This is a genomic window from Algibacter mikhailovii (genome assembly GCF_014651495.1).
In the GTDB taxonomy this organism is placed as follows: domain Bacteria; phylum Bacteroidota; class Bacteroidia; order Flavobacteriales; family Flavobacteriaceae; genus Algibacter_E; species Algibacter_E mikhailovii.
Window position 1 is genome coordinate 1 of record NZ_BMWZ01000005.1, and the last position, 57671, is coordinate 57671.

Annotated in this window: 42 protein-coding genes and 1 tRNA gene (1 of these 43 running past the window's edge); 28 read left to right on the forward strand and 15 right to left on the reverse strand. The window is 34.8% G+C overall.

Features of this window, described 5'->3' with window-relative positions:
- The 4 genes from IE051_RS11140 to IE051_RS11155 form a co-directional block, all read right to left on the reverse strand.
- Positions 1-353, reverse strand: a 353-nt coding sequence (locus IE051_RS11140; protein ID WP_189360877.1) for a transposase, incomplete at its 3' end; no start/stop codon positions are given.
- Positions 354-553: 200 nt separating this feature from the next.
- On the reverse strand, positions 554-841 hold the full coding sequence (locus IE051_RS11145) for a type II toxin-antitoxin system RelE/ParE family toxin (protein ID WP_189360878.1): 288 nt from the start codon (positions 839-841) through the stop codon (positions 554-556).
- Positions 834-1073, reverse strand: coding sequence for a ribbon-helix-helix domain-containing protein (locus IE051_RS11150; RefSeq protein ID WP_189360879.1), 240 nt, complete (start codon positions 1071-1073; stop codon positions 834-836). The genes IE051_RS11145 and IE051_RS11150 overlap by 8 nt, the downstream gene beginning before the upstream one ends.
- Before the next feature lie 643 nt (positions 1074-1716).
- A tRNA-Leu gene (locus IE051_RS11155) sits at positions 1717-1798 on the reverse strand.
- Positions 1799-1942: 144 nt separating this feature from the next.
- Between IE051_RS11155 and IE051_RS11160 the strand changes: the two genes are divergently transcribed.
- From IE051_RS11160 to pth, 3 genes are all read left to right on the forward strand, one after another.
- Positions 1943-2884, forward strand: a complete 942-nt coding sequence (locus IE051_RS11160) for a ribose-phosphate pyrophosphokinase (RefSeq protein ID WP_189360880.1) — start codon at positions 1943-1945, stop codon at positions 2882-2884.
- 45 nt (positions 2885-2929) lie between these two features.
- Positions 2930-3550: a 50S ribosomal protein L25/general stress protein Ctc gene (locus IE051_RS11165; protein ID WP_189360881.1), complete on the forward strand. Its 621-nt coding sequence runs from the start codon at positions 2930-2932 to the stop codon at positions 3548-3550.
- Between the two features lie 137 nt (positions 3551-3687).
- The gene (pth, locus tag IE051_RS11170) at positions 3688-4254 is read left to right on the forward strand and encodes an aminoacyl-tRNA hydrolase (RefSeq protein WP_189360882.1); all 567 of its coding nucleotides are present in this window, start codon (positions 3688-3690) and stop codon (positions 4252-4254) included.
- Positions 4255-4265: 11 nt separating this feature from the next.
- Here pth and IE051_RS11175 read toward each other — a convergent pair whose 3' ends face one another.
- Entirely contained in the window at positions 4266-6959 is a 2694-nt protein-coding gene (locus IE051_RS11175) for a zinc-dependent metalloprotease (protein WP_189360883.1), read from the reverse strand.
- Between the two features lie 80 nt (positions 6960-7039).
- Here IE051_RS11175 and IE051_RS11180 point away from each other — a divergent pair, with 80 nt between their 5' ends.
- The 18 genes from IE051_RS11180 to IE051_RS11265 all read left to right on the forward strand — a co-directional run bounded on the left by IE051_RS11180 (position 7040) and on the right by IE051_RS11265 (position 28383).
- The gene (locus IE051_RS11180; protein WP_189360884.1) at positions 7040-7978 is read left to right on the forward strand and encodes a bifunctional riboflavin kinase/FAD synthetase; all 939 of its coding nucleotides are present in this window, start codon (positions 7040-7042) and stop codon (positions 7976-7978) included.
- A complete protein-coding gene (locus IE051_RS11185; RefSeq protein WP_189360885.1) occupies positions 7968-9284 on the forward strand; it encodes an HTTM domain-containing protein in 1317 nt (438 codons plus the stop codon). The genes IE051_RS11180 and IE051_RS11185 overlap by 11 nt, the downstream gene beginning before the upstream one ends.
- 43 nt (positions 9285-9327) lie before the next feature.
- Positions 9328-10599 carry a serine--tRNA ligase gene (gene serS, locus IE051_RS11190; protein ID WP_189360886.1) on the forward strand — a complete coding sequence of 424 codons (1272 nt, stop codon included), beginning with the start codon at positions 9328-9330 and terminating at the stop codon, positions 10597-10599.
- Positions 10600-11115: 516 nt separating this feature from the next.
- Positions 11116-12891 (forward strand): tetratricopeptide repeat protein, encoded by a 1776-nt coding sequence (locus tag IE051_RS11195; RefSeq protein ID WP_189360887.1) that lies wholly within the window; start codon positions 11116-11118, stop codon positions 12889-12891.
- A gap of 4 nt (positions 12892-12895) precedes the next feature.
- Entirely contained in the window at positions 12896-13405 is a 510-nt protein-coding gene (locus IE051_RS11200; RefSeq protein WP_189360888.1) for a GNAT family N-acetyltransferase, read from the forward strand.
- A 2-nt stretch (positions 13406-13407) separates the two neighbouring features.
- On the forward strand, positions 13408-13731 hold the full coding sequence (locus IE051_RS11205; RefSeq protein ID WP_189360889.1) for a DUF4286 family protein: 324 nt from the start codon (positions 13408-13410) through the stop codon (positions 13729-13731).
- A gap of 51 nt (positions 13732-13782) precedes the next feature.
- Positions 13783-14577 (forward strand): 16S rRNA (adenine(1518)-N(6)/adenine(1519)-N(6))-dimethyltransferase RsmA, encoded by a 795-nt coding sequence (gene rsmA, locus IE051_RS11210; RefSeq protein ID WP_189360890.1) that lies wholly within the window; start codon positions 13783-13785, stop codon positions 14575-14577.
- 21 nt (positions 14578-14598) lie between these two features.
- On the forward strand, positions 14599-15972 hold the full coding sequence (gene mgtE / locus IE051_RS11215; protein WP_189360891.1) for a magnesium transporter: 1374 nt from the start codon (positions 14599-14601) through the stop codon (positions 15970-15972).
- A gap of 124 nt (positions 15973-16096) precedes the next feature.
- Positions 16097-17032 carry a 2-hydroxyacid dehydrogenase gene (locus IE051_RS11220; protein WP_189360892.1) on the forward strand — a complete coding sequence of 312 codons (936 nt, stop codon included), beginning with the start codon at positions 16097-16099 and terminating at the stop codon, positions 17030-17032.
- Positions 17033-17062: 30 nt separating this feature from the next.
- Entirely contained in the window at positions 17063-17527 is a 465-nt protein-coding gene (locus tag IE051_RS11225) for a DUF1801 domain-containing protein (RefSeq protein ID WP_189360893.1), read from the forward strand.
- The gene (locus IE051_RS11230) at positions 17524-17910 is read left to right on the forward strand and encodes a VOC family protein (protein ID WP_189360894.1); all 387 of its coding nucleotides are present in this window, start codon (positions 17524-17526) and stop codon (positions 17908-17910) included. The genes IE051_RS11225 and IE051_RS11230 overlap by 4 nt, the downstream gene beginning before the upstream one ends.
- A 34-nt stretch (positions 17911-17944) precedes the next feature.
- Positions 17945-18709, forward strand: coding sequence for a sulfite exporter TauE/SafE family protein (locus IE051_RS11235; RefSeq protein ID WP_189360895.1), 765 nt, complete (start codon positions 17945-17947; stop codon positions 18707-18709).
- Between the two features lie 52 nt (positions 18710-18761).
- A complete protein-coding gene (locus IE051_RS11240) occupies positions 18762-19166 on the forward strand; it encodes a hypothetical protein (RefSeq protein ID WP_189360896.1) in 405 nt (134 codons plus the stop codon).
- Positions 19167-19610: 444 nt separating this feature from the next.
- A complete protein-coding gene (locus IE051_RS11245) occupies positions 19611-21218 on the forward strand; it encodes an MFS transporter (RefSeq protein ID WP_189360897.1) in 1608 nt (535 codons plus the stop codon).
- 25 nt (positions 21219-21243) lie between these two features.
- Entirely contained in the window at positions 21244-23679 is a 2436-nt protein-coding gene (locus IE051_RS11250; protein ID WP_189360898.1) for a glycoside hydrolase family 94 protein, read from the forward strand.
- Positions 23680-23754: 75 nt separating this feature from the next.
- Positions 23755-25953: a beta-glucosidase family protein gene (locus IE051_RS11255; protein WP_189360899.1), complete on the forward strand. Its 2199-nt coding sequence runs from the start codon at positions 23755-23757 to the stop codon at positions 25951-25953.
- Between the two features lie 158 nt (positions 25954-26111).
- Positions 26112-27521: an ADP-ribosylglycohydrolase family protein gene (locus IE051_RS11260; RefSeq protein WP_189360900.1), complete on the forward strand. Its 1410-nt coding sequence runs from the start codon at positions 26112-26114 to the stop codon at positions 27519-27521.
- A 103-nt stretch (positions 27522-27624) separates the two neighbouring features.
- Positions 27625-28383, forward strand: coding sequence for an endonuclease/exonuclease/phosphatase family protein (locus tag IE051_RS11265; protein ID WP_189360901.1), 759 nt, complete (start codon positions 27625-27627; stop codon positions 28381-28383).
- A 29-nt stretch (positions 28384-28412) separates the two neighbouring features.
- On the opposite strand, the gene IE051_RS11270 is transcribed toward IE051_RS11265, so the two are convergent.
- From IE051_RS11270 to IE051_RS11295, 6 genes are all read right to left on the reverse strand, one after another.
- Positions 28413-30923 (reverse strand): glycoside hydrolase family 9 protein, encoded by a 2511-nt coding sequence (locus IE051_RS11270; RefSeq protein WP_189360902.1) that lies wholly within the window; start codon positions 30921-30923, stop codon positions 28413-28415.
- Between the two features lie 31 nt (positions 30924-30954).
- A complete protein-coding gene (locus IE051_RS11275) occupies positions 30955-34299 on the reverse strand; it encodes a VCBS repeat-containing protein (protein ID WP_189360903.1) in 3345 nt (1114 codons plus the stop codon).
- 12 nt (positions 34300-34311) lie between these two features.
- Positions 34312-37638: a VCBS repeat-containing protein gene (locus tag IE051_RS11280; protein WP_189360904.1), complete on the reverse strand. Its 3327-nt coding sequence runs from the start codon at positions 37636-37638 to the stop codon at positions 34312-34314.
- Positions 37639-37731: 93 nt separating this feature from the next.
- Positions 37732-39156, reverse strand: coding sequence for a RagB/SusD family nutrient uptake outer membrane protein (locus IE051_RS11285; protein WP_189360905.1), 1425 nt, complete (start codon positions 39154-39156; stop codon positions 37732-37734).
- Positions 39157-39174: 18 nt separating this feature from the next.
- Positions 39175-42195, reverse strand: coding sequence for a SusC/RagA family TonB-linked outer membrane protein (locus tag IE051_RS11290; RefSeq protein WP_189360906.1), 3021 nt, complete (start codon positions 42193-42195; stop codon positions 39175-39177).
- A 424-nt stretch (positions 42196-42619) separates the two neighbouring features.
- Positions 42620-46792: a hybrid sensor histidine kinase/response regulator transcription factor gene (locus IE051_RS11295; protein WP_189360907.1), complete on the reverse strand. Its 4173-nt coding sequence runs from the start codon at positions 46790-46792 to the stop codon at positions 42620-42622.
- 286 nt (positions 46793-47078) lie between these two features.
- Between IE051_RS11295 and IE051_RS11300 the strand changes: the two genes are divergently transcribed.
- Positions 47079-47297, forward strand: coding sequence for a hypothetical protein (locus tag IE051_RS11300; protein WP_189360908.1), 219 nt, complete (start codon positions 47079-47081; stop codon positions 47295-47297).
- On the opposite strand, the gene IE051_RS11305 is transcribed toward IE051_RS11300, so the two are convergent.
- The 3 genes from IE051_RS11305 to IE051_RS11315 are packed head-to-tail and all read right to left on the reverse strand — an operon-like array spanning position 47294 to position 50879.
- Positions 47294-49126 (reverse strand): GNAT family N-acyltransferase, encoded by a 1833-nt coding sequence (locus tag IE051_RS11305; protein WP_189360909.1) that lies wholly within the window; start codon positions 49124-49126, stop codon positions 47294-47296. The two genes, IE051_RS11300 and IE051_RS11305, sit on opposite strands and share 4 nt — an antisense overlap.
- Before the next feature lie 21 nt (positions 49127-49147).
- A complete protein-coding gene (locus tag IE051_RS11310) occupies positions 49148-50398 on the reverse strand; it encodes an aspartate kinase (protein ID WP_189360910.1) in 1251 nt (416 codons plus the stop codon).
- Position 50399: 1 nt separating this feature from the next.
- Positions 50400-50879, reverse strand: a complete 480-nt coding sequence (locus IE051_RS11315; protein ID WP_189360911.1) for a GNAT family N-acetyltransferase — start codon at positions 50877-50879, stop codon at positions 50400-50402.
- A 119-nt stretch (positions 50880-50998) separates the two neighbouring features.
- Between IE051_RS11315 and fbp the strand changes: the two genes are divergently transcribed.
- On the forward strand, positions 50999-52006 hold the full coding sequence (fbp, locus tag IE051_RS11320; protein ID WP_189360912.1) for a class 1 fructose-bisphosphatase: 1008 nt from the start codon (positions 50999-51001) through the stop codon (positions 52004-52006).
- A gap of 94 nt (positions 52007-52100) precedes the next feature.
- Here fbp and IE051_RS11325 read toward each other — a convergent pair whose 3' ends face one another.
- Positions 52101-52730, reverse strand: coding sequence for an outer membrane beta-barrel protein (locus IE051_RS11325; RefSeq protein ID WP_189360913.1), 630 nt, complete (start codon positions 52728-52730; stop codon positions 52101-52103).
- 213 nt (positions 52731-52943) lie between these two features.
- On the opposite strand from IE051_RS11325, the gene IE051_RS11330 reads away from it, so the two are divergent.
- The 5 genes from IE051_RS11330 to IE051_RS11350 form a co-directional block, all read left to right on the forward strand.
- Positions 52944-54509, forward strand: a complete 1566-nt coding sequence (locus IE051_RS11330; RefSeq protein WP_189360914.1) for a sulfatase family protein — start codon at positions 52944-52946, stop codon at positions 54507-54509.
- Positions 54510-54851: 342 nt separating this feature from the next.
- A complete protein-coding gene (locus IE051_RS11335) occupies positions 54852-55412 on the forward strand; it encodes an HdeD family acid-resistance protein (protein WP_189360915.1) in 561 nt (186 codons plus the stop codon).
- A gap of 45 nt (positions 55413-55457) precedes the next feature.
- Positions 55458-56531, forward strand: coding sequence for a BamA/TamA family outer membrane protein (locus IE051_RS11340; RefSeq protein WP_189360916.1), 1074 nt, complete (start codon positions 55458-55460; stop codon positions 56529-56531).
- A gap of 143 nt (positions 56532-56674) precedes the next feature.
- Positions 56675-57448 (forward strand): hypothetical protein, encoded by a 774-nt coding sequence (locus IE051_RS11345; RefSeq protein WP_189360917.1) that lies wholly within the window; start codon positions 56675-56677, stop codon positions 57446-57448.
- An 11-nt stretch (positions 57449-57459) separates the two neighbouring features.
- Positions 57460-57671, forward strand: partial view of a PCMD domain-containing protein gene (locus IE051_RS11350; RefSeq protein ID WP_189360918.1) — the start only. The gene runs 859 nt beyond the window's last position; only the first 212 of its 1071 coding nucleotides appear in the window; its start codon is at positions 57460-57462; its stop codon lies beyond the right edge, outside the window.

Consider the following 57671-nt stretch of genomic DNA (forward strand, 5'->3'; position numbering starts at 1 on the left):
TTTTTTTTTAGTTCCGCCACAGATTTATAGCCAAGATCTTCGGCAGCTACTTCTAGATAGGAATCTAATACCAATGCATCAAGATCCTTTTTAAGAAGTAGTTTTTTAAGCTGTTCAATTTCTTTTTGAAGGGTTTTGATTCTAGATATTTCGTCTTTTGTTTCCACTTTTACTCTGGTGTTCATTAAGTCTTTACGATTATACTTTTTAATCCACTCATTAACGGTTGTAGGTGCAATAGAGTAGAGTTTACAAAGTTCGCTCTTTGTGTGATTACCACTGCTAAGTTCGTCTAAAATTTTCAGTTTAAAAGGTTCTGAATACCGTCTGATTACTTTGTCATTTTTGTACATAATGTTTAAAATTATGTAGCCTTTATTCAGGACGGGTCACAATGAATGGCAACGTTGTTGTGTATGGTTAGTTGCGTGTTTGAGCAACTAATTTAGCAAACAAAAACGAACGAAAGAAAATTCCGAAGGAATTTTCAAAATAAGCACTTGCCCAAGCAATTAATTATACATGTTGTTGGCAACAGTTTTAATTATTCAGGTTACAGTATGTGGTTTAAATCTTGTCTTCCGACAATTGCCATTATTTCAACGACGTCGTTATTTATTTTGTAGTAAATACTATCTATTCCGCAAACACATCTTCTGTAGTCCTTTTTTATATAATCAACTGACTCGAATGAAAAAGGTCTTTGGGTTATAATTTCAAAATATTCAAAGAATGATTCAAAATATTTATCCGCTTGAGTAGTTCCAAATTTTTTAACTCCATAGTGATGAATTCGGATTAAGTCATTTTTAGCTTCATTACTTAAGCGATATTTAGCCATTCATTAGAGTTTTTGATTGGGCTAAAATTTCATTTTTTGATTCGCTTGTAAATCCGCTATTTTCAGCTTTTTCCAATTTAGTTCGTACCCAATCAATTTCGACTTGTTGTTTTCTAGCTTGTCTAATTAAATCGTTTACTAATTCGCTTTTGCTTGAATATTCTTTTCCATTGACTTGGGCTTTAAGCCATTCGTCGTTAGGTTCTGTAAATGATATACTTTGTCTTGACATAATTTAATTATTTGGTGTAAATATACATCAATTACGAATCATTTCCAAATTGTTCCCAACAATTGGATATAGACAATTGTCTATATCCACATTATATACTTTCAAATTTAAAGAATAATATTACAAATTGAAATTATAATTTAGTGTTTTTGCATTCAGCAAGAACAATCAGTATCTATATTTAGAAAAAGTTAATTATTGGTAATAGTCGTAGGAGCTTTTTTTGACATGAGGGTGAATTTCAGAAGGAATTGAATGGGATTTAGATTTTGGAGGGTTTTGGATTGGAGTTTTTATACTCAACATTATTCCCAATGCATAAAAATTTAGAAAAGCATCTTGAAAGTATAAGGGCAAATAGTATTATTTCATAGAAATAAAAAAAGAAATAATTATTATCATTTTTCAGTTTGGAATATCAATTTAGCAATCTCTTTTATTGGATTTTTGGTCTTAATTTTAGCTAAATGACGTTTTTTTGGAAAATAAAGTTGCTGGTGTTAATTGTATTTAAGCTGTTTTAATGTTGTTTAATTTGAACAAGTTATCGCAGAAACGCAAACATTTTCGGCAAAAAATCGGAAAAACAAAACGTAAAAAAACCGTAATTTTCTGTTAGCTAGATAATTACGGTTTAATTCAGTACTCAAGGTGGGAATCGAACCCACACTCCCGAAAGAACTGGATTTTGAATCCAGCGCGTCTACCAATTCCGCCACTTGAGCATTTCGGAAAGCAAAAATATATATTTTTTCGAGATAATTCATAAAAATAATGGGCAATATACTTTTTAGGTTGAAATAAATGCATAAATTTGCACCTCGTTAAAAATCAAGCGTGTTTTCGCGCTCTAAAACAACAAGTTACCTATGCCAATTGTTATTACAGAAGCTAAAATTTTTGCATGTACACAAAGTAAAATTCTTGGTGAGAAAATAGCCAAAGCCTTTGGTGCTGAATTAGGCAATGTAATTACCTCTACTTATAGTGATGGTGAATTCCAACCGTCTTATGAGGAGTCTATTCGTGGTACTAGAATTTTTATTATTGGCTCTACCAATCCTGGTCCTGAGAATTTAATGGAAATGTTGTTGATGATTGATGCTGCAAAACGGGCTTCGGCAAGACATATTACTGCTGTCTTACCGTATTTTGGATGGGCTAGACAAGACAGAAAAGATAAGCCACGTGTGCCTATTGCTGCAAAATTGGTTGCAAAAATGTTAGAGGCTGCAGGTGCCACACGTATTATTACTATGGATTTGCACGCTGATCAAATTCAAGGCTTTTTTGAAAAACCTGTAGATCATTTATTTGCTTCTACAATTTTTCTGCCTTATTTGAGGTCTTTGGATTTACCAAATTTAACTATAGCTTCACCAGATATGGGGGGGTCAAAACGTGCTTATGCCTATTCTAAAGCGTTACAAAGTGATGTAGTCATTTGTTACAAACAACGCGCTAAGGCCAATGTGATTTCTCATATGGAACTTATTGGTAATGTTGAAGGCAAAAATGTGGTGTTGGTAGATGATATGGTAGATACCGCAGGAACGTTAACTAAAGCTGCCGATTTAATGATGGAGCGCGGTGCATTAAGTGTTAGAGCTATTTGTACGCACCCTATTCTTTCGGGTAAGGCTTATGATAATATAAACAATTCAAAATTAGAAGAATTAATAGTTACAGACTCAATACCTGTTAAACCTTTAAGTGATAAAGTTAAGGTGTTAACGTGTTCTAATTTATTTGCACAGGTGATGGAGAAAGTACATAATAACCAATCTATTAGTTCAAAATTTGTGATGTAAGTCGCAATCAAAGAAGTGTATTAATTTAAATATAAATAAATAAAAATGAAATCAATTACAATTAACGGATCTCAAAGAGAAAGCGTAGGCAAAAAGGCAACTAAGGCCTTACGTAATGCTGGTCAGGTTCCTTGCGTATTATACGGAGGAGATAAGCCAGTGCATTTCTCTGCACCAGAATTAGCTTTCTCTAAACTTGTATACACGCCTAATGCGCATACAGTTGTGATTAATTTAGATAGCGGTGAAACTTTAAATGCTGTACTTCAAGACATTCAATTTCACCCTGTAACTGATAGAATCTTACACATAGATTTCTACCAATTATTTGAAGATAAAGAGATTGCTTTGAATATTCCTGTAAACCTTGTTGGTAACTCAAGAGGTGTTAAAAACGGTGGTGTTTTAAGAAGAAACAACAGAAAATTACGTATCAAAGCGCTTCCTGCTAACTTACCTGATTTTATTCAAATCGATATTTCACCACTTAAAATTGGTGATAAAGTATCTGTTGCTGATATTCTAAATGACGATTACACATTCTTACATTCAGACAATACTGTAGTATGTCAAGTAAGAACATCTAGAACTGCGGTTGCAGAAGATGATGAAGATGAATTAGAAGAAGGTGCAGAAGCTGCTGAAGCAGCTGAAGCAACGGAATAGACTTAATTCTCAATTAAATATTTAAAGCATCCTGCATATTTCAGGATGCTTTTTTATTTTTACAAATAGACACTTTTGTGTGGCAATACTTAAAACCATTTTTTAGAATTAACACGCGCATAAAAGACGTAAATGCCATGAAGAAATTTTTAATAGTAGGTCTAGGCAATATTGGTGAGAAATATGAAAATACACGCCATAATATTGGGTTTAAGGTTTTAGATCATTTTGCAAAACAAGAAGGCCTAACCTTTGAAACTCAAAAATTAGGGGATATCGCCACCTATAAACTTAAAGGAAGAACCTTTATTTTTTTAAAACCGAATACCTACATGAACTTAAGTGGGAAAGCCGTTTTGTATTGGTTAACAAAAGAAAAGATTCCTTTGGAGTCTTTATTAGTGATTACTGATGATTTAAACTTGCCATTTGGAAGCCTACGTATAAAAACTAAGGGAAGTGACGGCGGCCATAATGGTTTAAAGGATATTCAAGATAAATTGAATACTACGAAGTATAACCGTTTTAGGTTTGGTATTAGTGATGCTTTTAGTAAAGGAAGGCAAGTGGATTATGTTTTGGGTGAATGGACCTCAGAGGAGGATTTAAAACTTAAGGAGCGTTTAGAAAAATCTACTGAAATTATCAAATCGTTCGCATTGGCAGGCGTAAATAATACCATGAATTCCTTTAATGGAAAATAACTTAGTTCAGGCTACTGCACTATGATTTTCCGAGTAACCTGCCCAGTGCCATATGACGCTTTCAAAATGTATAAGCCAGATTGTACCTGGTTTAGTATGATGCGTTCATCAAAATCTGTTATGCCTTGATATACATTCCGGTAAACTAAACGACCTCTAAGATCATATACATCTATAGAGATATCGTTTTCTGCAGGGTTGTATAATTTAATGTTGAATGTCCCAGTATTTGGGTTAGGAAATAATGCAAACGCAGCAGGTTCTAGCGAGGGTTCAGTGCTAAGCGGTATTTCGCTAGTTTGACAAATTTCAACAAACCAAGAATTTAAAGTGCCAGCATCACCAGGTTCAAAGTCACCTAATTGTATGGTCCAATGGCCTGACGTATTTTCATCATTTACTAGGGCTAATAAATCATTAGAAGACCGAAATCCTACATTAGTTGAGCTGTTCAAACAATTATACGGTAATGCATCATCATCATAAACAGATACCATGTTCATTTCATTACTACAATCTTTATGATTTTTCAATAGCACCTGTGTGTTGGAAGGGCTTAACAACGCAATCTCTAAATCACCAATATATGAATGTGATACATTTATACCAATATTAACATCTGTAATGATGTTTGATTCACTGATAGTAATACGATGTGATTCTGTAAACCCTTTACCATTATCTGTTATGGTTATACCCAGGTTATCAGCTGAACGGTATTGCACACAAGTGGTATTTATTTCATAATTAATAGCAAAGTCATGTGTGTTTATGGCATAAAAAACATGATTTGTTGGTTCAATTAATAACCTGCAATAAGGGGCAGCAATATTAGGAACAGTAAAACTATAACTCCCAGAATTAGCAATGTTTGTGGCCAAAGTGGTTGTGTAGGTTGCTCCGCCATCGGTAGAGAGCAGAATATTTACTGTAGATGCCCCTGATAAATTGTTTGTATTATTAACGTTCCAAGTAATGGTTTCTGTCTGACCACTCGCCCATAAAATAGCTTCATTATTTTGTGATGTCACTTCAAATGGTCCGTAGGCGTCATCAAATGTAACTCGCATATCGTCGTGAGTATTATTTGCGCCACCAGGTCTATTGTCTCTTACCGTTAACCTAAAATCTGCAGTTCTGCTTACATTAGGTATTTTTTCCCATTGAGTAGCATTGACACCGTATTTTAAATCTGATAATTTAGGGAAATACCTGGTGTTGTCAAGAACAGCTGGGAAGGACCGGAATAAAACCGAATTAGAGTTTGAAGAATTGGGGTTAGGGTAGGTGGTCGCGGCATTATCCTCATTAATTTGTTCCCAACAAAAAGTAACCGAATCCCCGTCAGCATCATTTCCTGCCCCAACAAGTTTAAAGGCTGTACTTACGGGCAATATTAAATCATCACCGGCGCTTACTGTTGGTGTCGTATTTCCAGTATCAATTATAGTAGCACAGGATGTACCTTTAACAAAAGTGCTTATTTGCTGAATGGATATGGCATGAAAATATGTGTCGCTATGCAGTTGTAGGTTTGTTGAACCTGTAATACCCGCGTACCCCATAATGGTTGAGCCTCCTCCGGGCTCCATTTGAACATTTCTACCATCGTTGCCATCATGGGTCCAGGTATGCGAGGCTCCAAATTGATGTCCTATTTCATGGGCTACAAAATCAATATCAAAATTAATACCGCTGGGGTTTGAACTTGTAGAATAGGCTGAGCCTTTATGATTTCTAGACGGATAAGAGCCACCATTGTTACACACACAGCCAATGCATCCAGCATCACCAGTACCATTACCAGAGCTATCATTAATACCTGCTAATAAATGGCCAATATCATAATTGACTTCTAATATCTCGGTGTCTAACGTTGTTGCTAATTGACTATTATAACGTCCTAAGCTAGTATACGGATCTGTGTTAGGGTTTAAATAAATAACTTTATCGTTCGTGGGAATGAGCTGTAAAGACACGTTTAGGTCATTTTCAAAAACGGCATTTACATTGGTTAGCGTCGCATTTAATGCCGCATTTACTGAGGCTAAGGTTCCGCCATTGGTTTGTGCATATTCTCCTGTTACAGAAATAGCGATCTTGTAAATTCGTTTTTTACTATCATCAGCATCCTTTATACCACTAGATTTTAGGGCTTGTTTGAGACTGCCAGCTATACTATTGCATTGAAATAAATTGTTTTCTAGTAAATTAGATTTATTAGAAACAAGTAACTCATTGGGGTGTCCTTTTACAGGCTCATAGACTACTGTTTCCTTTTCACCTAACACCATCCCAGATAGACCATGGTACGGCGAGAAACTAAAACGGATATGGTCTTGTGCTTTATCAATACCATAGCCAATGTATGATTTTATTTCAGGATATTTAGCTTGTAATTCGGGGTGCATAACCGGAGCTTCAACAATACGATAGCGCATTAATTCACCTTGCGTATTCGGGAAACTCATTATGGTATTGGTCTTCGTATTATTTTGAGATATTAAAGTCTTTGATAAGGCTTCAGAAAAGACCTCTTGATTTATTTGGTAAAGATTGGCCTTGCTTGAAACCAGCTTATTGCTATTAGATTTTTGAGCTGTCTTTTGATTGCCTATTTTTACAAAAAAGTTGTTTTGGGCAAACCCAGAAAACACAAACAAAAATATTGCGGTTGTTAAAACATAATGTAGTTTTGTTTTCATAAACAGATGTTGGGCAATTTTATTGGTCAAATATAAGAATATCAAATGTTTTAACTGTTTTAAATTATTTTACTCATGACATGCGGAAGGTAAAGGATATTGAAACTTATAAGTCTACTAAGCCAACAGTGGTAACTATTGGTACTTTTGATGGGGTTCATATTGGACATCAAAAAATTATAAACCGATTAATTAATACGGGAAAACAAGAGGGTTTAAAATCTGTAATTCTTACTTTTTTTCCGCATCCCAGAATGGTTTTACAAAAGGATTCTAATATAAAACTTATTAATACCATCAAAGAGCGCCATGATATTTTAGATGATTTGGGCTTAGATTTATTATTGATTAAAAAGTTTACGCATGAGTTTTCAAGACTTTCAGCAGAAGATTTTGTTAAAGAGATTTTGGTAGATAAAATAAATGCTAAAAAGGTCATTATTGGCTATGATCATCGTTTTGGCAGGAATAGAAATGCCGATATAGATGATCTTAAAAAGTATGGCGAAGCCTATGGTTTTGAAGTTGAAGAAATTTCGGCTCAAGACATCAATGATGTTGCTGTAAGCTCCACTAAAATAAGAGTGGCATTGCATGAAGGGGATATACAAAAGGCAAATGCCTATTTAGGTTATAATTTTATGTTGTCTGGAAAGGTAACTAAAGGCAGAGGTCTTGGTAAGGAACTTAACTTTCCAACAGCAAATTTAGATATTGATGAAGACTATAAAATCCTACCCAAACAAGGGTCTTACATCGTTTGTTCAACCATTGAAGATATTGTGGTCTATGGGATGATGAACATAGGAATGAATCCTACCGTAAACGGCCAGGCACAAACTGTTGAAGTTCATTTTTTTGAATTTCAAAAGGATATTTATGGAGAAAGTATTCAAATTGACCTGTTGCATCGTATTCGTGATGAACAAAAATTTGAATCGGTTGAAGCTTTGAAACAGCAATTAGCAAAAGATAGAGCAACGGCATTAGATTATATTTCTAAGCATCATGCTCAATAGAATTTTATTTAAACATATAGATAATTCGTCATTAGTTATATTTAGAATTATTTTTGGGTTATTATGTTTTTTAGAATCTGTTGGTGCCATATTTACGGGCTGGGTAAAGCGAACCTTAGTAGATCCAGAATTCACATTTAATTTTATTGGTTTTGAGTTTTTGCAACCCCTTCCGGGCAATGGTATGTATTACTACTATGCCATAATGGGGGTTTTTGGTTTATTAATCATGGTTGGTTTTAAATACAGATTAAGCATGATTAGTTTTGCTTTAATGTGGTCTGCTACTTATTTAATGCAAAAATCATCTTATAATAATCATTACTACTTATTAATCCTCCTTAGTGGGTTAATGGTGTTTTTACCTGCTCATAAACAGGCTTCTGTAGATGCGTTAAGGCATCCCGAACTAAAAAGGGATTCCATGCCGCAATGGTGTCAATATGTAATTATTTTACAGCTTTTTATAGTCTATACGTATGCATCACTTGCCAAACTATATCCAGATTGGTTAGATGCTACTGTTGTTGCTAATTTGATGCGCGGGAAGCAAAATTATTTTTTAGTAGGCGAGATGCTTCAGCAAAAATGGTTCCACTACTTCTTGGCTTATGGGGGTATTCTGTTTGATGGGTTAATTGTTCCTTTATTATTGTTTAAACCTACTAGGAAATATGCGTTTTTTACATCCATATTTTTTCACCTGTTTAATTCGTTTGTATTACAAATTGGGATTTTCCCTTACTTATCATTAGCATTTACCTTATTCTTTTTTCCTGCAGAACAAATTCAAAAACGTTGGCTTAAAAAGAAACCATTTTATGCAAAGGGAGAGGTCATTATTCCAAAAATGAGAACACCAATCATAATAGTGTTACTCATCTATTTTTGTATTCAAATTGGGTTGCCGGTAAGGCATCATTTCATTGAGGATGATGTGCTTTGGACCGAAGAGGCCCATAGGTTATCATGGCGTATGATGTTGCGAACTAAATCTGGATTTATAACCTATTGGGTTGAAAACAAAGCAACGGGGAAACGTTTCAAAATAGATTTAGACCATTATTTAAGTGCAAAACAAAAACGTTCGGCCAGTACAAAACCAGACGTAATTTGGCAGTTTTCAAAACGTTTAAAAGACAAGTTTAAAAAGGATGGCCAAGATGTGGCAGTTTATGTGCATAGCATGTTAAGCGTTAATGGTAAACCCTACAAACAGTTTATAAACCCTGATGTTGATATAGCTAGTGTTGAATGGGATGTTTTTAAACACAGTCCATGGATTTTACCATCAAAACAAGATTGATTATCTGCGTAATTCATTAAATTTGTCCCTTAAATTTTAAGACATGTTGCAAGTTGCCTTTATTAGAGAAAACAAAGAATTAGTTGTTGAACGCCTAGCAAAACGTAATATTAATGCGGTTGAAATGATTGGTGATGTGATAACTTTTGATGAGGACAGAAGACGTCTTCAAGCTGAATTAGATACCACATTGGCTGAGTCTAATAGATTGTCAAAAGAAATTGGTAATTTATATAAATCAGGGGCAGTTGAGGAGGCAAATGCTTTAAAAGAAAAAACAAGTCTTTTAAAAGACAGTTCTAAAGAACTTGCTGAATTGTTGAACAGCAAAACCGAGGCTTTAACGGAGTTGCTCTATAAGATACCCAATATACCCAATGAGATCGTTCCAAGAGGAAATTCTGAATTGGACAATGAAGAAATATTCGCTGCTGGTGATGTGCCAAAATTACATAGTAAGGCCTTGCCACATTGGGAGTTGGCTAAGAAGTATGATATTATAGATTTTGAATTAGGTAATAAGATTACTGGAGCCGGTTTTCCCGTTTATAAAGGTAAGGGTGCTCGATTACAACGTGCTTTAATTGCTTATTTTTTAGATAAGAATACCGCTGCGGGTTATACAGAATATCAGTTGCCATTATTGGTAAATGAAGCCTCAGGAATAGGTACGGGGCAGTTGCCTGATAAGGAAGGCCAGATGTATCATGTTACTGAAGATAATTTATATTTAATACCAACAGCTGAAGTGCCAGGGACCAATATCTTTAGAGATGTGGTTTTAGGAGAAAGTGAACTTCCTGTTTGTATTACCGGATATACACCTTGCTTTAGAAGAGAGGCAGGGAGCTATGGCGCTCATGTGAGAGGTTTAAATAGGTTACATCAGTTTGATAAGGTTGAACTTATACGAGTTGAACATCCCAGTAAATCTTATGAAGCTCTAGATGGTATGGTAGATCACGTAAAGGACATCTTAAAAGAACTAAAACTGCCATACCGTATTTTACGCTTATGTGGCGGAGATACCTCTTTTGCTTCTGCATTAACCTATGATTTTGAGGTGTTTTCAACCGCACAAGATAGATGGTTAGAAATTTCATCAATATCTAACTTTGAAACCTTTCAAGCCAATCGATTAAAGCTGCGTTATAAAAATAAGGATGGTAAAAATGAATTGGCGCATACCCTTAATGGAAGTTCTTTAGCCTTGCCAAGAGTGCTTGCAGGGATACTTGAAAACTATCAAACGGAGGCCGGTATTGTAATTCCGGACGTATTACAATCTTATACTGGTTTTTCTATTATTGATTAAGCTGTTTTTAAAATAAAAACTAAAGTTAATTCTTACATATATAGGTTTTTAGGTTTAAATAATCGTTGAAATGCATGTTTTTGACGCTGTTTAACGAAATTATGATGATTTCTTCGTGTTTTTGGTAAAAAATATTGAAGTTAGCAGGAGTAAATTGTTAAACCTACTAACCATGAAGAATTTTAAACGTCTACTTTTAATAATTGCTTTAGTGTTTGTTGCTAGTAAAGTATTGTCCTCAGATTTTGAATTAATCAAATCTGAAGATAATAATACTGCGATTGTAAGCAAATAGGGATTTTATTCAAAAGTACCATTCTTGATGCAACCTGAATTTTTTTTGACATAGTCATTCTTGTCTTTTTACGAGATTTTAAAGACTGTCCCCAATCGAGTGTTTAATTAACAGTAGTTAATAAAGATTTATTATTGGTTGGTTTGTGCCCGAATTTTATTCGGGCCTTTTTTATAATAATATTTAGAAATACAACATACTACATTTGTTATATTTACCATATGCGATTTCTATTCATATTATTTTTACTAGTTTCTACAAAAATATTGGCCCAAGGCGATATTATTGCCAAGAATTATTTTAAAAAGGGCGATTATGAAAAAGCACTAATTGAGTACAAAAAGCTCTATGCTAATTCGCCTTCAAACATGACTTACATTAAACAAATAGTCAATTCATATGAACAATTAGAGCAGTATGATGAAGCTGAAAAATTTCTTAAAGCTTTAATAGCCCGCGTACAGTATCCTGCCTTTTATGTGGAATTAGGACATAATTATCAACTTAAAAACGATTTGGAAAATGCCGAAATTAATTATCAGAAGGCATTATCAAGTATAGATGATAAAGTCACTAATGTATTTACTGTGGCTAGAGGTTTTCAAGACCATTCGCTCTTAAATGAAGCTGCCGAGGCCTATGAAAAGGCCATGCGCCTAAAACCAGATTTAAATTTTAACGTGCAGTTGGCTCAAATTTATGGAGAGCAGGGAGATATTGAAAAAATGTTCGATAGCTATATGAATTATGCTCTAATTAATCCCCTTGCGTCAGATGATGTGAAACGAGCAATAAACGATTTTATAAGTGAAGACGCCTACAATGAGAACAATATTTTGCTCAGAAAAATTTTGTTAAGTAGGCTACAAAAAGAACCAAATGTTATTTGGAATTCGTTTTTGAGTTGGCTTTTTATTCAGCAAAAGGATTTTAAAAAGGCTTTTGTACAAGAAAAAGCTATTTTTAAAAGAGAGCAGAAGAGCTTAGATAGGATCCTAGAATTAGCTGCTATTGCGGCTAATGAAAATGATACAGACGTTGCTAAAACTATTTATAACTATGTTATTGATACTGCTCAAGACCATGAAATACAACTAAAGGCACATTATGATTTATTGCAATTGGAAATTAAAAGCAGTTCAAAAAGCAATTATAGTACCTATAACGCAGCGTATTTGAACTTGCTAGATACCTTTGGACGCAACGCAGAAACCTTAGAATTACAATTGTCTTATGCGCATTTTTTGGCTTTTTATTTGGGTGAAACAAATGAGGCCATATCCTTTTTAGAAGAGAGTTTAAAGCAACCGCTTAGTAGGACAGAAAAGGCCCGTGTGAAACTAAAGCTGGGCGACGTGCTAGTTTTAAAGGAACAGTTTAATAAAGCACTGATTTACTATACGCAAATTCAGCGTAATCTTAAAAACAGCACGATTTCTCAAGAAGCACGTTTTAAAGTGGCCAAAACCAGTTATTATAAAGGAGATTTTAAATGGGCAGAATCTCAACTTAAAATTCTGAAAGCTTCAACATCTCAGCTCATAGCCAATGATGCCCTAGCATTGAAATTATTAATATCAGATAACAAATATGAAGATTCACTACAAACAGCTTTAAAACTTTATGCTAAAGCTGATTTATTATCATTTCAGAATAGAAATGAGGAAGCCATAACGTTACTTGATAAGATATTAGACGAACATAAAACAGAGCCCATAGTCGCACAAGCGCTATATAAGCAAGCCAAGTTATTTGAAATTGAATTGGAGTTCAAAAAAGCGGCAGTTAACTATGAAGCCATCATATCAAATTTTAGGGATGGTGTGTTAGTTGACGATGCCTATTTTTATTTGGCTGAAATATATGAGAAACAGCTCAATAAGCCTGAACAGGCGAAAATGTTATATGAAAAAATAATTTTCTATCATGCAGACAGCATCTTTTTTGTCGATGCCAGAAAACGCTATAGAACTTTGCGTGGAGATGCCATAAATTAGAAAAATGATTGCGGAAACATCACGTTTAATTTTAACTAAATTCACACTTGATGACGCGCCATTTTTTATGGAATTAGTGAATACACCGCATTGGATTAAATTTATTGGGGACAGAAACATAAGAACCCTTAAAGATGCCGAACAAAAAATTAAAAGCGGTCATTTTAAAAGTTATAAATCCTATGGTTTTGGGTTTTATAAAGTGCTATTAAAGGAAGAAAACAATAAAGCTATTGGTACATGTGGCCTCATAAAAAGAGATACTTTGGTTGATGTGGATATAGGATTTGCCTTTTTGCCAAATTATGAAAGTAAAGGATTTGGATATGAGTCTGCCAGCGCTGTTATGAAACTGGCCAAAAATACGTTTAATTTAAAAAGACTAGTAGCCATTACAAATCCCGAGAATAAAAAATCAATTGGGCTTTTAGAAAAATTAGGATTAACTTTTGAAAAACGGATAAAACCCTTTGAAGATGATAAGGAACTTCTGTTATTTGCAAAAAAATTATAAAGATGTATATATATAATGTGACGGTAAACATTGATGAATCTATTCATGAAGAATGGCTTAAATGGATTAAAGAACATATTCCTCAAGTATTAGGAACGGGTAAGTTTGAGAAGGCTACTTTAACACGGGTCTTAGTAGAAGAGGATATGGGCGGTTGTACATATTCAATACAGTATAAAACCTATTCTAGAGAAGCTCTAGATGCCTATTATAGAGAAGATGCTGATAAATTAAGAAATGAAGGCTTGAAAAAATTTGCAGATAAAATGCTAGCCTTTAGAACAGAACTTCAAATTATTGATGAATACACGGTAAATTTTAAATAGTTTAGATTTGTACTCAAATTGAACTATTAATAACAATTTAATTTAAGATTCTTGGCCAATAAGCACGATCAGCATCAGGTAAAAGCTAAAAAACACCTAGGACAGCACTTTTTAAAAGATGAATCTGTTGCACAAAAAATTGCAGATACCCTAACATTGACAGGGTATAAGAATGTTTTAGAAATAGGCCCAGGAATGGGGGTGCTTACCAAGTATTTACTTAAAAAAGAGACCACAACTTACGTGGTTGAAATCGATTCAGAATCGGTAGAATACCTGCAATCCAATTATCTTAACTTAGCCCCTAGAATTATAGAAAAGGACTTTTTAAAATATGATTTAAATGAAGTTTTTCAACATGAACCTTTTGCCATAATTGGAAATTTTCCATATAATATTTCGACTCAAATTGTATTTAAAACTTTGGAAATGCGGCATCAAATTCCCGAGTTTTCAGGAATGTTTCAAAAGGAAGTAGCACAGCGAATTTGTTCAAAAGAAGGCAGCAAGGTCTATGGGATTCTATCCGTTTTAACCCAAGCATTTTATGATGCGGAGTACTTATTTACAGTACCTCCTAATGTTTTTAATCCCCCACCAAAGGTAGATTCTGGTGTGCTGAGACTCACTAGGAAAGAAAACTATGCGCTCCCTTGCGATGAGAAATTGTTTTTCAGAACTGTAAAAACAGCCTTTCAACAGCGTAGAAAAACACTTAGAAACAGTTTAAAAACCTTCAATTTATCCGATAATTTAAAAGCAAATAGTATATTTGGCAAACGTCCAGAGCAATTAAATGTTCAAGAATTTATTGACCTCACATTATTGCTTGAAGAAGATGCTTAAAACCCTTTAAATGCTTTCCATTTGTCAGAAGAAAAAGAAAATATACAATTTCAACTCACTGATGAGCTTATTGACAAAGTAGAATTACTTGTTGAACAAGGAAATGACACCGAATTACAGAAGCTTTTAGTTGAGTTTCATTATGCCGATATAGCCGAAATTCTAGATGAACTCAACCTAGATCAAGCGGTGTACGTTATTAAGTTATTAGATTCAGAAACCACTTCCGATATCTTGAAGGAATTGGATGAAGGTATCAGAGAAAAAGTTTTAAGAAGCCTTTCTACTAAAGAAATTGCTGAGGAGGTTGAAGAATTGGACTCCGATGATGCGGCAGATATTATTGCAGAATTGCCAGAAGAACGTCAACAAGCGGTAATTGAGCAAATAGAAGATGAAGAACACAAGGCAGAAATCACAGAGCTTCTTACCTATGATGAAGATAGTGCAGGTGGCCTTATGGCAAAAGAGCTTGTTAAGGTATATGAAACCTGGACAGTTGCTGGCTGTATGCGCCGTATTAGAGGCCAGGCAGAAGAAGTAACCCGAGTACATTCGGTTTATGTTGTAAATAAAGAAGAAAAACTTATTGGACGTCTATCGTTAAAAGATTTGATTGTTGCCAAGAATGAAAAAAAGATTGCAGATATAGTAAAGGTTAATGTGGACTATGTAAATGTTAATGAAAATGTAGAAGAAGTGGCAAAAATCATGGCAAAATATGATTTAGAAGCCATTCCTGTTGTTGATGATAATAAAACCCTTTTAGGAAGAATTACTATTGATGATATTGTAGATGTCATGAAAGAAGAAGCTGAAAAGGATTATCAATTAGCTGCAGGTATTACTAGTGATGTAGAGGCTGATGATAGTATTTTGGAATTGACAAAGGCACGATTGCCTTGGCTTTTAATAGGAATGTTTGGAGGTATTGGAGCAGCGAGTATTATAAACGGGTTTAGCGATGCCATGTTAAAATTCCCTGCCTTGTTAATGTTTATTCCTTTAATTCAGGCAACGGCAGGAAATGTAGGAGTGCAATCTTCTGCTATCGTAGTTCAAGGACTAACGAATAATACCGTGGATGGAAAAATATTAAGCCGATTACTAAAAGAGTTCTTTTTGGGACTGGTAAATGGGTTGGCCATAGCCGCAATAGTTTTAGTAATTAGCCATTTTGTTTTTGAAACTTCATATTTAGAATCTTTGACAATATGTGTTGCGTTAATTACTGTAATTATAATGGCCGCATTAATTGGAACATTTGTTCCTATTTTTTTAGATAAAAGAGGTATTGATGCAGCCGTAGCCACGGGACCATTTATTACTACTAGTAATGATGTGTTTGGTATTTTTATTTACTTTTTAATTGCAAAAATGATATTGCAATTTTAATTCTGGACTTTATCTTAGGATTGGACTTTACTTGGTATTTCTTCAGTCAATCTAATAGGCCTGTTTTATTAAATTCACCATCTTAACATTTTTATTGCACTCAACGACTTAGTACATTAGCAAAATGAAAATCCTTCACTTAGACAGCAATCACGAGCTCCTTATACATCAATTAAATGCATTAGGCTTTGTAAATCATGAAGATTATACGTCCTCTAAATCAGAAGTTGAAGCTAAAATTGATCAATATGACGGCATTGTTTTACGAAGTCGTTTTACTATTGATAAACAGTTTTTAGATGCAGCCACAAATTTGAAATTTATAGGTCGTGTTGGTGCAGGACTAGAAAATATAGATTGTGAGTATGCCGAATCTAAAGGCGTTTTCCTAATATCCGCCCCTGAGGGCAATAGAAATGCTGTTGGTGAGCATGCACTAGGCATGTTACTCACCTTATTTAATAAACTTAACAAAGCCGATGCAGAAGTAAGCTCTGGAAAATGGTTGAGAGAAGATAATCGTGGTATTGAGCTAGATGGTAAAACGGTTGGACTCATTGGATATGGTAATATGGGAAAGGCCTTTGCAAAAAAGCTGAGAGGCTTTGATGTTGAGGTACTTTGTTACGATATTAAACCAAATGTAGGTGATGAGAATGCGCGACAAGTAGCCTTGCGCGAGTTTCAAGATCAAGTTGATGTTGTAAGTTTACATACACCACAAACACCATTAACTTTGAATATGATTCAAACTGACTTTATTAATCAGTTTAAAAAAAGCTTTTGGCTAATAAATACCGCACGCGGTAAGAGCGTGGTGACCCAAGATTTGGTATTAGCCTTAAAATCAGGTAAAATATTGGGCGCAGGACTTGATGTTTTAGAATATGAAAAAGCCTCGTTTGAAACTCTGTTTTCTGAAAAACTACCCGAAGCATTTCAGTACCTTATTGATAATGATGCTGTTTTGCTCTCCCCTCATGTTGCGGGTTGGACCATAGAAAGCAAAGAAAAATTAGCACAAACCATTGTAGATAAGATAACTGCAAAATTTTGTTAACTTTATATACTTTCAAAAAAGTATATACCTATGCAATCAAAAGCAGCAACAGCAAAGCAGTACCTGGAGGAGTTACCCGAAGACCGAAAAGAACCCATTAAAAAACTAAGGCAGCAAATCTTAAACAATCTTCCAAAAGGTGTCGAGGAAGCCATGAGTTATGGGATGTTGGGATATGTTATACCACATTCGGTTTATCCAGACGGTTATCATTGTAATCCTAAACTGCCATTACCTTTTATGAATTTAGCGTCCCAAAAAAATTTTGTGGCCGTCTATAGTATGGTACTCTATGCAAAGTCTGAAGTCATGGATTGGTTTGTAACGGCGTATGCTGAGCGTTGTAAGTACAAGTTAGATATGGGTAAAAGCTGCATTAGGTTTAAAAGAATGGATGATATTCCTTATGAATTAATAGGTGAATTGACAGCGAAGGTAGATGCTCAGGAGTGGATTGATATTTATGAGCGTTCAAGAAAAAACACTAAGAAATGAAAAATCGCGTCACAGGTATTGGAGGGTTGTTTTTTAAATCTAAAGACCCTAAAGCAGCCAAAGCATGGTATAAGAAACATTTAGGCTTTAATACAGATGACTACGGCTGTACTTTTTGGTGGAAAGATAAAAATGGTAAGGATTGTTCAACGCAATGGAGCCCTTTTCCAGAAGATACTAGGTATTATCAACCTTCTAAAAAAGAGTTCATGTTTAATTATCGCGTAGAAAATTTAAGCGAACTACTGGCCGTATTAAAAAAAGAGGGGGTTACTATTATTGGCGACATTGAGGAGTATGACTATGGAAAATTTGGTTGGATTTTGGATAATGACGGCAATAAAATTGAATTATGGGAGCCCATTGATGATGCTTTTCTTTAAATTTGGCATCTTAAATTAAAAGCATCATTTCCGCTTGACTTACTTAGAAGTATTACAATCTTATCATTTAACAACGTTACAATGGATCTCCATTGGTATAGCCGTTTTTTTACTGGGCTTATCAAAATCTGGTATTAAAGGTATAGGCATCATAATTGTTGTTATAATGGCTTTTGTTTTTGGTGAAAAGGCGTCTACGGGCATATTGCTGCCTCAGTTAATATGTGCCGATGTTTTCGCAGTAATTTATTATAATAGGCACGCGCAGTGGGCCTATATAAAAAAACTCATACCATGGATGATTATTGGTGTTTTGGTAGGTGTTTGGGTAGGAAATGATATTTCTGAACTGTTATTTAAGCGGCTCATGGCAGTGATTATAATTGTATCGGTGTCTATTATGTTTTTTATTGAAAACAGAAAATCAAAAAGCATCCCAACAAATAAACTATTCTCTAGCGGAACAGGATTCTTAACCGGATTTACAACCATGATAGGAAATTTAGCAGGCCCAATTTCTAATATATATTTTCTGGCGATGCGTTTTCCTAAAAATCAATTTATTGGAACAGCAGCGTGGCTATTTTTTATTATTAATGTATTTAAATTACCATTTCACATATTCGTTTGGAAGACCGTGACCAAGGAAAGCCTAGTCCTTAATTCCGTTTTAATTCCTATTGTTATTGTTGGTTTTTTTCTAGGCGTTTATATAGTGAGATTTATATCAAATATTAATTATAGACGTTTTATTCTTTTAGTTACGGCACTTGGCGGAATAATTATGTTATTTAGGTAAACAAATAGGCCTGATTTTATTAAATTTATGGGGTAACAAAATTAAATTTAAGATGTCTGATGATAAAAATTTAAAAGATGACCTAAATGAGGTGCTAGGGGATGCTAAGGAGAAGGCTAAAGAATTTGCTGATGAGGCCAAAGAAACCGCTTCAGAATTTGCTGAAAATGCAAGAGAAACTTTAGATTCTACTGACAATAAGAAAGTGCTTGCGGGTATCTTAGGTATCCTTTTTGGAGGCTTAGGTATTCATAAATTTATTTTAGGTTACAATAAAGAAGGTGGCATCCTGTTAGGGGCAACGCTTATTGGTATCTTGCTATCTTGCGTGGGTATAGGTATTCTTTTTGTTTGGGTTCCGGGAGTCATTGGTTTTGTTGAAGGTATCATTTATTTAACAAAATCTGACGCTGAATTTTACAATACCTATCAGGCTGGTAAAAAGCCTTGGTTTTAAAACAACAATTTTTTATACATACAAACAGGGTAAGCATTTGTAAATGCTTACCCTGTTTTTTTATTTAACCGTATTATTTATACACGGCTCATTCAGATCATTTCTTTTCTTTTGCTCTAATTTTTACATTATCGCCTTAGTACGGTTTATTCTATTTTATTAAGAGCGCAATCTTAAGAGTGCCAATGCTATTTTCACTAAGAGAAACCTATAAACGCCTGTAGCCATTAAAATAGGGTTTAATAAATGTCAGCCCATACCACTAGGCTGTTTTGCTACAAATGTATCAGTGATTGACACATAAGTCTCATTCCATTTTTTCTATTTCAGATAGTTTTACTCCTGCAAGATTTATTTTTTGAAGCAACCTTTTGAGAACAAATTTCAAGTCATAAAAAGCACCAAAGCGCACGTTAATCGAGGGATTATAATAACAGAAAGAATATGCAGGTTAATACTAAATTGAATTTAAAGGAAAAAGTTGGATATGCTTTAGGTGATGGGGCTGCAAACATAGCTTGGAGGGGCGTAGCAACTTTTTTATTTATTTTTTATACGGACGTTTTTGGATTAAGCCCTGTAACTGTAGGCGTCTTATTTTTAGTTGCTAGATTGAGTGATGGTATTAGTGATGTCGTAATAGGTATAGTTGGCGATAGAACAAATTCTAAGTATGGCAAATTTAGGCCCTGGATTTTATGGACGGCTATTCCTTTAGCAGTCATTCTTTCCCTTTTATTTACAAGTCCAGATTTTGACTCAACCGGTAAGATTATTTATGCCTATATCACCTATATATTGTTCACCTTAATATATACAGCAAACAATATTCCCTATGGTGCTTTAATGGCGGTTATGACTGGTGATGATAAAGAGCGAACCAAACTTGGATCTTACAGAATGGTAGGCGCGTTTGGTGGAGGGATGCTCGTGCAAGGGGCCTTATTGTTTCTAGTGGCTTATTACGGGAGTATTAATGCATCCATTGGAGTTGATCAAGTTTCTGAAGAGACATACCGTGTTGAAATCAAAGCATCAGAAGATGTTCAAAATGTAAATATTAAAACAGAACATGGAATCGCAGATTTTACTTGGGATGATAAGCGCTTAAGTCCCGTTGATAACATGCCCACAAAAGGTAAAAGCTTTGCCATGGAAGCCAACAAGAATTATTCGTTTATTGTTGAAGGTGAGAAAGATTTAAAGGAAAGTGATATTTCAATTATCGACCAACAAAGTGGTTATAGTAATGCCATGTATTTAATGTCTATTGTTCTTGCCCTATTAATGCTAATTACGTTTTATACAACCAAAGAAAGAGTTCAACCCCCTAAAACACAAAAGAATAATCTGCTAAGAGATTTTAAAGATTTAGTCAAAAATAAACCATGGGTTGTCCTTTTGGTAGTAGGGCTTTTATTTAATGTTTATAATTCGATGAAGCAAGGAATCGTTATAATCTATTTTACCCACTACTTAAGTGATCAACTTTTAGCAGCTACCTATTTAATAGCGCTGATGGTAGCTTCTATTGCCGGGGCTATGATGACTGCGCCGTTAGGTAATAAAATAGGCAAGCGAAACCTCTTTATTTATGCCTTAATATTTTCAGGTGGTATTAATGCATTATTTGCTTTTTGTAGTCCAGAGAACATCAATGCCATTTTTGCTATAGGTATAATTTCAGAGTTTGGTTCTGCGTTCTTTCCAACATTATTTTTTGTTATGCTTGGTGATGCTGCAGATTATTCAGAATTTAAAAATGGAAGACGAGCCACCGGATTAATATACTCTGCAGGATCTTTTGCTACCAAATTTGGCGGAGGAATTGCTGGGGCCATTATTGGTTTTATTCTTGGAGCCTTTCATTATAACGGACAAGATGCCTCATCCATAGCGGGTGCAGTACCCGGAATTATAATGTTAATGAGTTGGGTGCCCGCCATTATTGCAATAATAGCAGCAGGTTTAATGATGGTTTATCCACTCACGCAGAATAAGCTAGACGAAATTACTACAGAGCTAAACAACAGAAGATTATCAGAACAATAAATACACAAGAAAAATAATATTGTATATGAAATACGGACATTTTGACGATAAAAACCGAGAGTATGTTATAGAAAATCCAAAGACACCATACCCCTGGATTAATTATTTGGGGAATGAAGATTTCTTTTCACTGACATCAAATACAGGTGGCGGTTATACCTTTTATAAAGATGCAAAATTTAGACGATTAACACGTTACAGATATAATAATGTACCTGTTGATGATGGTGGGAAGTATTTTTACATCAAAGATGGTAATACGGTTTGGTCTCCAGGCTGGAAACCTGTAAAGACCGCATTAGATTCCTATGAGTGCAGACATGGTATGAGTTATACTAAATTTAAAAGCTCCAAAAATGGCATTCAATCAGAGATTACACAATTTATCCCTTTGGGTTTTTGGGGAGAAATTCAGAAGGTTTCAATTAAGAATACATCTTCTGAAATCAAGAAAATTAAACTTTTCTCTTTTATAGAATGGTGCTTATGGAATGCCGATGATGATATGAAAAACTTCCAGCGTAATTTTAGTACTGGAGAAGTTGAGGTTGAAGATGCGGTTATTTATCATAAAACCGAGTTTAAAGAACGACGAAATCATTATGCCTTTTATTCTGTGAATCAAGAAATAAATGGATTTGATACCGATAGAGAATCCTTTGTGGGCTTGTATAATGGATTTGATAATCCAGATGTTGTAAACGACGGAAAACCCAAAAACACAATAGCTCACGGTTGGTCTCCAATTGCTTCGCATTATATAGAAATGGAATTACAGCCTGGAGAATCTCGTGATTATGTATTTATGTTGGGGTATGTTGAGGTTGATGAAAACGATAAGTGGGAAAGTAAATCTGTGATTAATAAACAGCCCGCTAAACAAATGATTGAAAAGTACAACAACGTAGAAAAGGTAGATGCTGCTCTAGAAGAACTAAGATTGTACTGGGATAATTTGTTGGGCAAAATTTCAATTGACTCGGGAGATGAAAAATTGGACCGTATGGTTAATATCTGGAACCAATATCAATGTATGGTCACGTTTAATATGTCGCGTTCAGCTTCCTTTTTCGAATCTGGAATTGGTAGAGGAATGGGCTTCCGTGATTCCAATCAAGATTTAATTGGATTTGTACATCAAATTCCAGAGCGTGCCAGAGAGCGTATTGTAGATATAGCTTCAACGCAGTTTGAAGATGGTTCTTGTTATCATCAATACCAACCTTTAACAAAAAAGGGAAATGCAGCTATAGGGGGCGATTTTAATGATGACCCACTATGGTTAATCTTATCAACTTCAGAGTATATCAAAGAAACTGGCGATTTTACGCTTTTAGATGAAATGGTTCCTTTTGATAATGACGAATCTCGCGCAAAGTCACATTTTGAACATTTAAAAGCGTCTTTCTACCATGTGGTCAATAATTTAGGTCCACATCAATTGCCTTTAATAGGCCGGGCGGATTGGAATGATTGTTTAAATCTTAATTGTTTTTCTACAAACCCTAATGATTCATTTCAAACTACTGGTAATAAAAAAGACGGACAAGCAGAATCCTTAATGATTGCTGGGTTGTTTGTGACTTATGGAAAGGAATATATTAAATTATGTCAGCGTATAGGTAATGAAAAAGAAGCCCATGAGGCTCAGATTCATGTAGATCAAATGATTAAAGCTGTAAAAACCCATGGTTGGGACGGCGATTGGTATTTAAGAGCTTATGATTATTATGGGAATAAAGTAGGATCTAATGAAAACGAGGAAGGTAAAATATTTATAGAATCCCAAGGCTGGTGTTCTATGGCCGAAATTGGAAAGGAAGAAGGCATGGTAGAAAATGCCTTGGATGCCGTTAAAGAACATTTAGATTGTGAGTATGGCATTGTTTTAAACAGTCCTGCGTTTTCAAAGTACTATATTGAGTATGGCGAAATTTCTACGTATCCTGCAGGATATAAAGAAAATGGGGGGATATTTTGTCATAATAATCCATGGATAATGATAGGAGAAACTATGATTGGAAGAGGCGATGAAGCCTATGATTATTATACAAAAATTGCACCTAGCTTTTTAGAAGATATATCAGAATTACATAAGGTAGAACCTTATGTGTATTGTCAAATGATTGCCGGAAAAGAAGCTATTAAACCCGGTGAAGCCAAAAACTCTTGGTTATCAGGAACGGCATCATGGAATTTTTATGCCATTACACAGTATATATTGGGTGTGAAACCAGATTATGACGGGCTTATAATAAACCCATGTATTCCTAAAAAATGGGATGGTTTTAAAATGAAAAGAGCATTTAGAGGCGCTACCTACAATATTGAAGTAAGTAACCCAGATCATGTGAGTAAAGGTATTAAAGAGTTAAGGGTGAACGGAAAATTGATTTCTGGATTTATTATACCTTTATTAGAAAAAGGTAAAGCGTACGATGTTAAGGTAATAATGGGTTAGATTGTAAAATATATTTCAGATTGTGGATATAACGGAGAGTTACATATTCACATATTATTTAAGAGGATTAAAAATATGAAAAGAGAATTTTATAGCGGCATAAGGTATTTATGTACGAGCGTTTTTTTTGTAGTATGTACTATTATTGGTAATGCTCAAAAAAGTAATGATATGGAGTCGAAAATTGATTCTATATTAAGTCAAATGACACTAAAAGAAAAAGTCGATTTATGTCATGCACAATCTAAGTTTAGTACAAAAGGTGTTGAACGTTTGGGTATTCCAGAAGTTTGGATGGCCGATGGGCCGCATGGGGTAAGAGCAGAAATTAGCTGGGATTCATGGAATTATGCAGGTTGGACTAATGATTCCATTACAGCTTTTCCTGTACTTACTTGTCTAGCTTCAACATTTAGACCTGAATTAGCTGGACAATATGGATTTAGTCTTGGGGAAGAGGCTAGGTATAGAAAGAAGGATGTGCTACTAGGTCCTGGTGTTAATATATACAGAACACCACTTAATGGAAGGAATTTTGAGTATATGGGTGAAGACCCTTTTTTGGCGTCTGTAATGGCGGTGCCCTATATAAAAGGCGTACAGAAGAATGGAGTGGCTGCCTGTGTGAAGCATTATGCCTTAAATAATCAAGAAAAATGGCGGTCCCTTATCAATGTTGAGCTAAGCGATAGGGCCTTACATGAAATTTATTTACCCGCCTTCAAAGCCTCGGTTCAAGAGGCTGGAGTTTGGTCTATAATGGGCGCCTATAATAAGGTTAGAGGGCAGTATGCTACTCATAATGAGTTTCTTAATAATGACATATTAAAAACAAAATGGAATTTTGATGGCGTCGTAATAAGTGATTGGAGTGCAGCACATTCTACTACCGAGGCCGCGCTTTATGGTTTGGATATGGAAATGGGAACGGGAACAGATGGTTTAGGGTCTAATGTTAAGAATCATTATGATTATTACTATTTGGCAAACCCTTTTCTTGAAAAGCTTAAAAACAATGAAATTCCAGAATCTATAGTCGATGATAAAGCTAGACGGATTTTAAGATTAATGTTTCGTACTAATATGAATCCTAATAGACCTTTAGGAAGAGTCAATAATCAGGAACATATTGATGTGGCTTATAAAGTTGCAACAGAAGGCATAGTCTTATTAAAAAATGAAGATGAGTTTTTTCCAATTCAAGACAGCAAAGGCCTTACTATTGCAGTTATAGGAGAAAATGCTACACGCGCGATGTCTGCAGGAGGCGGTTCCTCAGAATTAAAACCAAAATTTGAGATATCACCTCTAGAAGGCATAAAGAAGCGCTATAAAAATGCCACCATTTTACATTCTATGGGCTATGAAACCGGGCCGTCTGAATATAATAGAATAGTGCCGGGTAAGCTGAATGCCGATTCATTAAGAACAAAAGCCATTGAAATAGCAAAACAAGCAGATGTCGTTTTGTTCATTGGAGGACTGAATAAGAGTAATTCTCAAGATTGCGAAGGTAATGACAGAAAAGCATTTGGATTACCTTTTAATCAAGATAATATAATCAATGAAATTCATGAGGTCAATCAAAACCTTGGGGTCATAATAGTATCTGGTAATGCAGTTGATATGCCTTGGCTATCTAAGGTAAAAGGTCTTATAGAATCATGGTACTTAGGAAGTGTGACTGGAATTGCTATGGCCGATGTTATTAGTGGTAAGGTCAACCCATCCGGAAAATTACCGTTTTCTTTCCCTAAACGATTAGAAGATAATTCGGCGCATTATTTTGGAGAATCCTCGTACCCAGGAGATGGTGTAAATCAATATTATCAGGATGATATTTTAGTAGGTTATCGTTGGCATGATACTAAAAAAATTAAACCCCTTTTTGCATTTGGCTACGGGAAATCATATACCACTTTTGAATTGTCAAATATAGCAGCAAATAAAAAGAAATACGACAAAGATGGCACAATTGAAGTAACTTGTGATGTGAGCAATACTGGAGAAGTAGATGGTGCTGAGGTGGTTCAGGTGTACGTGGGTAAGCCAAATTCTAAAGTAGATCGAGCAAAAAAGGAGCTTAAAGGTTTTGCTAAAGTGGCACTAAAGCAAGGCGAGAAGAAAACAGTAACCATTGCTATAGATATTTCTAAATTAAAATATTATGACACTGGAATATCAGATTGGAATCTGGAGCTTGGTAATTACGATATTTACGTAGGCAATGCTTCGGATAATATAATCAAAAAAAGCACCATCAAGATTGAATAAAACTATAGATAAATAGTGATTTTAGGCAGTATAAATAGTTTTATGCTGCTTAATTTTTAAAATTAGCTAGCTTTACTATATTGGTCGTAGACCATTCTGACGGCCATAATTATGCTTGTTATATCTGTAGTATCATTAGTCAATAAGATTTTATAATTATGAAGTATTTAAATTTAAAGCGCCTACTTATAGTTTGTTTTAATATGATGCTTCTGTTGCTTGTGCTGAATTGTAAAAAAAGCATTAATGAAAAAGATGTAAACTTAATTTCTAATCAAGAACTTCCAGCTCAGGCGTTTACATCTACTCCTAATGAATTTATTATTTCTAGGATAGACTACGAAAAGAAACTATATGGTTTTTGGCTAGGACAATGCATTGCAAATTGGACTGGTTTGGTAACTGAAATGGATAAAATTGGAAATATTGGCACCATTAAAACCGGTGACTTTTATACAAGAGCAGATTGGGGCGGGCCAGACCAACCTAGTATTTGGGGAGAAGGTGTTCCTAGTGATTTGTCAGACACAATAGATTTCGTACTTCGAGACAGTTCAGAAGTTTGGGGTGCTGATGATGATACAGATATTGAATATATGTACCAGCACTTACTATTAGTTAATAAAACTTCATTGTTAACTCCTGAAATGATAAAAGAAGGTTGGTTGAAACATATAAAGTCTGAAGAAGAAAATTTTCTTTGGGTGTCTAACCAGCGTGCTTTTGATTTAATGAAAGAAGGCGTCTTGCCTCCGGATACTGGACGGCCAGAAAACAATGAACATTTTGAAATGATTGATGCCCAATTAACCACAGAACTCTTTGGACTATTTGCTCCAACGCGACCAGATTTTGCGTTAAAAATGGCGGACCTACCTATTAGAACAGTAGCCAGTGAAAATGCCCTTTGGATCTCTCAGTTTTATGTGGTTATGCATGCTTTAGCAGCTAGAGTAGACGCTTCAATGCCTATCGATAAACAAACAAAATGGTTGAGCAAAGAAGCCCGGAACATATTGCCAAATCATTCCTACGCGGCTAAAATGTTTGATTATGTAGAGCGTAAGTATCATTCAAATATTCCTTGGGAACAAACACGAGATTCCATTTATAAGAGGTATCAAGTAGATCAAAAAGATGGCTATAATATAACCGCTCAAGAACTTTATTGTAATGGTTGCTTTGCTGCTGGAATTAATTTTGCTGCGGGTTTAGTTAGTTGGTTTTATGGTGAAGGTGATTTTAAGGAAACCATAAAAATAGGTGTGTTATGTGGATGGGATTCTGATAATCCTACAGCTACATGGGGTGGGCTTTTAGGGTTTATATACGGTAAGGATTATATAGAGAACCTTTTTGAAATCCCCCTTTCAGATAAATTCAACATTCATAGAACGCGCCAGAATTTTGGCAAAGACAGTATAGATACTTTTGAAAATATGGCTCAAAAAGGCCTATTCATCATTGATAAAGTTGTAAAAGAGGAGCTTAATGGAACCATGAACATCAAGGAAGGGTATTGGCGTATTCCCAAGGTTTCACAAAGCATACCTTCGGTTAATAACTAAAAACCCATAAACAGTGAAACTCAAGTTATTTTTTTTCTTTTTTGTTTGTCTATACGTTTTTGCACTTACTAATTGCAAAGACAATAATCAGGCAATTACCGCAATGACTTATAATATCAGATATGACTCAGCTCATGATGGTGTTAACATCTGGAAAAATAGAAAAGAAGGTCTAACAGATTTATTACAAAAGTATCAGCCTGATATTATTGGTACTCAAGAGGGACAAAGTCATCAATTAGAATTTATGAATAATCAATTAGATTCTTATAGAATGATTGGTGATGATAGAGATAACAATGGGAAAAGTGAGTTCTCTGCAATTTTTTATAACGCCAATACCTTAGTTCTTGTTAATACTGAAACTTTTTGGTTATCTGAAACCCCAACCGTACCATCTTTAGGGTGGGATGCTAGTTATAAAAGAATTTGTACCTACGGTGAATTTAAAACTAAAGAATCAAATGAGCGCTTTTTAGTGTTTAACACCCATTTGGATCATGTAGGAGAACAAGCTAGAATGCAATCAGCGTTACTTATTAATAAAAAGCTTGACGAATTAAACCCAAAAAAACTGCCTGTGATTTTAATGGGAGATTTTAATTGCGAATCTCATAGTGAGCCCATAAAAGCGATTAGTTCCGTTTTACATGACGGCATTACTTTATCTAAAACGAATCTAATTGGACCAATTGGGACCTTTAGTGGGTTTGATTTAAATGCTCCCCTTAATAAGCGTATTGACTATATTTTTGTAGATAAATTTATTGTAGAATCATATCTACATATCAATAGCAAACTGCCTAATGGTCATTGGCCTTCTGATCATTTGCCCGTCTTGGTACATTTAACACTTGAATAATGATTTTGTTTAAATTAAATAAGCGCAAATCATTTATTTAAAATATGATCTGAGGCGATTACCAAAAACATATAATCTGTAGTTCCTCCACCCAAAACATATTCGGTTTGTTGCCATAAATAGGGCCACTCTAAAAGTTCAGGAAAATCAGGGCGTATTAATGCTGTTCCTGAGCCAATACCTCCAGGAACAAATGAGTTTTCTCCTCTGGTGACACCATAGGCTTGTGTTAGTGATCTTGAGCCAACGCCTGACGCAAAGGAAGAGGTGTTAACACCTGGATGAACACCCAGAATAAAATTCATGGCATTTAGCATATAAGTGTTTGGGAAAATATCTGGGTAACTGGTATGTAGAAAATACTGTTGTACGCCAAAATTTTGAATTCCCCAACCGGCGCCCCAAATATTAGGTTTATATGGAACACCATAGGGTGTTTCTTTTTCTAGTTTTTCAATTTCTACTAAATATGTTTTTACAGCCGCTCTTATTTTAGCGACAAAAGAATCATTTTTTATAAGTGGGAACACTGGCCCAATTTTCCATCCATAGTTATTAATTTGGCTAACTATAACATTGGTTTGTGTGATAAGAAAGGTCTTGTATTTTTCAGTTTTGGTGGTTTGTAATAACTCTATAGCTAAGTTAATTTTTAGTGCATCTTCAATGTTTTGAGAGGTCTCCCATACCTGTTCTGCAATAGATAGGCACTCTTGTGATAACATGCTATTATAAGTTTTTAAGGCTCTTGCGGATGCTGCTAATGCCGCAGCAGTGTTCATAGCACGTCTAGGGTTATTTTCAGTAAAAACCCATCGGTCATCGGGTGCACCTAATAATCCGTTGGCAATAGAATCTGCTGCCGTACTAGTTGATAAATAACTAAGATCAGTAGTGTTTTTTGATAAGATGCGATTATCACTATGATTTACGGGGTCACCTAAGAGTACATATTGTCTTTTTGTGGGAACAATAATCCCTCTATAAAATCGATTCATGGATTTATAACCGCCAACTATAGATAAGGCGCCATGCTCAATTTGTTGCAAAATGTCTGGCTTCCCATCAGGTTTATGAATCTCAACCACTCTTGAATCTTGATCAATACTGGTGTTATCATAATTCACATCAAACAGTTCATAAATATGAGATAAACCTTGAATGGTAGTGGCTTGAGATTCTACTCTTAAATCATAATCGCCTGCATCATGCCAGCCCCCAATATTAATTCCAGGAACATGTTCGCCGGATTTATATTTTGTCAAGGTTGAAGGCCCTTGTAGATAGCCATCAAAATGATTCGTATTTATTGGAGCCAGTAATGCATCATCCATATGGCATAGTCCATGCCACACTTTATACCGATCATTGATACGCATGTGACACATCTGGACTGGTAAAAAATATTCAAGTGTGGGCTGCCATACATCGCGTTTAAAAATAGCATTGTTTATTTGAAACGGGTTAGACGTGAAATTTTTATACTTAATCTGGTACATGCCAGGATCAGTTATTTCAGTAAAATCGAAATGATAATAATTGTACCGTAAAAAAGTACCCCAATGCTCTGGTGTAGCTGAAAGGATTTCAGTTAAGCCTCCAGTATTATTTATTTTGTAGAGTTTTATATCGTCTAAATCTAAATCGTTTTTATCAGTTTCAATAACTGCAATTTTTTCTTGTATTGCATGATAACCAACTTGCGACACTTGGACTACGGGTTGATAGGTGAAATCTTCAACAACACTAGGGGTTATTAACCATTCTATGGCATTTTTTGTTGCCCCTTCAGGCACTAATGACCGCACTACAAACCAACCGTTATTATGTTTTGCTCGTCCATCAAGTAGCTCTAGATTATTAGATTTCAGGTTCTTTATTCGCAACGTTTGATGCTTGTTTTCTGGGACTATAACCAGTTCATTCCCCGTAGCCATGGGTTTAATTTGGTATTGCTCTTCGGCATCATAATACCCTGGGCCATTAGCTTGTCTATTAAAAATACCAAACGAGTCATCCATATAATAGGATTTTCCAAAAAGATCACCTGGAAATAATTCGATATTCATGCCCACTTTTCCAACCCATGCTTCAGGCAGGGGTTTGTCTAAATCGACAATGATCTTAAACGATTTTCCAAAAGGAACGACCTTTAAGGTATATGTGAAATCTAAATCGGGATAAACAATAGGGTTAAACCCTGTTTTTTTAGCAGTATCCGGGTATTGCATTTTAACACTAATAACTTGGTTATCCAGATCTACAATACGTTTTCCCACTTTTGGTACGGGTTGCCATTGCCCTGGCGTAGGTTCTAACCTCAAATCCCCGTTAGTTGCAACACGAATACCATTTTGAATAATACCAACACCACCTTGATGGCTTTCAGGATAAAAATCATGCGCTAGCATGACATTGGCACCTCGCATTTCTAGATATTCTTCAGAATTGATTTTAAACTGTTCTTCATCGGAATCCTTACTTTGACCAGAAAGAGATAAACTGACGCAAACTAGAAGACATACTAATATATGTTTCATAATTAAGGTGTATTTATAATTCGTATTTAAATTATTTAGACTGCGTATTTTCAATTAGCAGTCGGATAGGGGCATCATTAATACCTACTAAAACGCCTTGTTGCGCTTCTTTTCCTTTGCCCAATCTTATGGTTTTAAGCGCTTTGACGTTGCCAGGTAAAAAGACACCACTTTTGTTAGTTTGACAAACATCAAACTGAAATTGACCTTGACCATGCATTAATAAACCAATGGAAGCATCAGCTCTTGTGGTTTCAATTTCTACGTTGAATTTGTTGCCGGCAATTAGAATATCTTCAATACCGTCTTTATTAAAGTCGTCAACTATTGATTCCTGTATAGTGGAAAACTGAGCTTGATAAGGCAGGGGTTGAATGGTTAATTGGCCATTGTCGTTTTTAAGAAATACCGATTGAAACATCTGTACTTCATGTTTTTGCGATTTTGTATCTACATGATCTAAAATGCTTGTAATATCTGCTCGCGCAAATTCTGTGTAGGTTTTAAATTTTTCGGATAGGCCCGGGAGTTGTTCCGTAGAACATTCTTTGCCTCGTACGGGTACAATTCTATTTTTATAAGGTTTGGCTAAAAAGACATCGTTAGTGCCGTTGTTATCATAGTCTGATACATAGACGTAAAACGGTTTTTCAACAGATGCTTTAAATTTATAGTTTTCTCCTAAATTCCCAACAACAAAATCCATATCACCATCATGATCTATGTCTTTTGGTGTGATTGAATTCCACCAACCACTGGTGTTTTTAAGTGATGGCATTTTTGATTCACTAAAAATGCCATTTTCGAACTTGAAAATAGTAATTGGCATCCATTCACCAACAATAATAAGCTCCTTTTGCTGGTCTCCATCAATATCATTCCACACAGCATCTGTTATCATGCCTAATTTCTCAAGTTTAGGAGCGATCTGTGTTGTGACATCTGTGAATTTTCCATTTGTGTTATTTAAAAGATAGCTTTGGGGAGCTTTGAGATATTTTTTAGGAACGAGTCTACCACCAACAAACAAATCCAGGTCACCATCATTATCATAATCTAATGGGAATACACAGCTTCCGCTAGAAGTGATTTCGGGTAGATTATTTGTTCTTGAAAATTGACCTTTTCCATTATTTAAATACAACCTATCATGAAGTAAAGGCGAATCTTCCTCAAATTCATTACTGCCACTAACGACATATAAATCTGGAAATCCATCATTATTGGCGTCAAAAAATAACGAGGCCGTATCTTCATAATCCTTATCTCTAGCAAAACTGTTTTGTGAGGATTCTATAAATGTGTTGTTCTTTTTCTGAAGAAATAGTTTCCCTTTATAGGTTGACGCTCCACCTAAATAAAAGTCTTCTAACCCATCATTATTAACATCTGCAACCGAAATTGTTGGGCCCTCTGTTGATAATTTATGAGGTAGTAAAACTTGGTCTTTAAAATCATCAAATTCATTCTCTTGATGATACGCTGAGGTACTGGCGAATGCTTGTTTGGTAATATCTTTTAATACTGGTTTAGTATTGATTTTGTTTTTAGGAGAAGCTGACGTTACTGCGCTTGCATGGTCTATAATCAAGGTGGTGTTTACTTTAACATCTGTTAGTAGGTTGCGTTTTCCATCTGGCCAAAGGACCTTGATGGAATCCATACGTGTTTTGTTTTTTAATCCAAAATGAGCAATAGGATCAACAGATGATAAATAGCCACGAACATTTTTGAGTTCGTGATATTGAATGCTGTCTTTGAAAAATAAAGTGATTTTTGCTCCCAAACCAAGGCTGTTTTTTTCTGGGCCATTCAGTTTTATTTTTATATAACTATTACCGTTTTTCTCTGCATTATTACGATAGACAAAGGCGGCATCATTAATATTATTAACCACCAAATCTAAATCGCCATCGTTATCTAAATCAGCTACAGCAGCGCCGTTGGAAAAGCTAAGATCATTAAGTCCCCAATCTTTTCCTTTGGAGGTGAATTTTAATTGACCTTCATTTTTATAAATGTAATTGGCAATTTTATTTTCATTAAAAAGATTTACAATGTAGTTGAGGTTTTCCAATTTAGATTTGCTTTTCTTTTCATCAGACTCTAAATACTTCATAAAGGTCGTGGTAGCATCTTTATCAAAAACATCACGTCTAAAGCCATTTGAAATGAATAAATCTCTAAGGCCATCATTGTCAAAATCGCTACCTAAACAAGACCAACTCCAATCTGTTTTTGCAATTCCCGCTTGTTGGCTTACTTCGCTAAAAAAGCCATTGCCATTGTTAATTTGAAGCATATTATGCATGTACTGATAGTGGTTGCCTTGCTCCAAAATTCTATTAAAACCATCAACATTCATACTTGCCATATTTACTTTAGCTCGTTCATGATCTGCGGGTGTCATTTCTAATTCAATAAGATCTTCATAACCATCGTTATTAAAATCTACCACGTCAACACCCATGCCATAAAAGGCCACATGATTGGTCATGGATTTTATATCTTGAGTGAAGGTCTTATTGCCGTTATTTTTAAAGAAATAATCACTTTCAAAATAGTCATTGGCCACAAAAACATCTGAAAACCCATCATTATTAAGATCGGAGGTAGCGAGTCCTAATCCGTATGCAAATGTTTTGTCAATTCCAGAATCAAGTCCAATTTCTACATATTTTCCATTTACGTTTTCAAACAATTTATCCCTGAACATAGGGTGTTGGTCTTTTCTTCCCTTGGCTGTTCCGTGGTGTGAAATATTAAATTTTTGAGGACGATTTATCAGGTATAAGTCTAAATCATTGTCGTTGTCAAAATCAAAGAATGATGCCATCATAGAGAATCCAACATCTGCAATGCCATATTCAGAAGCTTTTTCTGTAAATGTAGTATCCCCATTATTTACAAAAAGTAAATTGGCACGTTCTTTATTTGATCCCTTCCAACCACCGCGACATACGTAGATATCAAGTAATGCATCGCCATTAATATCTACCATTACCACGCCGTTATTCCAACCGAACCTACCAGCAACACCAGCCGTTGTAGTGATATCCTCAAATTTAAAATTACCTTTATTTAAATACAGTTTATTAGGAACTTGATTTCCGGTAAAATAGATATCTGATAAACCGTCATTATTTATATCGCCAATAGCAACACCACCGCCGTTATAGGCATAATTATAAACCACAAAAAAGTTATTTAAATCTTCCCGAATGGTATTGTTAAAAGTAATACCAGTTTGGGTTGAAGATACCTTGCTAAATAATGTTTCTTTTTTTACAACGATTTTAGGAAGTTCTTCTTTGCAGGACTGCAAGACCAAAGCTGATACTAGGAAAGCCCAAGAAATAATTTTTTTAAAATTCATAAGCACTACATCTTAGTTTTTTATAGATATGAATTTTATAAAATCATTATTATTTGCAACTATCACTTTATGTTCATTACCTATTTTTATGAGGGCCATGTCTTTAACATCTTTAGGTGCATAAAACCCACTTTCGGCTATGGATTTGGGGATAAAGGAACCATCTCCATTACCTGATAAGTATATTCCGGTTCCGGCGTCGTTTCGTGGTGTTTCAATTTCTGAAGCATATAAGTTGCCAGCAGCCAAGACATCTAAATTGCCGTCATGGTCAAAATCTTTTACTATGATTTGATTGACACTGGATAACTGCATGTCATTAGGCAATTGATGCATAATAAACGTACCTTCTTTGTTCTCAATATAGGTTGTAGCAAACGTGTTAACTTGATAGTGCAAGGACTTTTCAAGTTCTTCTTCTCCATAGACATCAACTAAGGTGGCCTCAGCAAACTCGTTATAGGATTTGAATTTATTCTTTATTTCACCAATTTGCTGTGATGAACATGAGCGCCCTCTAACGGGATATTTTTTCCCTTCGTTGTAATAGCTTAGTACAATATCGCCTTTTTTATTATTGTCAAAATCATTGAAATAAATATCAAACGTTTCATCATCTGAAGATTTGTATTTGTAGTTTAAGCCTAAGTTACCAGCTATAAAATCTATGTCGCCATCATTGTCAAAATCACCACTTGAAAGACTAAACCACCATCCGGTTGTGTTTTCTAACCCTAATTCATTCGATATTTCTTTGAATGCTTTACCTTGATTATTCTGAAAAACGCGAATTGGCATCCATTCACCAGTAATAACAATATCTTGCCAACCATCTCCATCAATGTCTTCAATGGATGCGGAAGTTGCCATTCCTAAATTTTCAAATTCTGGAATGAGTGAAGATGTTATATCTTTAAATTTAATGTCTTGTTCTGTGCTTATATTTTCCAGGAGATAGGATTTGACTGGCGAAGGATAGTTGGCCGGAATTAAGCGGCCACATACCAATACATCAAGATCTCCATCTTGATCATAATCAAAAGAATAAACTCGAGATCCACTGGTAAGCATTGCTGGTAAAGCTGTATTAGAACGTGATAACTGACCTTGCCCGTTGTTAACATACAGTCGATCTTGCAATAATTCTGAATTAGGCTCAAATTCATTACCACCACTAACAACATATAAATCCATGTCGCCATCATTATCAGCGTCAAAAATTAAAGAACCCATATCTTCTTGAAGTTGATTGTCAATAAAATCAAACGCTTGTTTATCAAAAGACCCCGATTGATTTTGATAGAATAAACCACTGGTTTGCTGCGATGCACCACTAATAAAAAAATCATCTAGGCCATCATTATTCAAGTCTCCAACAGAAACATATGGACCAAAATTAGAGGTTTTATGAGGTAGCAAGATTTCTTTAGAATAATCATCATAGTCATTCTCAGTATGACGATGTAGCGTGTCTAATGCAGTTATCCTAGAATTGAAGTATTTCCCAGTTTCTTTTTGATTGTCCTGTAAAAGAGGTATTTCTGATTCAGAAAAGTTTACTTGAAGTGTTTGATTGGCTTGAATGTCTTTTAGAATCTGAGATTTTCCATTTGGCCATTCAATAAAAATAGAATCTATTAGCTTGACATCTCCCAATCCAAAATGTAAAATGGGGGAGACCGCCGATAAATAGCCGCGTTCAACACTTAATTCTTGAAATTGTTTCAACTCATTGGAGAACACAGTACATTTTACGCCAATCCCTCGTGGGTTTAATTCTGGACCATTAAACTTGAGAGCAATGGCATTTTTGTTTTCAATATTATTATTTTGAAATATGACAGCTTCGTCATCAATATTATTTAAGATAATTTCTAAATCGCCATCATTGTCTAAATCAGCATAAGCAACCCCATTAGTAAATCCTTCAAAGACCAATCCCCATTCAGTATTTACTTTTTCAAAAGTTAAATCTTTTGAGTTTCTGTAAACAAAATTATCTGTTTTTTCAGAGGGCATACTTAATGATGTTTTAAGACCATCGGACGGGCTTGGCTTTTTTGAAAAGGCTGTTTTTTCTTTATTTATATTATTAAAAAAATCAGTATTATTAATTTCTCTTCTGGTACCATTCGAGACAAATAGATCTTTCCATCCATCATTATCTAAATCAGCAAAAAGAGGTCCCCAACTCCAATCTGTGGATGATACATTTGCTATTCTTGATATATTATTAAAAAGCGGGTCGGTATCCGGTGTTAAAATACCTGTGTTTAATTGTAGGCAGTTGTGCATGTATTGATAGTATAAACCAGCATCATAGGTGTCCCAGAATACTTTAGGGTTCATGCTTGCCATATTGGCCTTAGAACGTTTATTGGTAGATGCATCCATATCTACTTGAAAAATATCGAGATGCCCATCATTATTAAAATCGGCTATATCAGCACCCATACCGTAAAGTGCATTGTGCTTTGTGGATTGTTCAATGCTATTTCTAAAGGTGCCATCTCCGTTATTCATATAACAAAAGTCGGCACTAGCAAAGTCATTGCTCACATAAATATCTTTATATCCATCGTTATTCAAATCACTCACGGTAGCACTTAATGACAGACTATAAGACAAAACTCCTGCTGTTTTGGAGACATCTGTAAAAGTGCCATTGCCATTATTGGCATATAAATGATTCGAGTGTTTTGATGAAGCATGTTGAATATGTTTTCTAAAAATATTAGGTGCTGTTCTAAAAGGTGTAATGGGGTAGTTGGCTACATATAAATCCAGGTCACCATCATTATCATAATCAAAAAAGGTGCTTTGTGTACTATGTCCTTTATCGGCTATGCCATATTTGTAGGCTTCCTCCTTAAATGAGATATTGCCATTATCTCCTATTCCTTGATTGACTAATAATTTATTGGGACAATTTGATGCTTTACCTGAGACACTCAGATATAGATCAAGCCAGCCATCATTGTTAATGTCTACTGTGGTAACACCAAGATACCAGGCATTATCTAAGCCTGCATTAGCAGACTCAGTAATGTCTTCAAAAACAAGATTGCCCTTGTTTAAATAAAGTTTATTAGAAACCATGTTTCCCGTAAAATAGATATCTTCTAATCCATCATTATTAAAATCACCAATGCCTATACCTCCGCCCATATAGATATAAGGATAGTTAAAATAATTCAAGGTGTCAGATTCTGTGAGGGCGTTATTGAAATGAATGTTTGATTTGTTGGAATCAATTTGCGAAAAACGCAAAGCATTATCAGTGGTCTTGGCACATGAAGCCATGATAAATAATAGTAGTATATAGGAATATTTATTCATTTTGGTCTATGCTTAAATATATACTTAAAAAACTTGTGTGGCCTAAGCTACACAAGTTTTTTTTCAACTCAAAAAAACTAACTAAACGAAAACTTATAAGTTTGTATTTGCTTGTAATTCAATATTAGGTATTGGTAACAAATAGGTGTCATTATGAAATCTTTTTAAATCAAGCCACCTTGATTGTTCCCCCGCAAGTTCCACCATTCTTTCATGTTCTATAGCATCTAATATTGCCTGTGTTCCAGAAACACTTACCGGAGGTAGTGAAACAGAGGCTCTGGCTCTTACTTCATTCAAAAACCCTAAAGCTACAGATTCTGTACCACCAGAGCGAATTTCAGCTTCTGCTTTCATTAAAAGGACATCAGCGTATCTTAAAACTCTTGCGTTAATTCCACTATCTGTAGTTTCAGAACCGCGGTTGTCAAGGTTTTGATACTTTCTCCATGATGGATTATCATCTGGGCCAATCCCACCAGAAACAAAAGTTTGTGTACCATTGTTATACGTATTGGTCATAGTGCCATTGTTGCTATCATCAATAGAATAGAAGTTAGCTGCAAAACGTGTGTCACCATCTTCATACTCATCTAATAATGCTTGACTTGGTTTTACGTTATACCACCCTGAATACTCCATGGCTCTAAATGTAGTTTCAGAATTCCCTAAACCGTTTTGATTCCAAGAATCACCACCTCCTGTAGATTCATCATAATTTACTTCAAATAAGGACTCATCATTATGTTCATTTTCTGCCGTAAAGTTTTCTCTATAATCATCTATTAGGGTATATCCCGTAACGTTGGCAAGTGCAGATTTTGCACCGGCAGCGTCACCTCGCTGAAGTAATACCTTTCCTAATAGTCCCCAAGCAGCTCCAGAAGTAGCTCTACCTACTTCTTGTGCGCCTTTAGCGGGAAGATTGGCGGCTGCAAATTGTAAATCTGTAACAATGTTATCATAAATAGCCTCAACAGAAGATTTTGATCTTCCTCCTGGTATAAACTCTAGGTCAGTTTGTAAAGGAGCTTCTCCGTATTTTGTGACAATATTAAAGTAATAAAATCCTCTTAAAAAACGTGCTTCTCCTAGTCTACCTTGTACTTCTGATGCACTTAGATCAGAACTAATGTTAGCTTCATTTGCAATTAGGAAATTAGCACGACCAATACCTTGATAATTTTGTTGCCAATATTGGTTATTACCATTGTTAGCTTCATCTACATCTCTATTAATCATCTGTACTTTATCGGCTTCTAGATTACCAGCAGCATAATTTTCTCCACTTACATTATCATTGATATAAAACTGATACCTTCCATAATTACCTGTATCTTGAAGGTAAGCATATACAGCATTTGCAGCTGCAGCTAATTGCGTACTTGTTTGAAAAAAGGTTTCTGGTGATAACTGATTTGGATTTGTTTTTTCTAAGTCAGATTCATTACAGGATGCTATGAGACCAAAGGCACCTGTAATAAAAGCTAACATAAATATGATTTTATATTTCTTCATTTCTTTTCTTGTTTTTTATTAAAATGCTAATTGTAAACCTCCAATAATAGATCTTGGTTGCGGGTAATTTCCTCTGTCTATTCCAATACCAGCGGCACTAGAAAGTTGTCCATCTGTTATTGTAGAACCACCAATTTCTGGATCGTAACCTGAATAATCAGTAATGGTAAAAAGGTTTTGGCCAGATAAATACACTCTAAATTTTGACAAAGACCCTTTGGCTATTTTACCCAGAACTTGGTCACTTAAGCTATATCCAATGGTGAGGTTTCTTAGTTTAGAATATGCCCCATTTTCTATAAAACGATCAGATCTATTAACATTGTCTGAATGATCGGCAGTAAACCTTGGTACAGATGTATTTGTGTTTCCTGGTGTCCATCTATTAAGCACTGCTGTTCCTGAGTTGAATAATCGGGTCATTCCCTCTAAATCATAAATAGTGGTATTATAAATGTCGTTTCCACTCACGCCGCTAAAGAATAAGGAGAAATCAAATTGTTTGTAATTTGCAGATAAATTAAGACCATATGTAAAACTAGGAAGTGGGTCTCCAATTTTAACATTGTCATTACTATCTATAGTTCCATTATTATCTTGATCTACAAAACGAATATCTCCAGGTCCGGCATTTGGTTGTGCGCTGGTATCATCGCCTTCTTGAAATAAACCGTCTGTTTGCAATCCATAGAAGTAAAATAAGGACTCACCTACAGTAATTCTTTGAAGGTTTTCTCCTTCAAAGGTTGAACTTGGAATAAACTGCAAGCTTTCACCTAAATCTGTCACTTTATTTTTAGCAGTACCTAAATTCATACTTGCAGACCATGAGAAGTCTCCGCCTTTATCATGGTTATAGGCAATACTTGCTTCAAAACCATTAGTTTCGGCTGTGGCTCCATTTCTTTGTGTAAATGAGGCTCCAAGACCATCTGATGCTACATTCGGAATAGGTACAATAATGTCTTTGCTTTCAATGTTGTAGTATTCTAAGGAGATTGTTAGTGCATTGTTTAAAAAGCCTAAATCAAGTCCAAGGTTAGCTTGTGTAGATTCCTCCCATTTTAAATCTGGGTTAGCCGCTCCAAAATTTGACCAACCGTCGTTATATCCAAAGCCAACATAATTATATCCTTGAATTAAACCTGCTGAATACACATAATCATTAGAGCCGTCATTACCAGTTAAACCCCAAGATGCTCTTAGTTTCAAATTACTAACACTATTAGAATCTTTTAAGAAATCTTCTTCAGAAAGTACCCAACCTGCTGAAACCGCAGGGAAGGTTCCCCATCTATTATTGGAGCCAAATCTTGATGAACCGTCACGTCTTAACGAAGCGGTTAAAAGATACTTGCCTCTATAATCATAACTTGCTCTTCCAATATAGGACACCAATGCATATTCATACAAAGCGTTGTTAACTTGTGCTTCACCTTGTACAATTGGAATCGCGTCAGTAATGGGGTTTTCATTATTCGCTGATGTATTTCTTGCGCTGCTATTAAATTCTTCTGCAACAAATAATAAGTTAAGATTATGTTTTTCATTAAACGTTTTAGAGTAGTTTAATGACCCAGTAAAGTTATTAGAGCTAAACGTGTTTGTGCCTTGTTGCACATAAGCAGCAGGTCTGTTGTTTATACCTTCATTAAAAGAGGGTCTAAAAATATTGTTTTCTGTAGTCGCTCGGTCAAAACCATACTGCATTTTAAAGGTTAACCCATCAATGATATCATAAGATGCGTAGACAGAACCTAATATTTTAGTTTGGTCTGTTTCATTGGTCTGTAATTGCTGAATTCTTACAGGGTTCTCTGCATCAGAACCGTTATCAAGTGTGGTATCTGTACCTCCATAACCTCCTGGCTGATTGGCAGGATTATAAACAGGGGTATACGGTAATGATTTCATCATATGCTCCATTAAACTTCTACCGCCACCATTTTCTTCATTTTGACGATAAGAGTCTGCAACTGAAAGTGTTTGCCCAATTTTGAATCGACCATCTTGTCCTAATTTAAATTCACTGTTGGCACGTAAGGAAGATCTTTTAAATCCAGTTGAAATAATAATCCCTTCCTGATCAAGGTATCCTGCAGAAATTGCAAAATTTGCATTTTCATTACCTCCTGTAGCTCCCACATTAATGTTTTTCATGGTTGCAGAGCGAAATACTTCATCTTGCCAATTTGTATTAATTTGTGTTGATTCTGGGTCTACCGTATAGCGGTTTGGTTGTCCAAAAGTCTCACTCGTAAACTGAGCAAATTGATTACTATCGAGTAAATCTAGAGTTTGTGGTTTAGATTGCGAAGCAATGTAAGTGTCTAGGGTTACGCGTGTCTTTCCAGCTTTTCCTTTTTTTGTAGTAATCATTACAACACCATTAGAAGCTCTGGAACCATAAATGGCTGCTGTGGATGCGTCTTTTAGAACATCCATGGTTTCAATGTCATTGGGGTTGATTTCATTTAAACCTCCAGAAATTACACCATCAATAACATATAAAGGTTGACTGTTTCCAAAAGTTTGTAACCCACGAATTTGAACCTGAGGATTGGTACCTGGTGATCCTGCATTTGTTACCGTTACACCAGCCGCGTTTCCTTGTAAGGCTTGATCAGCCGAAACAACAGGTGTTCTAACAATGGCATCTGAATCTACAGATGAAATAGCACCAGTCACTTTGCGTCTTGTGGTGGTTCCATAACCTACAATAACAACTTCATCTAAGGCTTCCAGTGATTCCATTAATGTAACATTAATGGTTGATTGGTTGCCAACCGTTATGGTTTGAGAAGTCATTCCAACATAAGAAAATAAGAGTTGGTCAGTTTCACTTAAATTTTCAAGTGCGTAGTTACCATCAAAGTCGGTACTAGTTCCTTGTTGGGAACCTGCAACGATGACGCTAACACCGGGTATTGGCACACCGGACTCGTCGCTTACTACACCTGATATAGATTTAGTTTGCGAAAAACCGATTTGTGTAAAAATCATTGCCAACGTAATGATCGTTAGTCTAAGTTTTGTCATATTAAATAGTTTAAGATTAGTAAATAGTTTAGTTATTAAATTAGTACACTGTTAAAAAATAAAAACAACCAAGAACACAAATAGACTTATTATGGCAATAATTAAAATTAATTCTCCAAGTTGAATCCATTTGGTTTTCTGTTTTTTCATATGTCAATGTTAAATATTTATTAAATATAGTATTGGAAATTATTGAGCCATTGCTAGAAGTTATGCTGCAAACAGGTCTAATTTTGGGTGTTGCACAACATTTGTACTAAATGGTGCTACAAATTTTTCATTGGCACTTATTTTATTTTCAGTCACTTATGGGTTTTAGGTTTCATGTGCGTACTTTATGCTATAAAAAAATGCTGTAAGGTTCTATCTAATACCTAAGATGCTAAAGGTGCAAGACTAATGAAAGAAGTTATGTGTTTTTAGTCTATACTTTTTTAGTTTCGACTTCAGTGGGTAGCATGCCAAAGCTACTTTTAAAACATTTTGTAAAATAGGATGGAGAGGAAAACCCAACTAAATAACAAACTTCACTGATATTAGAATTACCATATTCAATTATTTGTTTCGCTTTTTGTAGTCTTAGGTTTCTTAAAAATTCATTGGCCGTTTGATTAGTTAAAGCTTTTATCTTTCTATAAAATTGGCTTCTACTAAGATGAACTTGCGCGGCAAGTAATTCAACACTTAAATCTGGGTTTCCTATATTCTCATTAATGTAGTTGAGTACTTTGTCAATAAACTCTTTATCCAATGAGCTGGTATTCACATTGGCGGGAACATCTGAAATTACGCTGAAGTATTTATTGAATATCAATTGTCTACTCGTAATTAATTGGGCTAGGCGTAGTTTAAGTAATCGCATATCAAAGGGCTTTACCATATAGGCATCTGCACCAAATTCAATACTTTCTATACGATCATCAATTCTTGCTTTTGCAGTAAGCATGAGTAGCGGTATATGACTGGTTCGTAAGTCTTTTTTGATACTTTGACAAAAGGCTAAACCATTCATTTCTGGCATAATAACGTCAGTGAGTATAATATCTGGTAGGTGTTCTTGTGCCATAGTGAGACCTTCTTTCCCATTACTAGCAGCTATTACCCTATATATTTGTTTCAACTCCGTCTTTAAATAGTTTCTTAATTCAGTATTATCTTCAACAATGAGTAAGGTGTGATTGCTTTCCGTTTCTAAAGGTGCTGTTTTTTCAATGTCAATATTATTCTTAACCACGTTATTTAGGTTAAAGACCTCTTTATCTGATGAAATTTGCGCTTTTTCAATGGATAACTGTTCTTCTTTAAAATGTGCCTTGCCAACAGGTAGTATGACTTTAAAGGTTGTGCCTTCTCCTTTCACACTCTCAACTTCAACCTTACCTTTGTGTAATTCAACAAAATTTTGAACAACCTCAAGCCCAATGCCGGTGCTGCCATAATAGGTTTTGTTCATTTGATCTACTTGATAAAATCGTTCAAATATTTTACTTATCTGATCTTTGTCTAAGCCTGGACCCGTATCGGAAACGTCAATCTCAACTGTTTTTATGGGTGTAGATTTATCTACTAAAGGTAAAAGTATAGGTGTGTCGTTATAATGGGTGCTTATATTAATAATACCGCCATCGGGGGTTAATTTTATAGCATTTGATAGCAAATTGAATATGATTTTCTCAAGCATACTTTCATCTGCCCAAACACTCAGGTCTGAGATGTCGGCATCTATACTTAGCTGGATATTCCGGTTTAAGGCTTCTTCCTTAAAATGACCCAATATGTTATTGGAGAAACTCAATAGGTTTATTTCTTTAGCACGAATATTCACTTTATCCAATTCAAGTTTTCTAAAGTCAAGAAGCTCATTAATTAATCGATAAAGGCGATCCGTATTTTTATATATGACATTATGCTTTTCTTTAATACGCTCTGGTAATGTTAAGGTTTCATCTTTTAGAATGTCCTTAAGTGGACTAAGAATTAAGGTTAATGGCGTTCTGAATTCATGCGAAATATTTGTAAAGAATTGAAATTTTTTCTCATTCAATTCTTTTTCTTGGTTCCTTATGATACGCTCATTCTGTATGCTTTGCTTTTCCTTTAGTCTGTTTTGTGTCATCTTATTTAGTATGAAAACGCCTAAAAGAATCAATAAAATGTATGAATAGATGGATAATGTTGTTTTCCACCAAGGCGGTAGTACGGTAAGTTTTAAATTTAAAGGTGTTTCATTCCAGATACCATCATTATTTGATGCCTTTAGTTTAAAAATATAGTTGCCGGGGTCTAAGTTTGTATAGGTTGCAGATCTGTTTTTACCAACGTAATTCCAGTCGGTTTCATAACCTTGTAGATAATAGGCATATTCATTTTCTTCTGGCCTTGTGTAATTAATACCAGCATATTCAATCGTGAAAACAGATTGGTTACTATTTAATGATATACTATCAGTTTCGGCAATAACTTTTTGAATTGGAGCGTTTTTTGCCCCGGGAATGACATTTTTGTTGGCTAGTTTAAAACCGGACAGATATAGTGACGTAAGGTTTTTATTAATCTCAATTTTATCTGGGTTGAAATAATCTACACCTTGAAAATTGCCAAAATATAAATTGCCAGAATCATCTCTATACGCTGAATTAATATTGTAGTCATTTGAAAGAAGTCCATCATGACTGGTATAATTGGTAAAACTTAAGTCATCTACGTTAAACTTGGTAATACCCGAATTTCCTGCCATCCAAATACGGTTGTCTAAGCTTTCTACAATAGCGCAGACATTATCTTCTACTAGTCCATTCGTATTATTATACCATGTGAAATTATCTTTTTTAAGGTCATATTTGCATAAACCGGCCCCTCTGGTACCAATCCAAAGATTTTCATTATTGGATAAGTGAAGCGATAAAATATGATTTGCACTGGTATGATTATTATATTGCTCAGACATTTTAGTACTGTATGACTCGACTGCAAGTTCATTTTTATGTCTTATCACTTTATATAAGCCTCTAACCGTGCCTAACCAGAGGTTGTCTTCTGCATCAACTAATACTTTCCCAATATTGGTATTAGTTATGTTGTTCTCGGTAAAGGTTTTAGAGTTATAATATGTGAAGGCTTTCGTTTTCGGATTGAATGAATGTAAACCCTTATAATAAGTACCTAGCCAAATGATACCCTTTGAGTCTTCGGTAATACTCATTATGGTATTTGACATTAAGAATCCATTGGAATTTTCAGTATTGAAATTCACAAAGGTTTTGGTTCCTTTTTGTAAATAATACAATCCTCGATCCCAGCTACCTACCCAAATGTTACCTCGGCTATCAACAAAAATATTCTCGATATAGTCGCTCGTTAATCCGCTATAGGTTGTATTGTTAGTTTTATTTATATGCGTGAATTTATTGGTCTTTATATCGAATATGTCAATACCCCCACCGTCCATACAAATCCATAATTTACCTGTTTTGTCTTTTGTAATAGAGGTTACAGAAGGTATTTGAAGCGAATTTGGAGTATTCTTGATGCTTTCAATATGGTGAAACTTATCGTATAGCTTGTCAAAGAATGACACGCCTTTGTTGTAATACCCCATCCAAATACGCTCGTTTTTGTCTAAAAAAAGTGACCAAATAGAATTAGATAATAAGCTCTCATTATCTGATTTATTGGTTTTGTAGTTTCGTAAAACTTTAGCATTACGGCCAATATGGAACAGACCATCATTTTCTGTTCCACACATTATTGTGTGATCTGCTAATTGAATAATGGAAAAAATAATATTATCCGTTATCCCAAGTTCAGAAATAGTGTAATTGGAATCTGCATTATTCTCGTTTGGACTAATAAGAATAAGGCCATCTGATTTAGTGCCTACCCAAAGGTTGTTATAGGCATCAATGAGCAGTGATTGTATGCCTTTGCCATCTATGCGTTCTTTGTTTTCAAGACTAAATTCAGCGGGGATAATGCTGTCTCCCATCAAGTTTAATACACCCAGGCCTAAGTGGGTTCCAGCGTATAACTTCCCGTTATTATCAAAAGTTATGGCGTTAACATTTAAAGTGTTTTCAGGGCCAAAGCCTTTAGTGGTTATAGGTTCTGCATGGAAGGTGTTGAGGTTAAGCCTGAATAAACCATGCTCATAGGTGCCTATGTATAAGTTACCTTTTTGGTCGCCAGCCAAACTTCTAATCGAGTAATTCGTTCTATTATTCTGAGTATTTGGAATAGGAATTCTTTTAAACTGATTTTTTTCTTTATCATATAAGTTTAGGCCTTCTTCTGTCCCAAACCAAAGCCGTTTTTTATTATCCAAATATGAAGCATAGACGAGGCTACTGCTAATAGAGGTCGAGTCATTAAGGACGTGTTTATAGGAATCATAATCTATTCCGTTAAATCTGTAAAGTCCAGATCCATTAGTGCCAAGCCATATAAAACCAGAATCATCTTGCGTTATGGAAAAAACGCCAACTTTAGAAATGCCTTTTTTAATACTCACAAATTTGTAATCGTCTACAAACTCTTGCGCGCAGAGCGGCAGAATGAAGATTAAGGATAAACAAATGTGATAAATCAGTTTTTTAGTCATTGTTTGATAAGCCAGTTTTAAAACTTAGAAATGATTGAAGCTACAATATAAAAATACTTTATCATTAAATATAGGGCTAATTCAAATGGAGCAATGACTAGTACAAATGCTGCATTTCAATAATGAAATTAAGGCGGTGTTTAGTTAGGACGATATTAAATATAAGAGCAATGTCTACAGGCTATAATACAATGTAGTGTTGGGTTTGCAGAAAACGATCTATGCGTGATAGCCTTTTTTAAAACATTTAGTAACACATTTAATCTGATTTCAGAATTTGTGGCTTATGACCGACTCACCCGTTGATGAGGCATGTCTTGTGATTTATATATCTGATAAACGCATAGCAATACCTATGAAGTCCTTAGAAAGTTTGATGGAACACCGAAGCAAGATGAAATTTGTCTTAGAAGAAGTTTACCAATTGCAACAGAACGAAGTGTGTTTTTGTCAGTTTGATATAATTATGTTTAGAGCAGATGGAAATGATAGAACTAATTTTTAAGCGTCTTTTTTGTTCTCTTTAAACTTACTTTCTAATTCTGCTTGAAACTCTTCCATTACCGGACGAACCGTGCTTTCTGGTAAATCAGCTATTTTAATATACATAAGTCCATCAACTGAATTATTGAACAATGGATCTACATTAAAGGCTACTAATTTGGCATTCTGCTTTATATATTTTTTTAAAAGTACCGGTAATCGTAGAGCACCGGGTTCTATTTCATCAATGATTTTGTCAAATTTATTAAGGTCAGCCTCAGTTTCGTCAAAAACAAAATCTTTATCGGCATCTTTTAATTTTACTTTAAATTCTTTTTTAGGGTGCACGTATTGCGCAATATAAGGGTCGTAATAATGCGATTTCATAAACTCAATCATTAACGATTTTGAGAAGTTTGAAAATTGATTACTAATACTTACCCCACCAATTAAATACTTATGCTCTGGGTAGCGCAATGTGATATGAACAATACCTTTCCAAAGTAGAAACAAAGGCATTGGTTTTAGTTGGTACTCTTTAATAATGAATGCTCGTCCCATTTCAATAGACTCACTCATCATTTTATAAAGTTCGGGTTCAAAACGAAACAAGTCTTGAAGATAAAACCCATCTATACCATAGCGTTTAAATATTTTTGAACCAAAGCCCATTCTATAGGCTCCGGCAAGTATTTTCTTTTCATTATCCCATAAAAACATATGATGATAATAGTTGTCAAAAGGGTCGAGGTCTATAGCTTCATTGGTGCCTTCGCCAACGGCTCTAAATGTGATTTCCCTGAGTCTTCCTATTTCTTGAAGAATATTGGGGATTTTACTAGCTTCGGCTAAAAACACCTCATAGTTTTTACTTTCCAAAAGTCTGTCCTTATTGGTTCTTAAGGCGTCAACTTCTTGAACCATTAAATTTTGTGCTACAGGGGTAATAATGCTTTTGGGGTGTTTTGGCGTTTTTAAAGTAGACGAAATATTGTCTAAGATCTTAGGTTTATCTGCAAAAGCATTAGAAAGTATATAGGTTTTTCGTCTTAAAAACTCCGTAAATTCATCCAGTGAAGCATATTCTTTTTGGTCTTGAACTGAAATAGGCTTTCCTATCCGTACACCAATGGTTCGGCGTTTTTGCGTAAGCAATTCAGATGGTAATTTAGCCGTTCTAAACGTATCGCTAATTTTCGAGAGCTTATAAAACAGTTTGCTGTTTTTGGCGTGAAAATAAATAGGAACAACGGGCACGCCCGCTTTTTTTACTAATTTCATAGCAGCTTCTTCCCAGGGTCTATCTACCACTAATTTACCATCGCGATAGGTGGATACTTCTCCCGCAGGAAAAACACCAAGCGGATGCCCCCCACGTAAATGAAGAATAGCATTTTTGAAACCAGCAATACTTGACTTTACATCTTTCCGGTCTTCAAAAGGATTGACAGGCATAATGTAGGGTTTCATAGGCTCAATACGATGCAGTAAGAAGTTTGCAATGATCTTAAAATCTTTTCGCTGTTCTATCATCAATTTTAAAAGAAGAATACCATCAATACCACCAAGGGGATGATTTGAGATGGTTATATAGGCACCGTCTTTTGGTAAACGCTTTAAATCTTCCTCCGGAATGTCAAATTTTATTTGAAAATCCTCCAAAATACCATCAAGAAAAGGGAGGTCGCTTAAATGTTTATTGCGATTATAAATCTTATTAAGTGAAGATATTTTTAACACCTTCATTAAAACCCAGCCAATAAAAGTACCAATGAAACCATACTTATCCAATTGAATAGCTTTGGCAATTTCCTTAGCACTCACTAATCCTATATCTTGCTGTTTACTCATGCGTGTAAATGTACTAAATGTTTATTTAGTTACTACTTGAACGGTTTCTTGGGTTAATTGTTTTAATAACACTGTTTTGCCCAATTCAATCTGATTAATGGCATCTTGGTTATAGTGTCTAATGGTGTATAAAGATACATTAGCGTGGCAAGTTACTTTAAATTTTGCCTTTAAATGCTGTAATAATTTTTCTAGGTTATTATAGACATTGTCTATACAAACAGAGAAACTAATCGCAGAGTTTTGAATCACATCAACTTTCATTTTATATAAATGTAACAGATTGAATATGTCGCTAATATTTTCTTCCACAATATATGAAAAGTCCAAAGAGGATAAGGATATAAGCACTTGATTTTTCTTAACGATAAAACAAGGAATCATAGGGTCTAAGATGGTCTCTTTTCGTATGACTGTGCCTTTAGATTCTGGATTTAGAAACGACTTAACAAAAAGAGGTATTTCTTTGCGCTGTAAGGGCTGTATAGTTTTTGGGTGAATTACAGAGGCACCGTAAAAGGCTAATTCAATAGCTTCTCTATACGATATTTTATTAAGTAATTGGGTGTTTGTAAAATACCGGGGATCAGCATTTAGTATGCCAGGAACGTCTTTCCATATGGTTACGCTTTCAGCATTAAGACAATAAGCATATATGGCTGCCGTATAATCACTACCTTCTCTACCAAGTGTGGTGGTGAAATTATTAATATCACTACCTATAAATCCTTGCGTAATATTTAAAGAAGCGCGGTCTAATTTAGAATGTATTAAGGTTTGCGTTTCCTCCCATTGTACATGAGCACGCCGGTAATACGTATCTGTTTTGATATGGTTTCTGGCATCAATCCATGTGTTCTTTAATCCTACCGAATTGAGGTATTCACTCACTATGCTTGTAGAAACTAATTCGCCAATACTAATAACTTGATCATAAACAAAGTTGTAATCAGGAGACTTATTTATTTTTAAAAAATCTGTAAGTTCATTAAAAAAACCTCCTATTTTTTTAAAGCTAGGATGATTTTCATTATCAAATAAATCAAGTAATATGTTGTTGTGATACTTTATAACATCTTGAAGAGAACTTTGTAACTCCTTCTTGTTTTCAAAATAGTTTTTAACCACCTGCTCTAAGGCATTAGTGGTCTTGCCCATAGCAGAAACAACGATGACGGTTTTTTTGTAACCAGTCTTTTCTAATATAGAAACTATGTTTTTAACACCAAGAGCATCTTTTATTGATGCACCACCAAATTTGAATATTTGCATACTATAACTGCGCTATATAATTTTTAATAGCTTGTTCATTAAGTTGCACTACATCCCAATCGCGCATTACGTTAGCGCCTTTTTTCTCATAAAATGCTATGGCAGGCTCGTTCCAATCTAGTACCTCCCAGTTTATGCGTTTTACACCTAATTTATGACCATATTTTACAACTTCGTTAAGAAGGGCAGTGCCTATACCGCTACCGCGCATAGATTCACTTACAATCAAATCTTCTAAATGAATGGCTTTTCCTTTCCAAGTTGAGTATCTGTTGTAGATTAGGGCAATACCTTCAATATTAGAATTCAATTCTGCAACGAAGCAATGAAAATAAGGGGATTTACCAAAGCCATCAGCTTCTAAGTCTTTAACGGAAATTTCAACTGCATCTGGTTCTTTTTCAAAAATGGCCAGTTCTTTAATTAACTTAAGTACTTGAGGCATATCGCCAATTTCTGCATTTCTTACGGTAAAATTCATAGTATTTATAATTATTCAAATATAGTTTAAAAGATCAATAAAAATAAAGGATTAGTGCCCCGAAATCGTTGTAGTTTACTAAAAATTATGGATATTTGCCTAAACCAAAACAAGCTTTTATGACGCATAAAAAACAAACCTTAGGAGAATTTATTATTGAGAATCAATCTTCATTTCAGTATTCATCGGGTGAATTGTCAAGTCTATTGAATTCAATCCGTTTGGCTGCGAAAGTTGTAAATCATGAAGTTAATAAGGCCGGATTGGTTGATATTATTGGAGCTGCAGGTGATACCAATATTCAAGGTGAAGATCAGCAAAAACTAGATGTGTATGCCAATGATAAGTTTATCCAAACACTTACTAAAAGAAATATTGTTTGTGGTATAGCTAGTGAAGAAGAAGATGATTTTGTTGCTATTAATAGTCAAGATGAAAATCATCAAAATAAATATGTGGTTTTAATAGATCCTCTAGATGGTTCATCAAATATTGATGTTAATGTGTCTGTAGGAACTATATTCTCTATTTATAGACGTGTAACTCCAGTAGGTACACCGGTTCAATTGGAAGATTTTTTACAGAAAGGAAGTGAACAAGTGGCTGCAGGTTATGTGGTTTATGGCACCTCTACAATGTTAGTTTACACGACCGGTGATGGTGTAAATGGATTTACGTTAAATCCTGCCATAGGATCATTTTATCTATCGCATCCTGATATGCAATTTCCTGAAGATGGAAATATATACTCGGTTAATGAAGGGAATTACATTCATTTCCCTCAAGGTGTTAAGAATTACATTAAGTATTGTCAAGAGGAAGAAGAAGATAGGCCTTATACTTCAAGATATATAGGTTCTTTAGTTTCAGATTTTCATAGAAATATGATTAAAGGTGGTATTTATTTGTACCCTCAAAGTTCTAAAAACCCTAATGGTAAATTACGTTTGTTATATGAATGTAACCCAATGGCCTTTTTAGCAGAACAGGCTAATGGTAAGTCTAGCGATGGTTTTACAAGAACTATGGATGTTGAACCAACAGAATTACACCAACGTGTTCCATTTATTTGTGGCAGTAAAAATATGGTAGAAAAGGCAGAAGAGTTTATGCGTAATGCAAAATAAGCCTGCTGATTTATAAAATATAAAAGCACTCTAATAAGAGTGCTTTTTTTATACATCTATATTCTTAAATTAAGAAAAAGTACGTGGATTGCTTTTAAAACCGAAACCCTAAGTTGAGGTAACCTTGCGAAGGATTGGAACCTATTGTATTAACCATATCATTAAACCCATAATTAAAACCTAACTCAACAAAAAAGAAAGCAATATCTACACCTACACCAAGCTGGCCATAAAAAATAAAGTCTTCTATTTCATCTTCAGAATCCAGAGCGGTTTCAATATTTTTAGAGGTGGTAAAAGAAGGAACGCCACTCACAAATACGCGTACACCTACTAACCTATCAGCAAAAGAGGTAAGATTGAGTCCTAACGATAATGGAATATCAATGGCCGTGGTTTTAAAACTAAAGGTGTCACTCGAGTTAAAGGAATTTGAAAAATCATAAGGTCTACTATTTAACCGTGCCCCTATTTCATAATAAAAAAAACGACCTCTTTTGTATGAAACACCAAGATTATAGCCAATAGTAGCATCTGATGAAATAGGGTCATCGGTGGTATCTATGTTCAGGCCATTTACGTTTACTCCTGCTGAAATTTTAAATGAGCTTCGCGCTTTGCGTTCTTTTTTTTGTTGCAAGTCTTCATCTTGCGCTTTAGCTGAGTTGGAGTAACATATGGCCAAAATAATTAGGCATACATATTTTAATATTGATTGTTTCATGATAGTCTTTAGTTTGAAGGTTTTATTTCACTCAAAGATAAAATTTTTGTTACACTTGTAAACATATGTAGTACAATTTAAAACCTTAGCCTTAGGCTTTTTTTCTATATTGCAAATTGCTAAATACAATCAATAAACGTGCAGAGACATTAGTGTCATAGAAAAAATTGATTTTTGAAATACGTAATTATAAAAACTAAACTAAAATTAAATATGAATAAACTTAATCAAATAATGCTATTACTGCTTTTAGCATTAATCAGTGTGCATTGTAAAGAAAAATCAAAAGAAGTTGTTGAATCCGTGGAACAAGAACAAACCGCTAAACCTAATATTGTAATCATTTATACTGATGATTTAGGTTATGGGGATGTTGGGTTTAATGGGGCTACTGAAATAAAAACGCCCAATATGGATTATTTAGCTAATAATGGTGTACGTTTTACTAATGGTTTTGCCTCTTCCGCAACATGTACACCCAGCCGATATGCATTATTAACAGGTGTGTATCCTTGGCGGGAAAAGAATGCCAAAATTTTACCAGGTACCGCCCCTCTAATTATTGGTACTGATCAAATGACTGTGCCTAAAATGCTAAAGGCAAAAGGCTATCATACTGGAATTGTTGGAAAATGGCACCTTGGTTTAGGCAGTGGACATGTCAATTGGAATGCGCATGTAAGTCCAGGTCCTAATGAAGTTGGTTTTGATTATTCATATATCATGGCTGCTACGCAAGATAGAGTGCCTACAGTATACATTGAGAATGGAGATGTGGTTGGACTAGATCCGAATGACCCTATTGAAATTAATTACAAGACAAATTTTGAAGGACAACCAAATGGCATTGACAATCCTGAATTATTAAAAATGAAATGGCACCATGGACATAACAGTAGTATTGTAAATGGTATTCCGCGAATTGGGTATATGAAAGGTGGAGAAGCAGCGAAATGGAAAGATGAAGATATGGCCGATCACTTTTTAAAGGGGGCTCAAAATTATGTGAAACAACATAAAAATGAACCGTTCTTTTTATACTATGCCATGCAACAACCTCATGTTCCAAGAACACCGCACCCTAGATTTGTTGGTGCTTCAGGCTTAGGACCTAGAGGAGATGTAATAGTAGAAGCAGATTGGTGTATTGGAGAATTCATTAATACTTTAAAAGAAGAAGGGTTGCTAGAGAACACCTTAATTATTTTTTCAAGTGATAATGGTCCTGTTTTAAATGATGGGTATTATGATGAGGCTGTTGAAAAGCTTGGAGATCATACTCCAGGTGGTAGTTTGAGAGGTGGTAAATATAGCCTTTTTGAAGCTGGAACTCGCGTGCCGTTTTTTACGTATTGGAAGGGTACTATTAATTCAGGCGTTTCTGATGCTTTAGTTTGTCAATTGGATGTGCTTTCTTCTTTAGCACAACTAGTAGGTAGTGATGTTAAAGCAGGTGATAGCCAAGGGTTAGTAGATGTTTTCTTAGGAAAATCTAATGCTGGCAGAGATGATTTAGTTATTGAGGCTACTTCAAGAACAGCTTACAAAGAAGGGGATTGGGTAATGATTCCGCCTTATAAAGGGCCTGCTAAAATAGACGATGTTAATATTGAGATAGGAAATTCAAAAGAATTTCAATTATATAATCTAAAGGAAGATATAGGTCAGCAAAATAATCTAGCAAAAAGTAACAAGGAAAAACTCCAGGATATGTTAGCCAAATTTGAGGCTATTAGAGGCGATGATTATAATACGACTCAGAAGATTGAGCTGAAGTAAAAGGACATTTATTTTTTATTAAAAACACCCCGTATTATAATATACAGGGTGTTTTTTAGTTTTATCCCAAAAAAAACTAAAAGGTTGATAAATTAATTTATCAACCTTTTTTAAATTGAGCAGGTTATTCTTTCAGTTAAAATGTTTATTTTTATTAATTAGTGATCCTTTAAATGCAACCCTCTATTATAATTTAATTCATTAAGGGTATCAAAAAAGCAATATTAGAGCCTCAGTATTCACTTAAGGGCTATTGATTATTCGATATTATAATAAATCACTAAAATGGTTAAGACGATTAAAAAATTAAGAACTAATTAATTATTACCTAAAACAAAATTCATGAAAACATTAAACAAGTATTGGTGGTTAACTTTAATAAGAGGTATTGTGTTAATCATTTTAGCCATATTGATATTTAGGCATCCTTTAGGGGCATTGGTTGGTCTTGCCATATACTTAAGTGTTAGTTTATTGTTCATTGGGATTACCCAAGTATTTATGTCTTTTGCCGTAAAAGACACCCAAGAAAATTGGGGATGGACATTGGCTGTTGGGCTTATCGATATTTTTATAGCCTTTATCTTATTATCTAACCCTGCAGTAACAGCAGCAACGCTTCCATTTATAGTTGGCTTTTGGCTAATTGTTGCTGGTGTAATGAATTTTGTTAGTGCATTCCAGGATAAAAAGGAAGGCGTGCCGTATTGGTGGTTAGGACTAATTGGCGGGTTATTTACTATTTTTATTGGTTTTGTCCTTACCAATAACTTATTAGCTGGTACGCTTGCCATTACTTATTGGATAGGGTTTGGCGTTATGCTCGCAGGTATCGTAAATATTGGTCTGGCTATAGGATTGAAATCTCTAAAAAAAGAAATTGAAAGAGCCGAAGAGGTATAGCAATTCGCATCATTTTGCTTTTTTGTTTGAGTAGAATAATTAAAAATGAATAGAACATTAGTTGTATTAATCGTTTGGAGTTGTTTTGTTTTTGGTTATTCTCAAAAGAAAACGGACTCTATAAAAAAGGTCAATTTTGCAGGAATCCCAGTTGTAAATTATAGTAATGCTATTGGTTTAAGTGCCGGAGCTATGGGGCAAATATTCTATAAGGTAAGTACAAAAGATACTATTTCGCCTACCTCCTCTACAGGTGTTTTTGCTATGTATTCTACTAATAATACTTTTTTCGCAGCTGCATTTCAGAAACTGTATTTGAATGAGGATCGATGGCGCATTATGTTTGGTGCAGGATTAGGAAATATTAACTATCAATATTGGCAGGAAATTCCAGTTATTGGCGGAGATTTTATTGGCTTTAATACTAGGGCAGAATTTGCTATGCTAAAGGTAGAAAGAAAACTAATAGGGAAATTGTACGGTGGAGTAAGAACCGTAATCTCTAAGAGTAAAACAGATTTTGACTTGCCTGATTTTTTACCACCAGAAATTCTTACTGATGAACGCCGGATGAATAGTTTGGGTTATCTTTTTAACTATGATGAGCGAGATAATCAACTAAACCCATATAAGGGTTTTAACGTTGAGTTTAAGAATGATTTCTTTAGAACTTGGCTCAATAGCGCAGATAACTTTGAGAGTTTTGAATTAACCTATAATCACTATTACCCCTTAAGTTCTGAGAGAAAGATTATAGCCACGCGCGTAACAGCATCGATTGCTACGGGAGATGTGCCATTTCAAGGGCAGAATGTGGTTGGTCAAGACGATATTAGAGGATATTCTAATGGTAAGTATCGTGATAACCAAGTCTATGCCATCCAATCAGAATATAGATGGCGATTTGAAAACAAGTTTGGTGTTGTTGGGTTTTTTGGATTGGCAACGGCCATTGAAAATTTTTCCGATTTTGGAGATGCCCCAATATTGCCCGGAGGTGGTGTAGGGGTTAGATACATGATGATACCAAAAGAACGTATTAATATTGGTATTGATGTAGCGGCAGGAAAAGGAGATTGGGGATTATACTTTAGAATTGGAGAGTCTTTTGGCAGGTAAAATAAAATGCCTATAAAGTATCAAAACCCTTTAGTTGAAATCAATCTAGTACGCAGGTTTTTTGCTGGTTTGTTTGTTTTAATTTCTTTAATTTGATATAAAATTTTGTTATTGTAATTAGATTCAGGTTTTAAACTTTAAAAATGAGGTATCTCTTTTTAGTAGCACTTAGCGTTTTAATATTTTCGTCTTCAATGATTGCCCAAGAAAAGGACAGTATTAGTATGGGCAGGTCTCCATATGAATTAATGTCGAGTTATTATTCTAATGATTTCACGCCATTCAGAAAACGAAATTTTTACACAGGTTTATCTTTTTCTTTAACCGATAAAAGCTTAACCAATGTGGATCAAATCATTCAAAAGGTTATAGAAGGCGATAACCATGGTTTTAATATAACCTTAAAAGGCGGGTATTTTACTGGAAACTATGGCATGGTTGGTATAAACTTCGATTTTATGGAAGAAAAATTTGATGGTATTTTACTAAAATCTTCCGATACTATCCAATCGAAGTCTATTACAAGAGCATACAGTTTGGCTCCATATGTGAGATCATCAGTGCCGTTGACTGAAAATGAGCGCCTGAGTTTTTTTACTGAAGTTGGCCTATTATTCGGTGTAAGTAATGGGTTGACACGTAATACTAAAGACGAGGATGAAATAGAAAAGGTTTATGATGATAGCTTCAATTTCCGTTTAGGAATTAGTCCTGGCATTACTTTTTTTGCTATGGAAAATTTTGCTTTTGAAGTACAATTGGATGTTTTAGGTTATGAACTCAATGTTAAGAATAGAGAAATAAATGGTGTAGAACAATCTCAGGAAGTTAGACATAATGTGGATTTTAATATTGATATTCTGTCTTTAAAACTTGGATTGGCTTACTATTTTGGAAGAACAAAACAACGAAAATAAATTTTTAGTTCATGAAAAAGATTACACTTCTTATGCTTTTAGTGCTGATTGCTTCTTGCGTGGGTGAAGATTATTTTGGTTATTCAAGTTATGGTAATATCAAGAGTGTCTCGTTAAGTAATCAGGCTTCAAATGCACAAATAAATAATGATAGTCTTCAGGTTATTGTTGAGATTCCTTCTGGTGTAGATTTGTCAACCATTGTATTAACAGAACTTGTGTT

Bases quoted from the DNA above. Each gene is read 5' to 3' on its own strand.
- IE051_RS11145 (WP_189360878.1), bottom strand. From the start codon at position 841: ATGGCTAAATATCGCTTAAGTAATGAAGCTAAAAATGACTTAATCCGA.
- IE051_RS11150 (WP_189360879.1), bottom strand. From the start codon at position 1,073: ATGTCAAGACAAAGTATATCATTTACAGAACCTAACGACGAATGGCTT.
- IE051_RS11160 (WP_189360880.1), top strand. From the start codon at position 1,943: ATGCCAATTGTTATTACAGAAGCTAAAATTTTTGCATGTACACAAAGT.
- IE051_RS11165 (WP_189360881.1), top strand. From the start codon at position 2,930: ATGAAATCAATTACAATTAACGGATCTCAAAGAGAAAGCGTAGGCAAA.
- pth (WP_189360882.1), top strand. From the start codon at position 3,688: ATGAAGAAATTTTTAATAGTAGGTCTAGGCAATATTGGTGAGAAATAT.
- IE051_RS11175 (WP_189360883.1), bottom strand. From the start codon at position 6,959: ATGAAAACAAAACTACATTATGTTTTAACAACCGCAATATTTTTGTTT.
- IE051_RS11180 (WP_189360884.1), top strand. From the start codon at position 7,040: ATGCGGAAGGTAAAGGATATTGAAACTTATAAGTCTACTAAGCCAACA.
- IE051_RS11185 (WP_189360885.1), top strand. From the start codon at position 7,968: ATGCTCAATAGAATTTTATTTAAACATATAGATAATTCGTCATTAGTT.
- serS (WP_189360886.1), top strand. From the start codon at position 9,328: ATGTTGCAAGTTGCCTTTATTAGAGAAAACAAAGAATTAGTTGTTGAA.
- IE051_RS11195 (WP_189360887.1), top strand. From the start codon at position 11,116: ATGCGATTTCTATTCATATTATTTTTACTAGTTTCTACAAAAATATTG.
- IE051_RS11200 (WP_189360888.1), top strand. From the start codon at position 12,896: ATGATTGCGGAAACATCACGTTTAATTTTAACTAAATTCACACTTGAT.
- IE051_RS11205 (WP_189360889.1), top strand. From the start codon at position 13,408: ATGTATATATATAATGTGACGGTAAACATTGATGAATCTATTCATGAA.
- IE051_RS11220 (WP_189360892.1), top strand. From the start codon at position 16,097: ATGAAAATCCTTCACTTAGACAGCAATCACGAGCTCCTTATACATCAA.
- IE051_RS11225 (WP_189360893.1), top strand. From the start codon at position 17,063: ATGCAATCAAAAGCAGCAACAGCAAAGCAGTACCTGGAGGAGTTACCC.
- IE051_RS11230 (WP_189360894.1), top strand. From the start codon at position 17,524: ATGAAAAATCGCGTCACAGGTATTGGAGGGTTGTTTTTTAAATCTAAA.
- IE051_RS11240 (WP_189360896.1), top strand. From the start codon at position 18,762: ATGTCTGATGATAAAAATTTAAAAGATGACCTAAATGAGGTGCTAGGG.
- IE051_RS11245 (WP_189360897.1), top strand. From the start codon at position 19,611: ATGCAGGTTAATACTAAATTGAATTTAAAGGAAAAAGTTGGATATGCT.
- IE051_RS11250 (WP_189360898.1), top strand. From the start codon at position 21,244: ATGAAATACGGACATTTTGACGATAAAAACCGAGAGTATGTTATAGAA.
- IE051_RS11255 (WP_189360899.1), top strand. From the start codon at position 23,755: ATGAAAAGAGAATTTTATAGCGGCATAAGGTATTTATGTACGAGCGTT.
- IE051_RS11260 (WP_189360900.1), top strand. From the start codon at position 26,112: ATGAAGTATTTAAATTTAAAGCGCCTACTTATAGTTTGTTTTAATATG.
- IE051_RS11265 (WP_189360901.1), top strand. From the start codon at position 27,625: ATGACTTATAATATCAGATATGACTCAGCTCATGATGGTGTTAACATC.
- IE051_RS11270 (WP_189360902.1), bottom strand. From the start codon at position 30,923: ATGAAACATATATTAGTATGTCTTCTAGTTTGCGTCAGTTTATCTCTT.
- IE051_RS11275 (WP_189360903.1), bottom strand. From the start codon at position 34,299: ATGAATTTTAAAAAAATTATTTCTTGGGCTTTCCTAGTATCAGCTTTG.
- IE051_RS11280 (WP_189360904.1), bottom strand. From the start codon at position 37,638: ATGAATAAATATTCCTATATACTACTATTATTTATCATGGCTTCATGT.
- IE051_RS11285 (WP_189360905.1), bottom strand. From the start codon at position 39,156: ATGAAGAAATATAAAATCATATTTATGTTAGCTTTTATTACAGGTGCC.
- IE051_RS11290 (WP_189360906.1), bottom strand. From the start codon at position 42,195: ATGACAAAACTTAGACTAACGATCATTACGTTGGCAATGATTTTTACA.
- IE051_RS11295 (WP_189360907.1), bottom strand. From the start codon at position 46,792: ATGACTAAAAAACTGATTTATCACATTTGTTTATCCTTAATCTTCATT.
- IE051_RS11300 (WP_189360908.1), top strand. From the start codon at position 47,079: ATGACCGACTCACCCGTTGATGAGGCATGTCTTGTGATTTATATATCT.
- IE051_RS11305 (WP_189360909.1), bottom strand. From the start codon at position 49,126: ATGAGTAAACAGCAAGATATAGGATTAGTGAGTGCTAAGGAAATTGCC.
- IE051_RS11310 (WP_189360910.1), bottom strand. From the start codon at position 50,398: ATGCAAATATTCAAATTTGGTGGTGCATCAATAAAAGATGCTCTTGGT.
- IE051_RS11315 (WP_189360911.1), bottom strand. From the start codon at position 50,879: ATGAATTTTACCGTAAGAAATGCAGAAATTGGCGATATGCCTCAAGTA.
- fbp (WP_189360912.1), top strand. From the start codon at position 50,999: ATGACGCATAAAAAACAAACCTTAGGAGAATTTATTATTGAGAATCAA.
- IE051_RS11325 (WP_189360913.1), bottom strand. From the start codon at position 52,730: ATGAAACAATCAATATTAAAATATGTATGCCTAATTATTTTGGCCATA.
- IE051_RS11330 (WP_189360914.1), top strand. From the start codon at position 52,944: ATGAATAAACTTAATCAAATAATGCTATTACTGCTTTTAGCATTAATC.
- IE051_RS11335 (WP_189360915.1), top strand. From the start codon at position 54,852: ATGAAAACATTAAACAAGTATTGGTGGTTAACTTTAATAAGAGGTATT.
- IE051_RS11340 (WP_189360916.1), top strand. From the start codon at position 55,458: ATGAATAGAACATTAGTTGTATTAATCGTTTGGAGTTGTTTTGTTTTT.
- IE051_RS11345 (WP_189360917.1), top strand. From the start codon at position 56,675: ATGAGGTATCTCTTTTTAGTAGCACTTAGCGTTTTAATATTTTCGTCT.